Origin of the sequence: Lutibacter sp., from assembly GCF_021647475.1 — a bacterium.
In the GTDB taxonomy this organism is placed as follows: domain Bacteria; phylum Bacteroidota; class Bacteroidia; order Flavobacteriales; family Flavobacteriaceae; genus Lutibacter.
The window spans coordinates 1-51064 of sequence record NZ_JAKIUR010000019.1; the positions used below are offsets into that span (position 1 = coordinate 1).

Annotated in this window: 42 protein-coding genes, 1 tRNA gene and 1 pseudogene; 17 read left to right on the plus strand and 27 right to left on the minus strand. The window is 28.8% G+C overall.

Annotation, left to right across the window (positions count from 1 at the left end; all coding sequences use genetic code 11):
- Window positions 1–122 precede the first annotated feature (122 nt).
- The 8 genes from L3J60_RS06200 (at window position 123) to L3J60_RS06235 (ending at window position 15631) form a co-directional block, all read left to right on the plus strand.
- Window positions 123–434 (plus strand): hypothetical protein, encoded by a 312-nt coding sequence (locus L3J60_RS06200; RefSeq protein WP_291974628.1) that lies wholly within the window; start codon window positions 123–125, stop codon window positions 432–434.
- A 46-nt stretch (window positions 435–480) separates the two neighbouring features.
- Entirely contained in the window at window positions 481–3333 is a 2853-nt protein-coding gene (locus L3J60_RS06205; RefSeq protein WP_291974629.1) for a histidine kinase, read from the plus strand.
- A complete protein-coding gene (locus L3J60_RS06210; protein ID WP_291974630.1) occupies window positions 3323–4069 on the plus strand; it encodes a LytTR family DNA-binding domain-containing protein in 747 nt (248 codons plus the stop codon). The genes L3J60_RS06205 and L3J60_RS06210 overlap by 11 nt, the downstream gene beginning before the upstream one ends.
- 253 nt (window positions 4070–4322) lie before the next feature.
- Window positions 4323–6440, plus strand: coding sequence for a hypothetical protein (locus L3J60_RS06215; RefSeq protein ID WP_291974631.1), 2118 nt, complete (start codon window positions 4323–4325; stop codon window positions 6438–6440).
- Between the two features lie 11 nt (window positions 6441–6451).
- The gene (locus L3J60_RS06220; protein WP_291974632.1) at window positions 6452–10438 is read left to right on the plus strand and encodes a hypothetical protein; all 3987 of its coding nucleotides are present in this window, start codon (window positions 6452–6454) and stop codon (window positions 10436–10438) included.
- A gap of 87 nt (window positions 10439–10525) precedes the next feature.
- Window positions 10526–10975 carry a thioesterase family protein gene (locus L3J60_RS06225; protein ID WP_291974633.1) on the plus strand — a complete coding sequence of 150 codons (450 nt, stop codon included), beginning with the start codon at window positions 10526–10528 and terminating at the stop codon, window positions 10973–10975.
- Between the two features lie 114 nt (window positions 10976–11089).
- The gene (locus L3J60_RS06230; protein WP_291974634.1) at window positions 11090–15022 is read left to right on the plus strand and encodes a PAS domain S-box protein; all 3933 of its coding nucleotides are present in this window, start codon (window positions 11090–11092) and stop codon (window positions 15020–15022) included.
- A gap of 48 nt (window positions 15023–15070) precedes the next feature.
- A complete protein-coding gene (locus L3J60_RS06235) occupies window positions 15071–15631 on the plus strand; it encodes a hypothetical protein (RefSeq protein ID WP_291974635.1) in 561 nt (186 codons plus the stop codon).
- Window positions 15632–15809: 178 nt separating this feature from the next.
- Here the strand turns inward: L3J60_RS06235 and L3J60_RS06240 are convergent.
- Window positions 15810–15891: transfer RNA gene (locus L3J60_RS06240), tRNA-Leu, on the minus strand.
- Between the two features lie 122 nt (window positions 15892–16013).
- On the opposite strand from L3J60_RS06240, the gene L3J60_RS06245 reads away from it, so the two are divergent.
- On the plus strand, window positions 16014–17402 hold the full coding sequence (locus L3J60_RS06245) for a dipeptidase (RefSeq protein WP_291974636.1): 1389 nt from the start codon (window positions 16014–16016) through the stop codon (window positions 17400–17402).
- Between the two features lie 507 nt (window positions 17403–17909).
- On the opposite strand, the gene L3J60_RS06250 is transcribed toward L3J60_RS06245, so the two are convergent.
- The 8 genes from L3J60_RS06250 to hemW form a co-directional block, all read right to left on the minus strand.
- Window positions 17910–18488, minus strand: coding sequence for an alkylphosphonate utilization protein (locus L3J60_RS06250; RefSeq protein WP_291974637.1), 579 nt, complete (start codon window positions 18486–18488; stop codon window positions 17910–17912).
- A 188-nt stretch (window positions 18489–18676) separates the two neighbouring features.
- On the minus strand, window positions 18677–19990 hold the full coding sequence (locus L3J60_RS06255; RefSeq protein WP_291974638.1) for a S28 family serine protease: 1314 nt from the start codon (window positions 19988–19990) through the stop codon (window positions 18677–18679).
- Window positions 19991–19996: 6 nt separating this feature from the next.
- A complete protein-coding gene (locus L3J60_RS06260) occupies window positions 19997–21235 on the minus strand; it encodes an FAD-dependent oxidoreductase (RefSeq protein WP_291974639.1) in 1239 nt (412 codons plus the stop codon).
- A 4-nt stretch (window positions 21236–21239) separates the two neighbouring features.
- Entirely contained in the window at window positions 21240–22823 is a 1584-nt protein-coding gene (locus L3J60_RS06265; protein ID WP_291974640.1) for an aldehyde dehydrogenase (NADP(+)), read from the minus strand.
- Between the two features lie 17 nt (window positions 22824–22840).
- Window positions 22841–23197: an MmcQ/YjbR family DNA-binding protein gene (locus L3J60_RS06270; RefSeq protein WP_291974641.1), complete on the minus strand. Its 357-nt coding sequence runs from the start codon at window positions 23195–23197 to the stop codon at window positions 22841–22843.
- A 1-nt stretch (window position 23198) separates the two neighbouring features.
- Window positions 23199–23807, minus strand: a complete 609-nt coding sequence (locus L3J60_RS06275; protein WP_291974642.1) for a DUF4230 domain-containing protein — start codon at window positions 23805–23807, stop codon at window positions 23199–23201.
- 89 nt (window positions 23808–23896) lie between these two features.
- Window positions 23897–24271 carry an OsmC family protein gene (locus L3J60_RS06280; RefSeq protein WP_291974643.1) on the minus strand — a complete coding sequence of 125 codons (375 nt, stop codon included), beginning with the start codon at window positions 24269–24271 and terminating at the stop codon, window positions 23897–23899.
- Between the two features lie 72 nt (window positions 24272–24343).
- A complete protein-coding gene (hemW, locus tag L3J60_RS06285) occupies window positions 24344–25489 on the minus strand; it encodes a radical SAM family heme chaperone HemW (RefSeq protein WP_291974644.1) in 1146 nt (381 codons plus the stop codon).
- Window positions 25490–25602: 113 nt separating this feature from the next.
- Between hemW and L3J60_RS06290 the strand changes: the two genes are divergently transcribed.
- On the plus strand, window positions 25603–25890 hold the full coding sequence (locus L3J60_RS06290) for an antibiotic biosynthesis monooxygenase (RefSeq protein WP_291974645.1): 288 nt from the start codon (window positions 25603–25605) through the stop codon (window positions 25888–25890).
- Here L3J60_RS06290 and ruvC read toward each other — a convergent pair whose 3' ends face one another.
- A complete protein-coding gene (gene ruvC / locus L3J60_RS06295) occupies window positions 25891–26445 on the minus strand; it encodes a crossover junction endodeoxyribonuclease RuvC (protein WP_291974646.1) in 555 nt (184 codons plus the stop codon). It abuts the gene before it with no gap.
- Window positions 26446–26470: 25 nt separating this feature from the next.
- Between ruvC and L3J60_RS06300 the strand changes: the two genes are divergently transcribed.
- Together L3J60_RS06300 and L3J60_RS06305 are read left to right on the plus strand one after the other, a co-directional pair.
- Window positions 26471–27433 carry a lysylphosphatidylglycerol synthase domain-containing protein gene (locus L3J60_RS06300; protein ID WP_291974647.1) on the plus strand — a complete coding sequence of 321 codons (963 nt, stop codon included), beginning with the start codon at window positions 26471–26473 and terminating at the stop codon, window positions 27431–27433.
- Window positions 27430–28557 carry a glycosyltransferase gene (locus tag L3J60_RS06305; protein ID WP_291974648.1) on the plus strand — a complete coding sequence of 376 codons (1128 nt, stop codon included), beginning with the start codon at window positions 27430–27432 and terminating at the stop codon, window positions 28555–28557. The genes L3J60_RS06300 and L3J60_RS06305 overlap by 4 nt, the downstream gene beginning before the upstream one ends.
- On the opposite strand, the gene L3J60_RS06310 is transcribed toward L3J60_RS06305, so the two are convergent.
- Together L3J60_RS06310 and mnmD are read right to left on the minus strand one after the other, a co-directional pair.
- On the minus strand, window positions 28558–28695 hold the full coding sequence (locus L3J60_RS06310) for a hypothetical protein (protein WP_291974649.1): 138 nt from the start codon (window positions 28693–28695) through the stop codon (window positions 28558–28560).
- An 18-nt stretch (window positions 28696–28713) separates the two neighbouring features.
- Window positions 28714–29373 carry a tRNA (5-methylaminomethyl-2-thiouridine)(34)-methyltransferase MnmD gene (mnmD, locus tag L3J60_RS06315; protein ID WP_291974650.1) on the minus strand — a complete coding sequence of 220 codons (660 nt, stop codon included), beginning with the start codon at window positions 29371–29373 and terminating at the stop codon, window positions 28714–28716.
- A gap of 264 nt (window positions 29374–29637) precedes the next feature.
- Between mnmD and L3J60_RS06320 the strand changes: the two genes are divergently transcribed.
- The 4 genes from L3J60_RS06320 to L3J60_RS06335 all read left to right on the plus strand — a co-directional run bounded on the left by L3J60_RS06320 (window position 29638) and on the right by L3J60_RS06335 (window position 34531).
- Complete coding sequence (locus L3J60_RS06320; protein WP_291974651.1) at window positions 29638–30690, plus strand: branched-chain amino acid aminotransferase; 1053 nt, start codon at window positions 29638–29640, stop codon at window positions 30688–30690.
- A gap of 123 nt (window positions 30691–30813) precedes the next feature.
- Complete coding sequence (gene nadA / locus L3J60_RS06325; RefSeq protein ID WP_291974652.1) at window positions 30814–31809, plus strand: quinolinate synthase NadA; 996 nt, start codon at window positions 30814–30816, stop codon at window positions 31807–31809.
- A 12-nt stretch (window positions 31810–31821) separates the two neighbouring features.
- Window positions 31822–33438, plus strand: a complete 1617-nt coding sequence (nadB, locus tag L3J60_RS06330) for an L-aspartate oxidase (RefSeq protein ID WP_291974653.1) — start codon at window positions 31822–31824, stop codon at window positions 33436–33438.
- A gap of 421 nt (window positions 33439–33859) precedes the next feature.
- Window positions 33860–34531 carry a DDE-type integrase/transposase/recombinase gene (locus L3J60_RS06335; protein ID WP_291974667.1) on the plus strand — a complete coding sequence of 224 codons (672 nt, stop codon included), beginning with the start codon at window positions 33860–33862 and terminating at the stop codon, window positions 34529–34531.
- A 57-nt stretch (window positions 34532–34588) separates the two neighbouring features.
- Here the strand turns inward: L3J60_RS06335 and rpsA are convergent, their stop codons facing one another.
- From rpsA to L3J60_RS06395, 12 genes and pseudogenes are all read right to left on the minus strand, one after another.
- Window positions 34589–36448, minus strand: a complete 1860-nt coding sequence (rpsA, locus tag L3J60_RS06340) for a 30S ribosomal protein S1 (RefSeq protein ID WP_291974668.1) — start codon at window positions 36446–36448, stop codon at window positions 34589–34591.
- Between the two features lie 102 nt (window positions 36449–36550).
- Window positions 36551–36862, minus strand: a pseudogene (locus tag L3J60_RS06345) (DUF2853 family protein); the annotation flags it as partial.
- A gap of 786 nt (window positions 36863–37648) precedes the next feature.
- Window positions 37649–38971: a hypothetical protein gene (locus L3J60_RS06350; RefSeq protein WP_291974654.1), complete on the minus strand. Its 1323-nt coding sequence runs from the start codon at window positions 38969–38971 to the stop codon at window positions 37649–37651.
- A gap of 683 nt (window positions 38972–39654) precedes the next feature.
- Window positions 39655–40443, minus strand: a complete 789-nt coding sequence (locus L3J60_RS06355) for a hypothetical protein (RefSeq protein WP_291974655.1) — start codon at window positions 40441–40443, stop codon at window positions 39655–39657.
- 20 nt (window positions 40444–40463) lie between these two features.
- Window positions 40464–41099, minus strand: a complete 636-nt coding sequence (locus L3J60_RS06360; RefSeq protein ID WP_291974656.1) for a hypothetical protein — start codon at window positions 41097–41099, stop codon at window positions 40464–40466.
- 196 nt (window positions 41100–41295) lie between these two features.
- A complete protein-coding gene (locus L3J60_RS06365; RefSeq protein WP_291974657.1) occupies window positions 41296–41592 on the minus strand; it encodes a hypothetical protein in 297 nt (98 codons plus the stop codon).
- A gap of 648 nt (window positions 41593–42240) precedes the next feature.
- Window positions 42241–42993: a LytTR family DNA-binding domain-containing protein gene (locus tag L3J60_RS06370; RefSeq protein ID WP_291974658.1), complete on the minus strand. Its 753-nt coding sequence runs from the start codon at window positions 42991–42993 to the stop codon at window positions 42241–42243.
- A gap of 56 nt (window positions 42994–43049) precedes the next feature.
- Entirely contained in the window at window positions 43050–43361 is a 312-nt protein-coding gene (locus tag L3J60_RS06375) for a 2TM domain-containing protein (protein ID WP_291974659.1), read from the minus strand.
- A gap of 2 nt (window positions 43362–43363) precedes the next feature.
- On the minus strand, window positions 43364–43660 hold the full coding sequence (locus L3J60_RS06380; RefSeq protein ID WP_291974660.1) for a 2TM domain-containing protein: 297 nt from the start codon (window positions 43658–43660) through the stop codon (window positions 43364–43366).
- Window positions 43661–43707: 47 nt separating this feature from the next.
- Window positions 43708–45051 (minus strand): 2TM domain-containing protein, encoded by a 1344-nt coding sequence (locus L3J60_RS06385; protein ID WP_291974661.1) that lies wholly within the window; start codon window positions 45049–45051, stop codon window positions 43708–43710.
- 267 nt (window positions 45052–45318) lie between these two features.
- Entirely contained in the window at window positions 45319–45876 is a 558-nt protein-coding gene (locus tag L3J60_RS06390) for an isoprenylcysteine carboxylmethyltransferase family protein (protein WP_291974662.1), read from the minus strand.
- 10 nt (window positions 45877–45886) lie between these two features.
- On the minus strand, window positions 45887–46312 hold the full coding sequence (locus tag L3J60_RS06395) for a DUF2141 domain-containing protein (RefSeq protein ID WP_291974663.1): 426 nt from the start codon (window positions 46310–46312) through the stop codon (window positions 45887–45889).
- A gap of 243 nt (window positions 46313–46555) precedes the next feature.
- Here L3J60_RS06395 and L3J60_RS06400 point away from each other — a divergent pair, with 243 nt between their 5' ends.
- Window positions 46556–48664, plus strand: a complete 2109-nt coding sequence (locus L3J60_RS06400; RefSeq protein ID WP_291974664.1) for an elongation factor G — start codon at window positions 46556–46558, stop codon at window positions 48662–48664.
- An 831-nt stretch (window positions 48665–49495) separates the two neighbouring features.
- Here L3J60_RS06400 and L3J60_RS06405 read toward each other — a convergent pair.
- The 3 genes from L3J60_RS06405 to L3J60_RS06415 form a co-directional block, all read right to left on the minus strand.
- The gene (locus tag L3J60_RS06405) at window positions 49496–50545 is read right to left on the minus strand and encodes an efflux RND transporter periplasmic adaptor subunit (protein ID WP_291974665.1); all 1050 of its coding nucleotides are present in this window, start codon (window positions 50543–50545) and stop codon (window positions 49496–49498) included.
- A 3-nt stretch (window positions 50546–50548) separates the two neighbouring features.
- Window positions 50549–50914 carry an FtsX-like permease family protein gene (locus L3J60_RS06410; protein ID WP_291974666.1) on the minus strand — a complete coding sequence of 122 codons (366 nt, stop codon included), beginning with the start codon at window positions 50912–50914 and terminating at the stop codon, window positions 50549–50551.
- Between the two features lie 31 nt (window positions 50915–50945).
- Window positions 50946–51064: IS3 family transposase (locus tag L3J60_RS06415; protein WP_291974669.1), on the minus strand; the 119-nt coding region annotated here is incomplete at its 5' end.

Genomic DNA, 51064 nt, shown 5'->3' on the forward strand with positions numbered 1-51064 from the left:
TGTGAGTCTAGATACTGTGTGACCCATACGCCTTTGTCCTTTCATATCTCAAAAGTACAAAATTGTGTAGCAACTGAAAGTCTTGCACTAAAGTGCATAGTTTCAACTAACATCTGTGACCAATGAAAACACTATTTACAATTTTTGCCTTATTCCTTTTTATAGGATGCAAAAATAATTCTGAAGCTAAAAAAACTAAAGTGACTACAACTACAGTTGCAAAAAAAGTATTTAATGATGCAGAAAAAACTGCAATTATAAAATATTATTTAATTAATGAAAGAAAATTAGCCGAAAAAGATTTTTTTAAAATCATTTTCCTAAATGACTTCAATAATTCCGTTAAAGTTATTAATTATGAAGGAAGAGATTCTTTTTTTACATTCAAATTTTCTAAAGCTTTAGATTTCTATACAAAAAACAATAACTTGTAAGAAAACACAAATTAAAATTGTATTTTTAAAATTAAAAATTAATTTTTTGCATAAAAAAAAACTTCATATCACATTATTTACTCTGCTAATATGGAGTTTTTCTTTTGCGCAACAGTATACACATTATACCACAAAAAGTGGATTACCAAGTAATCACATTTATACTATTTTACAAGATGCTAAAGGTTTTATTTGGTTTTTAACCGATAAAGGAATGGTAAAATACAACGGTAAAACTTTTAAAACTTTTACAACCAAACAAGGACTCCCAAACAATGATGCTTGGGAAGGTTTTACAACACCAGATACTAAAGTTTGGTATTTATCAAAATCTTCTAAATTAGGTTATATAGAAAATGATAGTGTGTTTTCATTTGCTACAAGTAATGAAGGTGAAATTATGAATCCCATTTGTTCAAGTCAAATAAAAAACAACGTATATCCAACAGGGCCAACCAATACTTTTGAATTAAAAAATGGTAAATGGACAAAAAAAATTAATCATAACGATAAAAATGTAGATAAAATAGCTATTTTTCATAATACTATTACGTGCTTAAAAATTAATATTCTTCAAGACACTTTAAAAATTATTGGAGCAAAAGACTTGATTATTAAAAAGTGTTTTATTAAACCATTTTTTAGAAAATTTGCAAAAAGAAAACAATTAAATGATTCTTTGTACTGCTGGGTTTCAGAAAAAGATTACTTAATACTCAATTTAAACAATTTAAAACTTACACATTCAAGTTATAAAAATGAAGTTAGATTAGAAAAAGTTAAACATGCTAGAATTAACATAGTCAATAATCAAATTCAAATAACAGGAACTGGTTTTGTAGGTTTTTTAGATAAAAAATTTCATATTAAGAATCCTTATTTTTTTCCTAAAAAAATTAATGCTCATTTTGCACTTATAGATAAAAACAAAACAATTTGGTTAGCCACTTTTTCTAATGGTGTTTACAAACTACCCTATGTAAAACAAGAGATAAATTATAAACTAACAACTAAAAATACAGGTAAATTTAGTGTTATAAATAACACTGTTTTTATTAATGTATCTAATAAGGGTTATTATAAATATAACCGTTTAAAAAAAGATTTTGAGCTATTTCTAAATGTGAAAAACTTCCCTTTTAAAGCTATAGAAATTAAAGAATTAAACACTTCTTTTTTCCCTTCAAATTTTAAAATTAGTACCCTTAAAAACAATCATTTAAAAACAATTGATTATCAAAAATTAAAATCATTACAAAACCCACTAGGTTCTCAATTTATTTACTTTAATAAAAATCTGTACAGCCTTTTTTCTTTTGGCATTAACAAAATAAATCCAATTGACCTAACCATTAAAAAAGCATATTTGCAAGCAGGCATAAATTATTTATATGTATTTAATAACAAATTACTTGTTGCAACATCTAACGGGCTAAAAGAATTTAAAAATGATACTATTAAAAAAGTTAATTTTTCAAACCAAATTTTTGATAAATCTATATTGAGCCTTAATAAAATTTCAAACTCAGAGCTTTTATTAAATACGGATGGCTTTGGAAGTTTTATTACAAATCTTAAAACGATTAAACAGTTACCTAAATCTAAATTTCTAACGGTTGAAAATGCCTTTATAGAAAATAACAATATTTGGTTAGCAACCAACGAAGGTGTTTTTAAATATATTAAAAGTGCAACAGGTTATAAATTAACTAAAAAATTTGATGTAAATAATGGTTTACCTTCAAACACCATAAATGATATTCTTATAAAGAAAAATAAAATTTTTGCAAGTACAAATAACGGCATTGCCATTTTACCAAAAAACCAAAAAAGCCCTTCTCAATTTATAACCATTTATATAGATAAAGCTTTTTATAACAAAAATAAAATAACGAATAAAAAGGCGGTTTTTAAGTATAAAAAGGATAACAATGCTACATTTTCAATATCAAGTATTAATTATGATGAAAATAATAAAAATTTTAGTTATCAATATAAATTAAATCCCGTTCAAAAAAAATGGATAACAACCAAATCAAATAACCTCAATTTTACAGATTTACCACCAAACAAATACAAATTAAGTGTTACTTCTCACGGCGTAACAAACAGCATAAATTTTAAAATATTACCATTATGGTATCAAACCAATATTGCCAAAATTATCTTTGTATTATTATTTTTAGCACTTACAACCGGAATTATTTTAATGATAAGAAAAAAAGAATTAAATAAACAATTAAAAAAACTAAATACCCAAAAACAGTTATCAGAATTTGAATTACACGCACTTCGCTCTCAAATGAATCCGCATTTTGTGTTTAACTCATTAAATGCCATCCAATATTTTATCACAAAAAATGATATTGAATTATCAGAAAAATATTTAGTAAAATTTTCACGATTAATTCGTAAGTTTTTCGACTTTTCAAGAACTAAATTTATAAGCTTAGAACAAGAGGTATCACTCCTTAAAAACTATTTGGAAATTGAAAAAATGCGTTTTGGTGAGCAATTTAATTTTCAATTTAATATTGATGAAAATTTAAATTTATCCGAAGAAAAAATACCGTCAATGTTATTACAGCCTATTGTTGAAAATGCTGTAAATCACGGTTTATTTCATAATGAAGGAAATGGCTTAATAAAAATTGATTTTTTAAAAAATGAAGACCTATTAATAGTTCAAATTTCCGATAATGGTGTTGGCTTGAAAAAGGCACAAGAAATTAAAGAAAATTCCATTAAAACACATATTTCTAAATCTAATTCTATTTTAAAAGACCGAATTAGTCTATTAAATCAATCAAAAGAATGGTTTATTATCTATTCTATAAATGAATTGAAAAACTCAAACGGAACCATTGTTAAACTAACTTTTAAGCACAATGAAAACTAAAATAAATGCTATAATTATTGATGACGAAAAAAATGCATTAGAAAGTTTAGCTTTAAAAATTGCAAAATATTTTCCTCAAATAGCGGTAACACATAAATTTCAAAATCCACAAAAAGCAGTACAAGAAATTAATCAAAATCATCCAGATTTAGTATTTATTGATATTGAAATGCCCATTTTAAGTGGTTTTGATGTACTCTCTAAAATTGAAAATCCTAATTTTGAAATTATATTTGTAACCGCGTATAGTGAATATGCTATTGATGCAATTAAACACTGTGCCATTGGTTACATTATAAAACCTATTGATAATGATGAGTTACAATCAGCAATAGAAAATGCTTTAAAAAATATTAATCAAAAAAGTGCTCTAGAAAAAAATCAACAATTACTTCAAAATTTAGTAAGCAATGGAAATTCAACTATTGTAATTCCTACTCAAAAAGGATTAAGCCTTATTAAAACAGCAGATATTATTAGATTTGAAGGAATTGACGGTTATACCAAGATAATTTTAGAAAATGCTAACTCAATTTTAAGCTCATATAGTATTGGAAAATTTAATAATATAGCTAGTTTACATCATTTTTATTTGGTTCACAAATCTCATTTTATAAACCTGAATTATATTAATGAGTATTTAAATGAAGGATATATTATTATGGATAATAATGATAAAGTACCAATTTCAAAAGCAAAACGAACTTCATTTTTAGAAAAAATTAAAAATATATAAATACTATTTCTCTTAAATAATAATTTTCAGTATTGCAGATACCAGCTCTATATTAGCACTCAATCAGCTAAAAATTAACCTGCTAAATTTTGAATTCAAAAAAAGTTGTATATTGTAACAATTGTTACAATAAAAATTCTAAAGTCCATTTTAGTTTAACTCGAGTTTGTAATAAAGGGTAACAAAATAGAACTTTAGTTGATATATTCTAAAATTGCCATTAATAAAATTTACTAACTAAAAAAATAATATGATGAAAAAAGTACTATTTCTTGCGTTTTCTGTAATAACTTTTATGAGTTATTCTCAAGAAAAATTTGTTAATCTTACTTTATCTTCTGGAATCTCAACACCTTCTTCAAGCTTTAGTGACAATGCATATGCTAATAATGGGAGCTATTTTGAACTGGCAGGAGCTTATTACTTTTCTAAATTTGGGATTGGTTTGTCTTTAGGGCAATATACAAACCCTACGGACAGCAATTTAGATAATTTCATAAATTCACTTAATTTTTCAACTATAAATAGTACAGAAGATTGGAAAGTAAGCTATTATGGATTTGGACCAGAATATAAAACAACCTTCAATAAAATTGAAGCGACATTTTTACTTAGAACTGGAATAATGTCCATTAAACCAATAACTCTTGAAAGTAGTTATGTAAAAAATATTGATATTGCAATTCCTTTTTACAGTTTAGAAACAAACAAAACTTATAAAGTGTCCTATTTTTCGACAGCTTTTAAAATTGGTTATAATATAAGCCGAAATTTAAATGTATTTGCAAACATAGATTATTTATCTGCGATTTCTAATGAATTTACTATTACAGAAAAAACAATTGTAGACGCTAATAAAAATGGAATAATTGATGCCGAAGATTTTATTCAGGCAGATGGAACGCCTATTGCTTTTGATGAAATTACAACAAGCATAAAACCCCAAACTACCAATTTTGGTGTTGGAATAAGTTATAATTTCGGAAACAACTCAACCACACCAAACGTAAAACGTAAACGCCCTGGTAGAGTAAAATATTCAGATATTACCTTAAAAAGAAATCCTGTTTATGAGGGCGAAACTACAAACGGTGAAAGTCCATTGTATGTTGGCAAAAATAAAGTTTCTATAACCTTAACTAACTCCGCAAAAGAAAAAGCAGACAAAAAAAATAAACAACGAAAACTAGTTAATGTACTTCCAAAAAATAATAGTCGTTTTAAAAGCACTTCTGAAATTAAAAACTTTACATGGAAATTAATTGGTAGTAAAATTGTAAATCCACACTATATTATTGAAGTAATTAAAATTAGCAGTAGCCATCAAGTACAACTAACGTATATTTCAAAAACTACAAAAACCACAATGAATCCAACAATTATTTTTAAAGAAAATAAATTAAGCGATGGGCAATATAGTTGGAAAGTAACCGAAACTACTACTGGTATTTCTTCTAATAATAGTTACTTTACCATGGGTCAATGTGAAATAGATTTTACCATTTCTAATGACACCATTGAATGTTTAGGCTATGTTGGAGCAAACAGAAAATTTAAAATTTGTTTTGACACTACCTATTCTAGTGCTTCAGGAGATTTAACTTTTGCAAATTTAGGGTCTGGATTGTCTGTTTATGACCAATCATATACTCCATTAACTTATACATTGGTGAGCCCAAATCCAACATTGGTTACACAAATTGGAGCATCTGCAACTACCGTTAGTTACTGTTTTGAAGTAACTGTTTCGGCAAGTGTTACTTCCATTGGTTTTGGTTTGCAAGGAGATGATTTAGACCCTAGCCCAATTGTTTGTCAGCCTGGTGTGAGTTCACTATTTGACGAGTTACCAAGCTGTTTATGTGATGATTGTGATCGAATTGAACTCTCGTTCGATGATTTTAATATTTCGTTAAACGGAGCTACTGGAAATCAATTTAACTTTAATGGAAACATTAATGTAAATGTTCCTATTTATGGAATTGAGTTTCAAATACAATCATATAGTTATTCTGCAAACCCATCAGCTTGTACAGAAGGTGTTAGTAGTGTTGAAGAATCTGGAATGATTTTAATGCCAGGAACTACAATTAACGGTTCAACTTCATTGCAATTATTTAATGAAACTGCTTCCGGCAGTTCTAGTTCAAATAATAATGCGACAAAAGATATAAAGTACACAAGTAATACATCACTTACAGGACCAATTCCTGTCAATTTAACCATTGGCTTACCGGGTCCGCTCAGTGGACTCGATCCTAGTTGTTGCGTAATAGATTATACGGTATGTATCAAAGTAAAAGTATTTTATGAAGAAGGTAATTGTAAATCATGTGTATTTACTCATTGTTTTCAATTTAATAACCAATAAATAATACTATCATGAAAAATAAAATATATACAATCAAAACATATATGTTGCTAGTATTTTTAGTGGCGACTTCATTCTCATACTCTCAAATTTCGGTAAACAATACTCCTAATACTGCTACTTGTAATTTAAATGGAAATGCGGTAACTATATCTGTCCCTACAGAAGCATTAACTGGAGATAATATTGCCTTAAACATTACCTTACCAGGAAGTTATGATGCCGGGTGCACAAAAACAGTGACAATAACAAATTCTTCAAATTTAGTTTTTCAAAGTTCTGTTGCAATTCCTTTTACGAGCATCGGTAGTGGTATCTATCAAAATACGACACCTCCCACTTTAGCTGGTAATGATGGTCAAAATTTTAACGTATTTTATAAATTCCCTAATTATACAACTTGTAACGGTACAATTGGTACTTTTGACGTTACTGTTGAATTAGATTGCACTGGTGTAATTACTACGTGTACTACTTCAGTAAATGTAATTGCAAGAGCTGATAACTATTGGAGTATAACCAAACAGTTTATTACAGGTGATTTAACATGCGGAGCTTCTTTATGGAAAATTTGGCTAAAACATAACAATCCAAACGGAGCTGGATTGGGAACTTACCACATAAATGGTACAATAACTGAAACTCCTAGTGTTCCAATTATAAGTGGTGCTTCATTTTTAATTAATAAAGATGGGTACACCAATGGCCAATGGCAATATCAAGTTAAGCTTCAAAATTGTGCTCCAGATGGGACAGTTATCACAAATACTGCTAATTATAATTTTACTTTGGGTGATGGAACTTGTGGTACTATGACAGGAACTGTAACAGCAACGTCACCTCCGTTAGCTGCACCAAATGCATCTGTTTTATTTCAAAAATATGTTTCAAGTAGTTATACTACAAATTTAACTCCTGGATGTGATGCTCGTTATAAAATTATTGTTTACAATAATGGAAATGTACCTTTGACAAATTTACAAATTACAGATAATTTGAATATTCCTGGAATTACAATTACAGGAATGAGCTTAGGAGGTTGGTCCTCTTCGCCTACTGCTGTACCGTCGTTTCCAGCAACTACGTATACATTTGATGCTCCAACAGGTTTAATTTTAAATCCAGGGTATTCACAATATATATATATATACTTTACTATAAATTCTTCAACATCCATAGGAAGTACCATTAGTAATACTGCAAATTTAAGTTATTCAGCAGTAGGTACTGGAACTGGAACCACAGGAGGAGGAATTACCCCTTGCCCTGGTGTTAATTGCCCAACAATAGATACCGCCATTCAAAACACAACTGCTGCTGTTGATTTTATTGTTGAAGCTCCTAAATCAATTCCATCCATAAAAAAATGTATCGTAAACCCTCCAAATACGTTGGTGCCACCTATTTATCAAATTGGAGATATTATCACTTATAGTGTAATGATTGGGAATTCTGGTTCAGGAGATTTAACAACTGTTATTAATGATGCAATGGGAATGCCAAACCAAAATTTGGAAATTCTACCCAGTTCTATAACTTACGATTATTACACAAACCAAAGTACAGGATATAAATCTTACTGTAATCCATATTTTTCAGGAGCAACTCCTGTACCTCCACCATTTTCAGTAGTAGCTGATACAACTGATTTACAAAATCCAACGTGGACCATTACTAGCATGCCCGGTATTTGTGATTATTATAAATCAAACTTCTTAATTGTTACTTTTCAAGCTGAAATTTTACCACAATTACATGGTACAAAAACAAACACAGCTGTAATTCCTAATGGTTCAGGAACTCTAAGTAGTTCCGTAAATTATAGTATTGATGAAGTTGGAATATTGGCTATTAAAAAAGAAGCAGATGCTGAGATTGTTGAAAACGGACAGTCGTTTAACTATATTATTACGGTATCAAATAACGGTAGTGTTCCATTAGATAACATGGTTATTACAGATCTGTTACCAGACTGTGTTTCCATAAATGGGCAAATTAGAATTGAAGATGGTATTGGTACTCCAATAACAAGTACTACATCAGGAAATGTAGTTATAACTGTAAATCCTTCCTCCCAAATACAACCTGGAGATAATTTTATAATTACCATTCCTGTAACAAAATCTGGTGGTGGTAATTGTTGTAACGAAAGTGTTTCAGTTACAGCAAAAATGATTACATCGGGTGTTGAGTTAGACGCAAATTATGGAAGTCCAGAAGCTCCTGCAGCTTGTGTAAGTGGTACAGAATGTTGTGATATTGATGGATTTGAAGCTTCTCTTACAGAAAACAACGGAAATTACAGTGTAAACATTAATGGAGGTGCTGTTCCAATTCAAGAAGTTGAAATTTCAATGGTTGATTACCACGTTGAATATTCAAATGAAGATTGCAAGCCTGATGATTTGGGGAATTTTGGAACATTATCTTCAACTACAACAACATTAGCAAACTTGCTTTTAAACACTTCAGATAATAACACAAGTAGTTTAACCTGGCTACCTGGCTCACCTTCTGTACTTAACGGCAGTATTAATTTAGACATTATTGATCCTTTAACTTTAAATTTAGATTGTTGTGAGGTAACATTCTCATTTTGTTTAAAAGTGAGAGTAAAAGATGTGGATTGTAATGTGTGTGAAAAGATTGTTTGTTTTTCGTCTGACCAACTAACAGAACCTGAACCTTGCAACATTGATATTAAAGATTTAGGTCAGAGTAAGACGTATTGTCCAGGGGACAGTATTACTTTAAACTGGAGTGGCACAACTCCTTCCGGCTCAGTAGATATTGGTTTATTTGACAATACAAACAGTGTAATGTATCAAGTAATAGCAACTGGTATTTCAAATGCAGGGACGTACACTTATACAATCCCATCAAATATTCCATGTGACCCAGCAAGAACCTGGTCGTTTGTAATTCAAGATTCAGAAAAATTATGTAGCGATAGAAGTACTACTTTCACTATTGAATGTTGTCAGCAAACACCTGATTGTGATTGTGGCGATTGGAAAACTAATTTTATTGGCATAAAAGGGTTTATTAAAGAAATACCTAAAGATCCTAAACTAAAAATATATACCCAACCTTATTTAGGCAAACAACTTAAATGCAGTGATGAAATAAAGCTGAAAAAAGGTGCTTATTATTCATTTACAGCACCAACCTACATTTGTAATCCTAAGAATTGTGATGTAACCTATAAATGGGAAGTTGAAGATTCAAACGGAATTATACAATCGGGATTTGGTAAAACTTTTAACTATAATTTTAGTGCCGCAAATACATACACGGTAACATTTACACCAATTTGTGGTGGTAAACGTTGTGCACCTTGTAAAATAACCGTGATTATTGAAAATCTTATTCAACATGACCCTGATCCAATTGGAATTCCTTATGAACTTCCTTCTAGCACAGGTGATGTTACCAACCCTAAAACTGGTGAAACATGGATGAATAAAAATTTAGGAGCTACTCATGTAGCCACTAGCCCTACAGATTCTTTGGCTTATGGCGATTTATACCAATGGGGACGATTAACCGATGGTCATGAAAAAAGAACTAGTACAACTACTTCCACATTAAGCACTACAAATGTACCTGGACATAATAAGTTTATCGCTGTCCCAAGTAGTCCAGATTGGCGTGTGACATCTAATAATAATTTATGGCAAGGTGTAAATGGTACTAATAACCCTTGCCCTAGCGGTTATAGAATTCCTACAGAAACAGAGCTAAATGCAGAACGATTAAGCTGGATTACTAATGATGCTGCCGGTGCATTTGCTTCACCTTTAAAATGGACGATGGCTGGGGCTAGAGCCACAAACGGTACTAGTGCCTATAACAATTATAGAGCATTTTATTTATCTAGCGTTATTGATGTAAATCAAATAACGCCAAAAGGTTTAGTTTTCACTAGTACTAACGCATATATTTATCCCTATATAGGCAGAACTACTGGTGCAAGTGTTCGGTGTATTAAAAACTAGAAAAAATTATAAAAATTAAAAAAGAGTCGAGAAATATCTCGGCTCTTTTTTTTGATTTGTCTAATTTAGCACTTTCAAAAATAACATATGGATTTCCAAATTACATTTAATACAAAATGGTCAGATTTTGATCCAAATAGACATATGCGTCACACGGCATATAACGATTATGCCGCAGAAGTAAGAGTTCGTTTTTTTCAAAAACAAGGACTTTCTATTAATCAATTTGCTAAACTAAATATTGGTCCAGTTTTATTTAAAGAAGAAACTTCTTTTTTTAAAGAAATCCATATTGGAGAAAATATTACGGTTAATATGACTTTAGAGGAAAGTTCAAAAGGATTAGAACGTTGGAAATTTAGTCATCAAATCTTCAATGAAAAGGGTCAACTTGCTGCCGAAGTAAAAGTATATGGTGCTTGGATTGATTTACAAAAAAGAAAATTAATAGGTTTGCCAAATACCTTTCATCATATTTTCTACGATTTGCCAAAATCTGAAAACTTTAAAGAAATACTTCTTAAAAGTAAAAAATAGAAACACACTTTATTTCAAAATTTACTTTTATATAAATGGTAATTATTTTTTTACTAAATTTATACCAACAATTAGTTATCATCCTTTAAATTAAACCATACACCTCATACTTATATGGTAGATAGTATTAAATACAAATATGATACTTCAAAATTATTATTTGTTGAAATAGATAAAAATGGTATTGTTACCTATGTTAATACTAAAACTTGTGAAGTTTTAAATTATACTGAAGATGAAATTATTGGTAAAAATTGGTTTGAGAATTTTATTCCTGTAAACACAAAGGCTAAAACTTTGGAAGTTTCAAAGAAACTGTTAACCAACAACTACAAAATAGTAACCTCACATGAAAATAAAGTTTTAACTAAAAATGGTAAAGAACTAGTTATACACTGGCATAATACTCCTATTTTTGATGACGATTTTAACATTACTGGTCACCTAAGTTCAGGTATAAACTACACAAAAAAATTAGAGCTCACTAAAAATTTAGATAGAGCTAATAAGATAATTGAAAGAAGTAGTTCTCTTGCTATTTTATGGAAAAAAGCACCACATTGGCCTGTTGAGTTTATTTCAAAAAATGTAGCACAAATTTTAGGCTATTCAGAAAACGATTTTTTGTCTAGAACCGTTTTATATGAAAATATTATTCATCCTGAAGATATAAAAAGAGTAAGTAGTGAAGTAGCTTATTTTGAAGAAAAATTACTAAAGAAATTTACGCATAAACCCTATCGGTTAATCTGTAAAGATGGCACCGTAAAATGGTTTCATGACGAAACTAATATTATTGTAAGCAATGATGGTGAAACAACACATTATGATGGCGTTTTAACCGATATCACTAAATCTAAAAACGCTGAAAATAAACTCAAAAAACAGCATAAAATGATGGAAACTATTTTAGCAGCTTTTGATGATGGAGTTTATATGAGCGATGAAAATTATAATATATCCTATTTAAATAAAGGAATGATTAAAAAAATAGGATATAATGCGATTGGAGATAAATGCCATAAAGCTATTCATAATTTAGAGCAACCTTGCTCATGGTGTTATTTTAATGATTTAAAAGAATTTGGTAAAAGTAACTCTATAGAAGTTAAACTTAAAGATAATTACTATATCGTTACTTCTGTTTTGCTAGAAAACAATTCCAAAATGACAGTTTATCATGACATTACAAAAACAAAAAAATTAAAAAAACAATTACAGTTAAAAAATAAAGAATTAACGGCTATTAATGAAAATCTTACCCTTGAAAAAGAAAAGTTTAAAGATATTGTTGAAAATACTGGAGAGTGGATTTGGGAAGTGGATTTAAACGGTGATTTTACTTATAGTAATGATTTAGTTGAACAAATTAGTGGTTATAAAGCTAATGAAATTATATCAAAAAATATTTTTCATTTTGTTAATAAGAAATATGAAGAAAAATTAATCGAAAATTTTAAAAATTATATTTCGAAAAAACAAGGCTGGCATAATATTGAAGTTAAGTTTAAACATAAAAATGGCTCTTTAATATATATTCAAAGTAATGCAGTAGCAATTATCAATAAAAAAGGAATCATAAAAGGGTTTAGAGGTGTCAACCTTGATATTACCAGGCGAAAACTTGAAGAAAAAGAAAAAGAAAAATTATTGATTGCCGTTGAGCAAAGTGCAAATACTATTGTAATTACGGACAGTAAAGGCAATATTGAATACACCAACCCAAAATTTACAAAAATTACCGGCTATACTGCAAAAGAGGCTTTAGGGAAAAACCCTAGAATTTTAAAATCGGGCAAACAACCTGATCAATATTATGCTTCTATGTGGAAAACCATTAGCAGTGGCAAAACCTGGCATGGAGAATTTTTAAATAAAGCAAAAAATGATAACTTATTTTGGGAACAGGTAACCATAACTCCTATAAAAAATAAGAATAATAAAATAACCAATTATATTGCTATAAAAGAAGACATTACTTTACAAAAAAAAGCAAGATTAGAACTAAGCAAATCTTTTGATAAACTAAAGGTTAATGAAACCTATTTAAGCAACATTCTACAAACTGCCGACGAAGGTTTTTGGGTTATTGATAACAATGCATATACCGTTGATTTAAACACAAAAATGTGTAGAATTTTAGGACTTCCAAAATATAAAATAATTGGTAAATCTATTTATGAATTTGTAAACGAACAAAATACTACCATTTTTAAAGAACAAATAAAACTTAGAACATTCGGTAAATCAAGTTCTTACGAAATTGAATTAACTACTAATAAAGGAAAACAAATACCTTGTTTTTTTAGAACTTCACCTTTATTTGATAAACAACAAAATAAAAAAGGTTCTTTTGCCTTTGTAACTGATATTTCTATAATTAAAAAAACTTATAAAATATTAGAGAATAAAAATTTGAAATTAAATGAATTAAGCACTCAACTATCTGAAAAAAACAGACTATTATTTGAAAATACTCAACGTTTTAAAAATTTGTTTGATAAAAATCCAATAGCACTCTGGGAAGAAGATTTTTCGGAAGTGAAAAAATTACTTAATAAAATAGAAAAAAAAGGACACAACATTAAAACCTATTTAAATGAAAATCCAGATTTTGTTTTAAAATGTGTTTCAAAAGTAAAAGTTATCAATGTAAATGATGCTGCTGTTGAGCTGTTCGAGGTGCAATCTAAAGAAGAATTATTAACGGGTTTTGGCGATAATTTTACAGAAAAATCACTACATACATTTAAAGAAGAACTAATTGATATTTATAAAAATAAAGAAGATATTGTTCATGAAACAGATATCTTTAAAAAAGATGGTACTATTATTAACGCAATCATGCGTATTGTACAAATTGAAAATAATAGAACTATCGTTTCAATTAGCGATATAACCGAAATAAATAAAGCCAAAGAAAAGGCCGAAGAAAGCAACCGTTTAAAAACCGAATTTTTAAATAACATGTCTCATGAAATTAGAACTCCAATGAACGGCATTTTAGGATTTACAGATTTATTGGCTAATGATGACGTATCCCCTGAAAAAAGAAAAAATTTTATTCAAATTATTCAAAACAGTGGAAAACAACTTTTACACGTAATTGATGATATTTTAGAAATATCAAGATTAGGAACCAAACAGGTTACCATACAAAAAAGTGAAGTAAATATTAACAACTTAATGGTTGAATTGTTTTCAATTTTTGATATAAAAGCAAAGGAAACAGGTATTCCTATTTATCTCAATAAAGCACTCTCAGATAAAGAAAGTATTGTGCTAACAGATTCACTTAAACTTAATAAAATTCTAGGAAATCTTTTAGAAAACGCTTATAAATTTACGAATAGTGGTTTTATCGAATTTGGATATAAACTGAATAATAACACGCTAGACTTTTATGTAAAAGATACAGGCATCGGCATTAAACCAGAAAAACAAGAAAGTATATTTGAACGATTTTCACAAGAAGAAAAAGAATTATCTAAAAAATTTGGTGGTTTAGGTTTAGGTTTATCAATTGCCAAAGAAAATACAGAGCTTTTAGGAGGAAAAATTACGTTAGAGTCTGTAAAAGGTATTGGTTCCACATTTACAGTTAGTATTCCATACAAACCAGTTCAGGGAAAAAATAGTACCAATATCATTAAAGAAAAACAATCTAAAAAAACAAAATGTACTATTTTAATTGTTGAAGATGAACAAGTAAATTATATGTTTTTAGAAACCTTACTTTTAGATGTCCTTAAATTCGATTGTATTTTACACCATGCTAAAAACGGACAAGAAGCTGTTGATTTTTGTCATTCAAATTCAAACATCGATTTAATTTTAATGGACTTAAAAATGCCAGTTCTAAATGGGTTTGAAGCTACTAAAATTATTAAAGCTATCCATCCAAAAATTCCAATTATTGCTCAAACAGCATACTCCACAGATGATGATAAAAAAAGAACTTTTAATGCAGGTTGTAATGAATTTATTAGTAAACCAATTTCTAAAGAGAATTTATTAGAAGTTTTAGGTAAATACTTAAAGATTTAAATTATTTTTGAAAATAATTTTTTAAGAAACAAAAAATTTATAAATCTCATGAATAAAATTTTTATAATTATTTTTATACTAACTTCTACTATTGCATTTTCGCAACAAAAAGGGAGTCACTCTGGCAATGGTAATTTTCATGTAAATGTAAAAAAATTGGCAGGTATTGTTCCTTATGATAGTGATGAGGTTATAAAAAGAATAAAAGTAAAAAAGTCTGAAAATAAGATTATTGTTGAACAAGCTATTGATAAGTACAACCAAAAAATTAATGAACTCAAAATTTTTAATACAGATATTTTTACTTCTGTAAAACTTTTTATAAATCAAAAAAGCCAAGAAGCAAAATTAAGTAATGACATTAACATACTTAAAGAAGCAAAAATAAAAGTAGATGAAACCTTGCAACCTTTAAAAGATAAAGTAGCCAAAGCTCAAAATGTTTTAGATAAAGAATTTAAAATCCGGTTAAATGCAAAACAATTAAAAGCTTGGTCAAAATACGTAAAACGCAAAAAAGAAGCATTAAAACCTAAAGCACCTTCCAGACCTCCAATGCAAAACCAAGGAATGAGAAGTAGAAGAGGACAAGGTATGAACAGATATTAATCTATCCTGAAATTTTGACTTAAAATAAAAAAGCTTCTCAAAAATGAGAAACTTTTTTTGTGCGGGCGGAGAGACTCCCTTCGGCTACGTTCAGGATAAACTTCTCATCTCTCCTTTCCTATTTAATATCAACCATCTTTATTCAACAAAAAAAGCCCTCCATTTCTGAAGAGCTCTGTGCGGGCGGAGAGACTCGAACTCTCACACCTCGCGGCACTAGATCCTAAGTCTAGCGTGTCTACCAATTCCACCACGCCCGCTTTTTAATTGCAGTTGCAAATATACACAATACTTATTATTTGCAAAGTACTTGTTAATTTTTTTTATAAGGTATTTATCGAATAATAATTGCTATTTTTGAAAGTATAAAACACATCTAATTATGAAAAATTTAAAATCTTATATCACTCAAAATAAAGAACAACTTCTTAATGAATTAATTGAATTACTCAAAATACCTTCAATTAGTGCAGATTCTGAATACCAACCAGCGATTTTAAAAACGGCTGAAGCAGTTGAAAAAGCCTTACAAAATGCAGGCTGTTCTAAAGTTGAAGTTTGCGAAACACCAGGAAACCCAATTGTTTATGGCGAAAAAATTATCGATAAAAATTTACCCACTATTTTAGTTTACGGACATTATGATGTGCAACCTGCAGACCCAATTGAACTTTGGGATTCACCTCCTTTTGAACCAATAATTAAAAAAACTAAAACTCATCCTGATGGAGCTATTTATGCTCGTGGTGCTTGTGATGATAAAGGTCAAATGTATATGCACGTAAAAGCATTAGAATATATGACCAAAAACAATAACTTACCTTGTAACGTAAAATTTATGATTGAAGGTGAAGAAGAAGTTGGTTCTACTAGTTTAGGCTGGTTTGTTAAAAGAAATCATGAAAAATTAGCTAACGATATCATTTTAATTTCCGATACTGGTATGATTTCTAATACGCAACCTTCCATAACTACAGGTTTACGCGGATTGAGTTATGTTGAAGTTGAAGTTACAGGTCCTAATCGTGATTTACATTCTGGATTATACGGTGGTGCTGTAGCAAATCCTATAAATATTTTGACTAAAATGATTGCTTCTTTACACGATGAAAACAATCACATTACCATTCCTGGGTTTTATGATAAAGTGGAAGAATTATCTGCCAAAGAACGTGCCGAAATGGCAAAAGCTCCTTTTTCACTAGAAGAATATAAAAAAGCATTAGATATTGATGAAGTTTATGGCGAAACTGGTTACACCACCAACGAACGAAACTCAATTCGCCCAACCTTAGATGTTAACGGAATTTGGGGAGGTTATACTGGTGAAGGTGCAAAAACCGTAATTGCTAGTAAAGCGTATGCTAAAATTTCAATGCGTTTAGTTCCTAATCAAGATTGGAAAGAAATTACCAAACTATTTAAAAAGCACTTTGAAAGTATTGCTCCAAAAGCAGTAAAAATTAAAGTTACTGAACATCACGGCGGACAAGGTTATGTTACGCCAATTGATACTGTTGCCTACCAAGCTGCAAGTAAAGCCTACACCGATACTTTTGGAGTTACACCAATTCCACAACGTTCAGGCGGAAGTATTCCAATTGTAGCCCTATTTGAAGATGAATTAAAAAGTAAATCCATTTTAATGGGATTTGGATTAGATAGCGATGCTATTCATTCTCCAAACGAACATTTTGGAGTATTTAATTACTTAAAAGGAATTGAAACTATTCCGTTGTTTTACAAATATTACACGGAAACGAGTAAGTAATAAAATGCTGTTTAATAAATCTTTGAAAGTGTCATTCTTAACAATATCACACTGAACACAATTGAAGAATATCATATTAAATATGTCATTGCGAAGTTTTTAAAAAAAACTGTGGCAATCTGTTTCTTTGGATGAGATTGCCACGTCGTTTTACTCCTCACAATAACGAACAAATGTCACACTGAGCTTGTCGAAGAATCTATTTAAAAACACCCAAAAGGTCCCTCAAGGGGACAATGCTTGTTAAGGAACAGTTATGCTGAGTGCAGGAAGAATCTCTTATTAAATACGTCATTGCGAAGTTTTTAAAAAAACTGTGGCAATCTGTTTCTTTGGATGAGATTGCCACGTCGTTTTACTCCTCACAATAACGAACAAATGTCACACTGAGCTTGTCGAAGTGTTATTTCAGGTTCTCAAAGTTTTAGAAAACAAAATAATGGGATTCTGAACCAAGTTCAGAATGATGCTTTCAAAGATTTTTTAAACAGTAATTTATTTTAAATCTTAAATTTTCTTCACATATTTAGTGATAATTACAATTTGCGTTGGTCCAACTTTACCTTCAATATATTCCGCATTATCTGGGTCTAGTGAAATTCTTCTTACGGCAGTTCCTTGTTTAGCAACCAAACTCGATCCTTTCACTTTCAAATCTTTTATTAAAACTACTGAATCGCCTGTTTGCAAAACTACACCGTTTACATCTCTGTGAATTACTTTATCCTCTGGTGCATCTCCCTCACCCGTAGCTTTTGCCCATTTTAAATTTTCATTATCTAAATATAGCATATCTAACAAATCCTGAGGCCAGCCTTCAGCACGCAAACGCGTCAACATTCTCCAAGCAACTACCTGAACTGCAGCAATTTCACTCCACATGCTATCATTTAAACAACGCCAGTGATTTGCTTCTGTATTATCCGGATTTTCTATTTGATTTTTACAAATTGCACAAACATAAATGCTGTCATCAACCGTTCCTTTTGGAGCCGGAGGTACTTTATAAACACCTAAATTTTCTTTACTTCCACACAATTCGCAACATCCTCCACTTCGCTCTTCTAACGTTTTATTCACACTCATTTTTTCTAGTTTTTACGGTTGCAAAAGTACACTTTAATAGCAATTAAGCAAATCATTATAAAATAGTACCTATTTGGGCGTTACCATTTTTTTGATAAAAAATGGTCGGGCTATTCGCTACAAATCCTCGCTACCGCTGTGGGTTTTCCACTACTATCCCTAACGCAAAAAAAAAGAGTTCTTCACTATTACAACGGATAAATAGTAACGCTATATCCTAACCAATTTTGCAATTTATCATAAATTAGTTGTTGATCTTTAGCAGAAAAATCTTTAATTCTGGTTTTATGAGAACCTCCTTTTAAAACCATTTTTAAAAAGTTTACATGAGGTTTTGGGTTTGGTGCACAAGCTCCCCAAGTATCGTATTCGCCATAAATATAAAGAATTTTATTTCCCTGATTTTCAACATAATCTCTAACTTTTTTAATGTAATTAGGATTAAAAGTTAAAGCTACATTTTTAGGTGCAAATCGTTTATTGGTAGGATGTTTTACCACTTTTAATAAATCTTTTACAGGCTCTGTATCAAATCCGTAATAACCTAATTCGGTTTCATGTTGATAATAACTTGGCAATAAATTATAATAGGTTTTATCATCATAAAAACCAATTCCTGCAATTTTATTTAAGTACTTAAATTGTTCTTTTGCGGTAGCATTAACCCTCGGAATTTCATCACACTTTCCTCCCCATTGCCAAAAAGAAAATGGAAATTCTAAAACGGCATATTCCAAAGCTTCCTCTTGAGAAAGTTGAGTAAATTTCATCTTTTTAGCTTTAGCATAATTATTTATTTCCAATAAAACACTATCTCTCTTTTGTAAAACTTGTCGTTGAAATTCAACAATTTTTGCTCTACAATCTTTACTTCCAACGGTATTAATATGTTGTTGCGTTCGTTCATCTTCTTGTCCATTAATCAAGGGTGCCACATAAGGAACAGCTACATCTACATCATACGGATATTTAGATTTATAAATCAAAACCGTTTCGCCACCTTTACTAATTCCGGTAGAAAGCCATTTACCTGTATAAAGAGTTTTTAGCTTAGTTACAAGTTGATGATAATCTTCAATTGCCTGATTATTTTTTAAATATTTCCAAGGTATTGAATCTGGTCTAGACTTACCGTAAAACCGATATTCTACTTGCACTTGATTTCCTTTTAAAATTTTAGTCAATTCATACGTTCTTGGCCTTGCACTATAACCTTCTGTAACTAAAACTGTTGGTTTTTTAAAAGAAGCATGAGACAAGTAAACATAATGTTTAAAGGTTCCGGCTTTTAGATTATTATGATCTAAAGGCTCATTTATAACCAATTGAAAAGCTTTTGTGAAATGGTCTTTAGTATCTATTTTAGTAATTTCAGCATCCGGAAAAAGTTGCTGCAATTTTTGCTGTATGGTTAGTATTTCAATGGGAGCAAGATTAACTCTACAAGAAATAAATGAAAAACTAATTGCAATAAAAAAAATAAGAGATTTGTATATTTTCATAGGTATTTAATTAAATCGTTCTATTGAAAAAGGGACTAAATTAATGAAAGTTTTTTTATTAGAAATTACTTCCGAAATTAATTTTCCAGTTGCCGGACCTTGGCTCCAACCCATCATAGCATGCCCTGTTGCTATACAAACATTATTGTATTTTTTAGTTCGCCCAATATAAGGTAAACCATCGGGAGAAACCGGACGTAATCCGGAGGCTGCATCTTGTTTTTCTTCTTGGGAAAAAGTAAGGTTTGGATAAAATGCCTTACCTGCATTTGCAATTGCTTGAACTCTTTTTTGATTTATATGATTGTTTATCCCTGCAATTTCCATAGTTCCACCAAACCTTGTAAATCCGTCCATTGGCGTAACGGCAACATTTCTATCGGTTAAAATTGCAGGAAAATTGATACTTGTATTTTTTACCACATTTATTCGATACCCTTTACCTGCCTGAACCAATAATGGAATGTTTAATTTTTTTGCAACTATTGGACTCCAGGAACCAGCAGCAATCACTAGTTCATCTAAATTGTATTCCTGTTTATTAGTAATTAACTTACTTACTTTTTTACCATTTTTTACAAAATTCAATACCTTTTCATTCTTATGAAATTGTACTCCTTTACTTTTAAGATATTCTTTAAAATTTCTCATAAAAATATCTGGAGTTGAGTGTGCATCACATAAATAATGATACGCTCCTTCAGCTTTCATTTCAGGTTCTATTTCTTCCAATCTTTTTTTATCAATATGGTGTACTTCCAAGCCTTGTTCTTTAGCCATTTTTGCCAAATAAGCTTCTTTTTTTTCAAATTTTGAAGATTGATAACTCATTAAAACACCTTTTTGCTCAAATTGAAAATCAAAAATATTAGCCTTTTTAATTTCAAGATATAATGCTTTACTAAAAAAAGAGAGATCTTTTATTATAGGAATAGATTTTATAACATGTTTTTCAGTTGCATTTTTATTAAAATTCCAAGCCCACTTAAATAAATCTAAATCCAATCTAGGTTTTAAATAAAACGGACTTGATGAATTAAACATCATTTTTAATCCATCTGAAACCATTCCGGGTGCTGAAAGAGGAATTACATGACTTGGAGATATATAACCCGCGTTGACAAATGAAGCTCCTGATGAAATATCAGATTGATCTATAATAATAACTTGGTGACCTTCATTTTTAAGATAAAAGGCACAAGATAACCCTATAATACCTCCACCAATAATGATAACATTTTTCATTAAATCAATTATTTTTAGTGGTTTGTTTTCCATCAACTAAACGTGAAATATGCAATGGATTTTCATTTTTTAATTCATCTGGTAATAAATTATTTGGCCAATTTTGAAAACTAATTGGACGCACCCAACGTTTAATAGATTGAACTCCGACAGCTGTAAATCTACTATCCGTTGAGGCTGGATAAGGACCTCCGTGCTGCATAGCCTCAGAAACTTCAACGCCTGTTGATACTCCATTAAAAATAATACGACCCACTCTATTTTGAAGTGCTTCTACTATGGATTTATAAGAGTTTAATTCTTCTGAATCAGCTATTATAGTTCCTGTTAATTGACCTTCTAATTTAGAAATAATTTCTTCTAACTGATTTAAATTTTCACATTGTACCACTAAAGAAAATGGTCCAAATACTTCTTGATGTAATTTGGTGTTTTGTAAAAATTGAGTTCCATCAACTTTCAAAACTGATGGTCTTCCAAAATTTTGAATACCATCGGTTGAATTTTCAACTAATGAATGAACACCTTCTTGATTTATTATTTGCTCTTTTTTAGTTTCAAAAGCTTTATAAATGGCAGGATGTAACATACAAGTTGGTTCCTTTTTAGCAATTTTTTCAGCTAAAGTGTTTATAAAATTGGTTAATTCAGCACTTTTAATTCCTAACATTAATCCAGGATTGGTACAAAATTGTCCGCTACCTAAAGTAACTGAATTCGCATAGGTTTCCGCCCATTCTTCAGCTTTATTTTGCAATGCTTTTGGAAATAAAACAACAGGATTTACACTACCCATTTCGGCAAAAACTGGAATAGGTTCAGGTCGTTGACTTGCTAAATTAAATAAAGCTCTGCCACCTTGAACACTTCCTGTAAAACCTACTGCTTTAATTTGAGGATGTTGAACTAATATAGTACCAACTTCAATTCCACTACTATTTAAATTTGAAAATACGCCATTTGGCATTTCGGTAATTTCTGCAGCTTTTATTATTGCAGATGCAACTAATTCACCCGTGCCGGCGTGCATTGGATGCGACTTAACAATTACAGGACAACCTGCAGCTAATGCTGCTGCAGTATCTCCACCTGCTGTTGAATAAGCTAGCGGAAAATTACTTGCTCCAAAAATAACTACTGGACCCAAAGGAATAGTCATTTTTCGTAAATCGACTTTTGGAACTGGTTTTCTATTAACATCTGAATTTTCGATGATAGCATTTACCCAAGAACCTTCCTTTACTAAATTGGCAAAAGATTTTAATTGAAAAATAGTTCTACTTCTTTCCGAAATTGCTCTTTCTTTAGTTAAGCCAGATTCCTCACAATAAATTTCAATAAGGTCATCACCTAAAATTTCAATCTGATTGGCAATTTCATTTAAAAAATTACTTTTTTGTTTTCCTGAAACTGTTCTGTATTTTTTAAAAGCTTCATTTGCCAAGGATACCGCAACTTCAATTTCAGCTATTGAAGCTTCAACAAAAATATATTCATTTTCAATATTTTTTTTTGGATTGACGGTTTTAAAAGTTGTTAAACCTATTGAAGACAATACATTTCCAATATAATTTTTTCCTGTTATCATATTTAAATTTTAAAATATTATAAAAAACCTAATTCTTTTTGCTTCTTTTTTGGCAAACTTTTTACTACCAAATTATACGAATGATCAATTAATTCTTTTATTAATTTATTAGATAAATTACTTTCAATAGTTATGGTATTCCAGTGTTTTTTATTCATGTGGAATCCCGCTATAATATCTTCATATTCTTCTCTTAAAATAATTGCTTTTTCAGGATCACATTTTAAATTTACTTTTGCCGGATGATGCTCTAAACCAGATAAGGCAAATAGTTTACCAGCCACTTTAAATACTAAAGTTTTTTCATCAAACGGAAAACTTTCGGTAACGTATTTTTTAGCTAAACAATATGCTCTAAATTCTTCGATGTTCATATTAATTTAACTTTTCAGTTTCATTATTTGGTAAATGAAGTTGAGCATAATTTAGTTTCCAACCTGATATTTCAATTAATTTTTCAATCATTAAAACGGTGTCAAAGGCTTCTTTCTTTGCTGTAATTAACAAACCGCTTTCGGGTATTTTATTAATTATAAATTTTTTAGAAGCTTTGTTTAATTCGGTTAAATCATTTGCTTCAAACTTATTAAAAAAACCATCCTTTTTATCATAATATTTAACATCGGTTTCAATGGTTAAAATTTTAGGTTCAGGGAAATGAGTTAATATAATTTCTTGAGTTTTATTATTTGCCTCTAATTTAATTTGCGATAAATCAAAACCGATATGAGCTGTTGCATTTACTAATAAAATTGCTTTCTTTTTACTAATAATAATATTTAAAAAGCGATTTTTAGTATCTTCATAATGATAAATTTCAGCAAAATCTCCTTCAACCGTTATTAATTTACAGACACTTTTAATTTTTTCAATTAAAATTATTGCTTGCGATTCTATTTTATGAGCCTTGTTTTTATGCTGATAATATGATAATCCCCAATAAGTAAGCAACGAACCTAATACAATTCCTAAAAATATTTCCATAAATTAAAATTACTAAATTAATTTGTTTTTTTAATATAAAAAAAGCAGCTATAAAAGCTGCTTAAATTAGGGAAATTTAGTTTTTACAATTATTCCAAAACTGTTTTTAAATTGGGAATAACATTAAATACGGGCGGTTCTGCCAAATGACGTTTTACAGGGCACTGAGCTACTACTTTTTTTATGGTTTCTCTATATTTTTCTGGAAATCCTTCTGGTAAATCAATAATCATATCAATGGTTTTTACCATATTAGTCATTTGATTATAATCCATACGTTGTGTTAAACTTACTCCTTCTAACGACATTCCTCTTTGTTGCATAAATGCTCTTACATAAACTGCGGAACACATACCTGCAGTTGCTAAAAAGATTAGAAAAGGTGATTCGTTCATGGTTATTTCATTACCATTCATTGATGGAACAATTCGTCCGTTGTTGTCAAAATTTATAATTAAATCCATATTGTTTTATTTTTTATTCGGCAAAATTAGGACAACTTTTAAATCTTATATGTAACTATAACTACATAGTAATTAAGCTTTTATTATAAACAAATCTGATGCAATGCCATCGGCTAAGAATTTTCCTTTTTTTGTAGTTACTAATATTTCTGTAGTAGTATTATTAGAAATTATTTCTAGTAAATCTGTTTTTATAAATTTCTGAGCATTTTTAAGTAATTCTTTAGTAAAATTTTCACCAAAATCGTTAGAAATTTTAGTTAATGAAACGCCCCAAATAGTTCGTAAACCCGTCATAACATATTCGTTAAACTGATTCTCCTTACTTAAAATTTCATATTCAATGGGTAATTTATTGGCTAAAATAGCTTTTATGTATTTTGCATTATTAGTTACATTCCAGCCTCTAGATTTTCCATTATAAGAATGTGCGGAAGGGCCAATACCCATATATTTTTCTCCATTCCAATATGCAGTATTATGTTTTGAAAAATAATCAGGCTTTCCAAAATTTGAAATTTCATAGTGAACAAGTCCTTTTTTTTCGGTTTCTTCTACCAAAATATTAAAATGTTCTAAGGCTAATTCTTCATCTAATGGTGAAACTTTTCCTTTTTTTATTAAATGATGTAAAGCCGTTTTTTCTTCAACCGTTAAAGCATAACTTGATATATGAGGCACACCAAAATCAAAAGCTGTTTTTAAATTTGATTTCCATTTTTCTAAACTCATTCCTGGTATTCCATAAATTAAATCTATGGTAATATTATCAAAATATTTTTGAGCTTCTATTAAACATTTCTTAGATTCTTCCGCAGTATGTGCTCTATTCATAAATTTCAAATCTTCTTCAAAAAAAGATTGAATGCCAATACTTAATCGGTTAATTGGAAGTTTTGCTAGTTCTTTAATTTTGTAAGTAGTTAAATCATCAGGATTAGCTTCTAAAGTAATTTCAGCATTTTTAACAATATCATAATTGCTATAAATTACATTAAAAACAGCTTTCAATTCATCAGAGGTTAAAATTGAAGGAGTTCCTCCACCAAAATAGATAGTTTCAACTTTTTCATTTTTAAGTTCATTTTTACGAATTTCTAACTCTTTTAAAATGGCTTGTAACATTTCATCTTTTCTTTTTAAGGAAACTGAAAAGTGAAAATCGCAATACAAACAAGCTTGTTTACAAAATGGTATGTGAATATAAATTCCTGCCAATTACTACTTAATTTTATTTGCTAAATGTACAGCTTTATAAAAAAACATAAAACGTGATTTTTGTTACCTTTTTTATTAAAATTGTTTCCTAAATTTGAGTAAAACTAATTATTATGTACGCACATATTGTTTCATTTAAAGTTAAAGAAGGCGAAGGTATTTCATTTGTAGAATTGCAAAAATTTGAGGAATTAACTGAAGCCAAACCTGCAGGATTAGACCATTTTCATATTTTTAAAGATAAAAATAATGAGTTTAAATATTATTTAATTGAATATTGGAACTCTATAAAAGATAAGGAAAAAATGGAAAACTCTAAAGATCATCAACATTTTCATCTTTTAAGAGATCTTGTTCTAGAAAAAAAAATAGACACTTATGAATGCGATGTAATTGTATAATTACTTTTTTACTCGCTTTTCATTTTGTTTAACAAAGGCTGCCCAACCTGTATAATTTTTTTGAACACCTACTTTTCCGCTGTTATAAAAATGGCAAACTGCTGCAGCTAGTCCATCGGTTGCATCTAAATTTTTAGGTAATGTTTTTAAATTCACTAAATTTTGCAGCATCTTGGCAACCTGCTCTTTACTCGCATTTCCATTACCTGTAATTGCCATTTTAATTTTTTTAGGAGAATACTCTGTTATAGGAATTTCACGCAATAATCCAGCCGCCATAGCAACTCCTTGAGCTCTTCCTAGTTTAAGCATTGATTGCACATTTTTACCAAAAAAAGGAGCTTCAATAGCAATTTCATCAGGATGATAGGTTTCAATAAGTTGAATTGTTCGTTCAAAAATTAATTTTAATTTTATGTAATGATTATCATATTTTTTCAATAACAATTCATCTAAACAAATTAATTCTATTTTTTTATCCACTACTTTTATCAAACCAAAACCCATTATTGTAGTTCCGGGATCAATACCTAATATTATTTTTTCTGTGCTCAAAAAATGGTTTCTTTGTAAAAATCAAATGTACAATATCTTCAATAAATATAAATCATCAATACTATTAGTTTTTAAATTAGCTATAGTAATTGCGGCACTATATTTTATTTACAATAAAATGATAGGAAATGGATCTATTTCTATGTTGCAATTAGTAAATCAATTTCAGATTTTAATAGCTCACAATTTATGGTTGATTTTATTGTTATTACTTTTTACCGATGCTAATTGGTTGTTAGAAATTTTTAAATGGAAAACATTGGTTTCTGTTGAAAAAAAAATCACATTTTTTGAAGCTTATGAGCAGTGCCTAGGCTCATTAACCGTATCATTAATTACACCGAATAGAATTGGAGAATACGGTGCAAAAGCACTTTACTTTACTAAAAAATATCGAAAAAAAATAGTTGTTTTAAATTTAATAGGAAATTTATCACAATTAACCATTACGGTTTTATTCGGGTTATTTGGATTACTGTTTTTGATTTTTAATTACACTTTAGAAATTCCGAAAATTAACCTATTTAAATTTGTGATTTTTATTTTTTCCGCCTCAAGTTTAATAGTATTGTTAAATAAAACCAGCTTGTCAAATCGAATTAATTCGTATTTTAAAAAACTCTATTATTATATAAATAATATATCAAAAGATATTATTTGGTCAACCTTAGCCTTTTCATTAGGAAGATATCTTATTTTCTCTCATCAATTTTATTTTTTATTGTTGTTATTTGGAGTTCAAATTCCATATTTTGATGCAATTAGCTTAATTTTTGCGATGTATTTTATCGCCTCCATAATTCCCAGTTTAAGTTTATTTGATTGGGCAGTTAAAGGAAGTATTGCCCTTTGGCTTTTTAGTTTGGTTCATATTTCTGCACTAACAATAGTTACTGTAACTACTTTTATGTGGGTTCTTAACTTTGCAATCCCTGCAATTTTAGGTAGTATTTTTGTGCTAAATTTTAAAATTCCTAAAGAAACATGATCATTTTAGCACTGGTTATATCAAGTTTTTATATCATCTTAATTGGTGCTTTTATTTTAGGTTTTTCTAAACTACCTGATTTTAATCTATCAAATTTATCACCAAAAATAAAATTCACAATTATTGTTCCTTTTAGAAATGAAACTAATCATTTACCAGTATTACTTCATTCATTATCAAACCAAACCTATCCTCCTAATTTTTTTGAAATTATTTTAGTGAATGATGATTCTTCTGATGATTTTAAATCCATAATTGATATTTTTAAAAAGGAAAATTCAGCCTTAAATATTCAAGTTATTAATAACATTCGAGTCTCAAATTCTCCAAAAAAAGATGCTTTAAATACGGCTATTAACAAGGCTCAATTTAATTGGATTATTACTACCGATGCTGATTGTAAAGCACCAAATAATTGGCTAACTGCTTTTAATGAATTTATCCAAAAAAACGACACAATATTTATTGCTGCACCTGTTTTATTTGAAAGACAAAATAGCTTTTTATTTCATTTTCAAAATTTGAACTTTACAAGTTTAATTGGAACCACTATTGGAAGTTTTGGAATTAAAAGGCCTTTAATGTGTAATGGAGCAAACTTATGCTATAACAAAGCTGCTTTTTTAAAAGTAAAAGGTTTTGAAGGAAATACAAAAATTGCCAGTGGAGATGACGTTTTTTTGTTAGAAAAAATGATTATACACTTTCCTAATAAAGTTCATTATTTAAAAAGTAACGCTAGTTTAGTTCTTACAAAAACACTAACAAATTGGAGTGATTTTATCCATCAACAAATCCGGTGGACTTCTAAAGCTACTTCGTACAAAAATACTTTTTCAAAGTTGGTTGGAATTATTGTTCTGTTCGAAAATTTACTGCTAGTTTTAGTATTGATTTCAGCAATTTTCAAACCTACATTATGGTACTTATTTTTTTTCATTTTTATTTTTAAACTCTTAATTGACAGCTTTTTAATATTAAAAACTACACTTTATTTTAAAAATAAACTCAGCATCTCTCATTTAATTATTTCAAGCTTATTCTATCCTTTCTTTATAATTTTTATAGGAATTATATCACTCTTTAAAACCTATAAATGGAAAGGCAGAGTATTTAAAAAATAATTAATTTTTTGCAGAAAACAGTACGGAAACAATTTCATCGGCATGCATCCATAAATAAACAATAATAAATAAGGCTACTACCAATAAAATGCCTCGTTTATAGTTTGGTTTTTTACGATTTTTAAATCTTTGTACCATAATTTTTTAAATTTAAATTTATTTGATAGCTCGTAACATTTCTCTTTTTCCTAGAGGGCCAGGTAATCTTTCAACTGTAAATCCAACGGATTGCATTGCCCTTCTAACGCTACCTTTAGCACTGTAAGTTACTAAAATTCCGTTTAATTTTAATGCATTATACATTTTTTTAAAAATAGTTTCAGTCCATAATTCTGGTTGAACTTGAGCTCCAAAAGCATCAAAATAAATTAAATTAAATATATTTTTATCTGTTATTTCTTCAAAACGTTGCTTTCTTTTGGTTAACTTAAAATTAGGTGAAATGGTTTGCTTTTCATTCCATTTATATTGGTGCATATCAGAAAATACTTTTTCATGTTTTTTTGCATTTAATACATCAACATAATTCATTTTATCCAATTCGTTTTTTGTAACAGGATATGCTTCAACTCCAACATAATCAATATATAAACCTCTTTTTTGTGCTTCTAAAAAAGTAATAAAAGCATTTAAACCTGTACCAAAACCAATTTCAAGAATACTTATTTCAATTGATTTTAATTGTAACAATCCTTGTTTTATAAAAACATGTTTTGCTTCTTGAATTGCACCATTTTTAGAATGATATTGCTCATCCCAATCCAGTAATTGAATGGTTGTAGAACCATCTTTAGTAAGTATTATTTTTCTTTTCATTTATTCACAAACTATAAACCAATCTTAAACAAATATCAATATTTTAAATGAGTTTAAAAAACCAACAACTAATCATAAATTTATCAATCTATTTTTATTATTATTTAAAACAAAATCTATAATATATGTTAATAATGTATTTTTTTTTGAAATGTATTCATTATAAATCTAATTTTACCCTTTATTTATAATAATTAAACATTTACGAATTAAAATAATACCTAAAAAATAAGTAAATTTGTATGAACCAAATTCTGCAAAACCATGACACTTCATATAGAAAAAGCAACTACTTCTAAAATTTCAAAAGTTGATTTCAGCAATCTTTCATTTGGTCATTTCTTTACCGATCATATGTTTGAATGTGATTTTAAAAATGGAAAATGGCAAACACCAAAAATTGTTCCATACGCACCGCTAACACTTGATCCTTCGGCAAAAGTATTTCATTACGGACAAGCCGTTTTTGAAGGGATGAAAGCCTATAAAGATGATAATGATGAAATTTGGATGTTTAGACCTGATCAAAACCAAAAACGTATTAATATTTCAGCAGAACGATTAGGAATGCCTGCTTTTCCTAAAGATTTATTTTTTGATGGATTAAATAATTTATTGAAATTAGATAGCGAGTGGATTAAAAAAGGAGAAGGTAATTCATTATACATTCGTCCTTTTATTATTGCAACAGAAAGTTGCGTTTCTGCTTCAATTTCTGATGCTTATAAATTTATGATTATATGTTCTCCTGTTCAATCCTATTATTCAGGTGAAGTTAGAGTAGTTATTGAAGATAAATTTAGCCGTTCTGCAAATGGTGGAGTTGGTTATGCTAAAGCTGCCGGTAATTATGCTGGTTCATTTTATCCTACAAAATTAGCCCGAGAAAAAGGATTTCAACAAGTTATTTGGACAGATTCTTGTACACACGAATATTTGGAAGAAGCTGGTGTAATGAACGTGTTTTTTAGAATTAATGACACGCTAATTACAGCACCAACAAGTGATCGTATTTTGGATGGTATTACCCGAAAAAGTATTATACAGCTTTGTAAACACGAAGAAATAAACATTGAAGTTAGAAAAGTAACCGTTACCGAAGTTGTAAAAGCCGCTCGTAAAGGTGAATTATTGGAAATGTTTGGTGCTGGTACTGCAGCTGTTGTTAGTCCAATTTTAGGATTTTCTCATCACGATGAAAGTTTTGAATTACCTAAAATTGAAAACAGTTATGCAACATTTATAAAAAAACGCATAACAGATATTCAACAAAACAAAGCTGAAGATATTTTTGGATGGACTTATAAAGTTAAATAATTTTTAACAAGAAATTTTTGAATTCCCCCGTTCAAAATTATAAATTAGTAATGCCAAAACAATTAAAAAAATTAGATTGTTTTGGCATATTTTTTGGAACTAAAATATATAAATATATAACTTATGACAACGCTGGAAAAAGCAACTAAAAATATTCGAAATAAAGGTTTTTTAGATATTGAAATCGATAAAAATATTAATTATGTAGCAGAAATTAATAGACTTAGAAAAGAAAAAAATGCTATTATTTTAGCTCATTATTATCAAGAAAGTGAAATTCAGGATATTGCTGATTTTGTTGGCGATAGTTTAGCTTTAGCACAAGAAGCCGCTAAAACCAATGCAGCTATTATTGTTTTTGCAGGTGTTCATTTTATGGCTGAAACTGCTAAAATTCTGAATCCAACTAAAAAGGTTTTACTTCCCGATTTAAATGCAGGTTGTTCTTTGGCAGATTCTTGTCCACCTGCTGATTTTGCAGCTTTTAAAAAGCAACATCCAAATCATTTGGTAGTTTCTTATGTTAATACTTCAGCAGAAATTAAAGCATTAACCGATATTGTTTGTACCTCATCAAATGCTGAAAAAATAATTAATTCAATCCCTAAAAAACAACCTATTATTTTTGCTCCTGATAAAAATTTAGGAAGCTGGATAATTAAAAAAACAGGAAGAGATTTATTACTTTGGGATGGTGCTTGTATGGTTCACGAAGCTTTTTCCATTGAAAAAATATTGAATTTATACGCTGAAAATCCTGATGCTGAAATAATTGCACATCCTGAATCTCAAGCTCATTTACTGAAAGTCGCTAAATATGTAGGTTCTACTTCCGGACTTTTAAAATACGTTCAAACAAGTAAAGCTAAAAAATTTATTGTAGCTACCGAAGTTGGTATTTTACATAAAATGAGACAAGCTGTACCTAATAAAATTTTAATTCCTGCTCCTGTTGATGATGATAATTGTAATTGTAGCGAATGCTTTTACATGAAAATGAACACTCTAAAAAAACTTTATCTTTGCTTAAAATATGAATTACCATTTGTAGAAGTTGATACTGAGCTTAGCAAAAAAGCACTACTACCAATTCAACGAATGCTTGAACTTTCAAAATAATCTTTATTGATAATGATTGCAGACAAAAATATTTATAAAACTGATTTTTTAATAATTGGTTCTGGTGTTGCTGGTTTAACTTTTGCTTTAAAAACAGGTACTCATTTTAAAAACTCCCAAATTACTATTGTAACCAAAAACAAAAAAAACGAATGTAATACCAAATATGCTCAAGGTGGCGTAGCCACTGTTTGGAATAAAACTGTAGATACCTTTAATCAACATATTGAAGATACTTTAATTGCAGGAGACGGAATTTGCGATGAAGATATTGTAAAAATGGTAATTGAAGAAGCTCCAGATAGGTTACAAGAATTAATTGATTGGGGTACAAAATTTGATAAAAATAAGGAAGGTAATTATGCTTTGGGAAGAGAAGGTGGACATTCACAAAATCGTATTTTACATCATAAAGATATTACGGGTGCAGAAATTGAAAGAGCTTTATTAGCACAAGTAAAAAACACTAAAAATATTGAGTTTTTAGATTTTCATTTTGCAATAGATTTAATTACTGAACATCAAATCACTAAAAAACTAATCACTAGAAAAGAAAAAATCACTTGCTATGGAGCTTATGTTTTAGATGAAAAAATGAATAAAGTAAAAACATTTTCCTCCAAAGTAACATTGTTAGCTTCTGGAGGAAACGGACAAGTTTATAGTACCACAACAAACCCAGTAATTGCAACTGGTGATGGAATTGCTATGGCATATAGAGCAAAAGCAGAGATTTCAGAAGTTGAATTTATTCAGTTTCATCCAACTGCATTATATAATCCTGGCGAATATCCGGCTTTTTTAATTTCTGAAGCTGTACGTGGGGATGGTGCTATTTTACGAAATTTTAATGGCGAAATATTTATGCATCATTATGATGACAGGCTTGATTTGGCTCCTCGTGATATTGTAGCGAGAGCCATTGATAGCGAAATGAAAAAAAGTGGAGCAACTAATGTGTTTTTAGATTGTACTCATTTAAATTATGACGCATTTAAAAAACATTTTCCAAACATTACCGAAAAATGTTTGAGTTTAGGAGTTGATGTTAGAACAGATTATATTCCTGTGATTCCAGCACAACATTATATTTGTGGAGGAGTAAATGTTAACAAAAAAGCTAAAACTTCTATTAAAAATTTATATGCTAGTGGCGAGGTAACAAGAACTGGTTTACACGGAGGTAATAGATTAGCTTCTAATTCATTATTAGAAGGCTTAGTATTTTCACATAATGCCTTTTTAAATTTAACAAAACGATTTCATAAAATTAAATTTCACAAAAATGTTCCTATCTGGAATGACAGTGGTGTTGTGAAAAACATGGAGAAAATATTAATTACCCATGATAGAAATGAAGTGAAAACAATTATGAGTAATTATGTTGGTATTGTTCGTTCTAACGAACGATTAAAAAGAGCTGAAAGAAGATTACGGAATTTATATGAAGATAACAAACGCTTATATGATCACTCAGAACTTTCTGTAGATTTATGCGAATTACGAAACTTAATTACTACAGCTTATTTAATTACACAATTTTCTAAAAAAAGAAAAGAAAATAGAGGCGGATTTTATAATGTTGATTTGTCTCGTCCTGAAATAGCATTACACAAAAAATTAGTGTAATGAAAACAATTTAGATAAAACGGACTCAAAAAGATTACAGTTTAAGTTTAAAACTTCAAATAGTTCAATTAATAGAACAAGGGAACTTATCCACAACAGGGGCTCAGCGAGTATGGTATTCAGGCAAGGAGTACTATTATAAATTGGCTTAGAAAATATGGTAACTTTGATTGGGAAAATCAAACACCATCAAATATGGAAAAAACACCTGAACAAAAGTTATTAACCTGAGTTCGATATAAGGATTTAGTTGTTCAAAACGCTATTCTCGATACAATTTTCTATTGAAAATTACTCGAATTGACGTGTTTTGTTTGCAAATTACGTCAGATTGAGTGAAATTCTGAAAGAATTTTGTATCGAAATCAAGTAATTTGCTTACATCTAACTCAGGTTACAAGAAGAATTAGAATTTCTTGGCATTGGGAGAAATAAATTATTTAAAATTTTAAAAGCCAATCATATGTTGATTAAACCTAAGCGAAGTTATCATATAACCCCCAATTCACATCACAGATTCCGAAAGCATAAAAACCGTATAGAGTATTTAGAAATTGTTTGTCCAGAACAAGTTTGGGTTGCTGATATAACTTATGTGGGACATCGTAATAATCCAATGTATTTAGCCTTGATAACCGATGCTTATTCCAAGAAAATTAAGGGATATAATAGTTTAGAAACAACAGGAAGTCTTAAAGCTCTAAAAATGGCAATTAAAAATCGAAATTATCCAAATCAAGAATTGATTCATCACTCAGACAAAGGATTACAATACTGTTCAAATAAGTATCAAAAAGTAATCTATAAAAATAACATCAAATGTAGTATGACAGAATCATATGGTCCATACCTGAATGCTGTAGCTGAACGTATCAATGGTATACTTAAACAAGAGTTTTTATTTAATACTCTAAATTTAGATTTAAAAACAATGAAAATATTGGTAAAACAAAGTGTTAAAATTTGCAACCAAAATAGACCGCATTGGTATTGTAATATGCTTACTCCAAACCAAATGCATCAACAAAAAAACATAAAAATTAAAACCTATAAAACTAAAAATCTCCGAGAGTTGCAACTCTCGGAGATTTAAAACTATCTTTGTATAAACTTGTAACAGTTATTTAGGACATCACATTGGTTAAGGATTTTATTTTCCTTCCATTTTTTTCTTAAGAGCAGCTAAATCGCCACCTAAATCTCCAAGAGTTGTTTTTTCAGTAGCTTCAGATTTTTTATGAGCAGCTTTAATATTTTTCTCTTCTTGAGCTTTATAAATTGATGAATGAGAGGCTACAATTCTTCTAAATTCTTTGTTGAATTCAATAACTTTGAATTTATCAGTATCACCTTTAGCTAATTTAGTACCATCTTCTTTAGTTGTAAATCTATTTGGCACAAATGCTTCAACACCATCTTCTAACGTTACTAAAAGTCCTTTATCATTTTTCTCTTTTACAGTTCCTTCATGAACAGAATTGATAGTATATTTAGTTTCATAAGCATCCCAAGGATTTTCAGTAGTTTGTTTGTGACCTAAATTTAATTTACGCCCTTCAACATCTAACTCTAATACTTGAACTTCCAATTTATCACCTACCGCAACAAAATCTGATGGGTGTTTAATTTTTTTAGTCCAAGATAAATCAGAAATATAAACTAAACCGTCAATACCTTCTTCTAATTCAACAAAAACACCAAAGTTAGTATAGTTACGAACGATACCTGTATGTGTTGAACCTACTGGATATTTTTTAGCAATATCAGCCCAAGGATCTGGGAATAATTGTTTAATACCTAGTGACATTTTACGATCTTCTCTATCTAATGTTAATATTTGAGCTTCTATTTCATCTCCAACCTTTACAAAATCTTGAGCGGAACGTAAATGCGTTGACCATGACATTTCAGAAACGTGAATTAACCCTTCTACGCCTGATGCTACTTCAATAAATGCACCATAATCTGCAATAACTACAACTTTACCTTTTACTTTATCTCCAATTTTTAAGTTTTCATCTAAAGCTTCCCAAGGATGAGCACTTAATTGTTTTAATCCTAATTGAATTCTTGTTTTTTGATCATCAAAATCAAGAATTACAACATTTAATGTTTGATCTAATTCAACCACTTCACTTGGGTGATTAATTCTAGACCAAGATAAATCGGTAATATGTACTAAACCATCAACACCACCTAAATCAACAAATACGCCATAAGATGTAATGTTTTTAACAACACCTTCTAGTACTTGTCCTTTTTCAAGTTTGCTAATAATTTCTTTCTTTTGAATTTCAATATCAGCTTCAATAAGTGCTTTATGAGAAACTACTACGTTTTTAAATTCGTGGTTTACTTTTACCACTTTAAATTCCATAGTTTTATCAACGTATTGGTCGTAATCTCTAATTGGTTTAACATCAATTTGAGAACCTGGTAAAAATGCTTCAATTCCAAAAACATCTACAATCATACCTCCACGGGTTCTACATTTTACAAAACCGTTAACTACTTCTCCTGTTTCATGAGCTGCATTAATACGATCCCAAGCTTTAATTACACGTGCTTTTTTATGTGATAATACTAATTGACCTGTACTATCTTCACGTTTATCAACTAAAACTTCTACAATATCACCAACTTTTAAACCTGGATTGTAACGAAATTCGTTTAATGAAATTACACCTTCTGATTTAGAGTTTATATCAATAATTGCTTCACGATCTGTTTTTCTAACTACAGTTCCTTCAATTACTTCACGCTCATTAACCATTCCTAAAGTACCTTCTAAAGCGGCTTCAAAAGCTTTTAAATTTTCTTCGTCAACTGCTTCAATACCTTCTTCGTATTTATGCCAGTTAAAATTTGCTAAAAATTCTTCTGGATTTACTTTTTCTTCTTTTGGTGTTTCTACAACTTCTTCTTTTGGTTCTTCAGAAATTTTTTCTTTTTTAGCAACTGTTTTTTTTGCTACTTTTTCTACTTTTTCTTCAACTTTTTCCTCTACCATTTTTTCTGCTACTTCTTCTTTTTTAACAACTGGTTTCTCAGTTACTTTTTTTTCTTTTTTTTCTGTAGCTGGTTTTTCAGCATAAACAGATTGCATTCCTAATTCTTCTACTAAAATGGTGTAAAAAAGAGCTCTGTATTTATTTCTATTAGATTTACCTATTTTTTCAATAGTTACTGTAATTGCTTCATCTAATTTTTTGCTGTCTTCTAAACCTAATTTTTTAATTAAAAAGTTTTTTTTAACAGTTTCTAATTCTTTTTTGTCAGAACTTGATACTTTTTCAGCATCCTCTTTGTAGATTGAAGGCCCTAATCCTTTGGTTACGGCAGCTAATAACTCTGCGTTTAAACCTAAACCTAACTTTTCGGCTTCATTAGTATAAAGCTCTATTTTTTCTTGTAATTTTGACATATTGCCAATTTAATTTTTGTATCTTATTGTTAATCAGATTTTTAAACGATATTAACTCCAAGAGATTGTTTACATTGTTTTAAAAAAATTCCTTTTAAAATCTGTTCTCGTAAAAAGGAGTGCAAATTTAGTGAAAAATATTTGAAATAACAACGGTAATTATCTGAAAATTTGAAAGTTGAAGTTTTTAAAATATCTTCATCAACACTTCGACTTTACTCAGTGACCTGTGCGGAATGATGTTGTATTTCGTTATGCTGGACTTGTTTCAGCATCTGTCTCTTTTCAAAAGATTCCCAGTCAAGCTGAGAATGATGTTGTATTTTGTTATGCCAAAAATGGCGTTTTATTATGTTTCGTCATGCTGAACTTGTTTCAATAGCTGTCTCTTTTTAATGAGATAACCACGTCGTTTCTCTCCTCGTTATGACGGTTTACTTCGTCATGCTGAACTCGGTTCAGCATCTCATTACTATTTGATAATCCGTATTTTATTTAATATAACCCTAAAAAAGTTTAGGTGATGGACATTTTGTATGGTTACGGATATCCAAAATAATTATTAAGCATTTAAAAATATTTTTACTGAATATACCTAATAGTACGCTTTATTAAAATTTTCTCTTTTTATTTCTTTTCTTCTTTTTAATTTTAAAGTAAATGGTGGTGGTTAATGCAAAATAATCTCCTGAAATTTTATAATCTCCTCGTGTAGGCTCTGAAACTAATAAATTACCAAATTGGTACTCTCCTTCTACTATATTTTTAAATGATTTATTATAAATTTTAAAAATATGTACCTATTCCTATCCGTAAAGTATTTCTTTTTCCATCATAAAAATCATAATAATCAAATTGCTTTGTAAAACTTTTTGAGTACCTAAATTCAACAAAAAAACTTTTATTTATTTTGAATTGAGATCCAACTTCAAATGATACTCCGTAGTATTTTGAAATATCTGATCCGTAATCAGAAACATTTCCTATTAAAAAATCAAGTTTAGGACCAAATAAAACATTAAATTTTGGAGATAATTTATATTTTAAATGAATTGGTATTTCAGCAAAATGATAAGAATCCGTATATGAAAACAAAATCTCATTTTCTATATTCCACTTTTTGCTTAACTGTGTGTCTGCAAAAAAACTACCGTATAATTCAATGCCTGTATAACCCGATTTATTTCCATCCACCATAATCCCTCTAATATTAGTCTTATTTAATCCTCCCTTAAAACCAAATCTTGTTTTTTTCTCAGTAGGCTCTATTATATTGCTAGATGATTTAATAGCTTTAAGATTATTAGTGTTTTTGTTTTTTTTCTTAAAATATACAGCTAAAGACAATCCTAAATAATCTCCAGATTGTGAAAATTTTTGAGTAATATCTGGTGATTGTTCTAAATTTGAAAAAGAATACACTCCTTTTCTAAAATCTTTAAAACTTTTTTTATAGGTTATACTAGTTTGGAACATAGTACCTCCTTTAGTTTTAAAATACATACTTGCTTTTATATGCCCACTTGCAAAATAATGACCATTACCTACGTAATTAATTGTGCTAATAGGTATATAATTAACTTCAAAATAGCCTCCTAAAGCGTCTTCATTATATTGAAAATAAGACATGCCAAAACCCGCCCCTAACGAATAGGTAACTTTCCGTTGTGTTGAAAATATATACTCTGCGGTAATAGGTATATATAATATAGATTCTAAGTTAGAACTTGCAATGTCCCACCAACCTCCAATGTTAGGAAGTTCTTTTGGTGCTATATATTCTTTATCTCTATCTCCAAAAAAGTTTAATTGAAAACTAGCATTAAAATTCCAATTTTTAACTTGTAAAAAATTATAACGTATCCCAATTGCAGGCACATAACTTGTAGTTATTTTATAATAATAGCTATCTTTATGTGCTTTGTAATTATTAGACCCAAAATAATTATTTAACTGCATGTTTAAACCCCATTTGTGGTTATTTTTAAATAATTTTTCAGCATTTTGTGCTTTTAAACTTATCGTACAAAAAACGGTTATGAGCATACTGCTCATAACCGTTTTAAAAAAATTTAATTTACTCTTTTTTACTTTTAAGCAATCTGACATTTTTATTTATTTTAAAGTTAATTTTTACTTTGTTATTTTAAAGTTTTATAAATAGAGGATTTTATAAAAATCCTTAGATTATTAATGGTAATAAGAATTATAAACTCAAAATAGATTAGCTTATAAAAAATTAGTAATTTCCTTGGATAAATAGCAATTTTATTAGTTAACAATTTTTTGGAATTTTATCTCTTTCTGCGGTGAATGTAAAAAAAAAAACAACAAACACTAAGAACATTAACTTTCTTTAACATAATTTACTATATTAAATGGTAAATAACTGAAAATTTGAGGATTGCAATTTTTAGAATGAGATTCCCAGTCAAGCTGAAAATGACGTTCTGTTCAGTCATTGCGAGGGAAATGAAGCAATCTGTTTGTTAAAGATGAAAGACTGCCACGTTGTGACGGGATAAAATAAAGTAACAGATTACTTCAATCGTGCCTCTTTCGTAATGACGTCATTGCGAATGGAACACAGTGAAGTGAAGCAATCTGTTTGTTGAGATAAAAGACTGCCACATCGTAAAAAACTCCTCGCAGTGACGGTTTATTTCGTCATTGCGAACGGAATGAAATGTAGTGAAGCAATCTATTTCTTTGAGTGAGATTACTTCGTTGCTATCACTCCTCATAATAACATAAAAAAAGAAAATGAAGTTTTCTATCTATTACTAATTTTATTAGTGTTGTTTTTTCTTTTTATGCTTCTTTTTAATTTTAAAGTAAATGGTGGTGGCTAATGCAAAATAATCTCCTGAAATTTTATAATCTCCTCGTGTAGGCTCTGAAACCAGTAAATTACCAAATTGGTACTCTCCTTCTACTATATTTTTAAATGATTTATTATATACTAAATTAGTTTTTATCAAACAGTGTTTTAAAGTAAAATAAAAACCGCCACTTAAAACAATACTTGCATTAAGATTATCCGAACCTGTTAATTGATACATTGCAAAGACTTCCCTACTTTCTTGTAATTCTTGATTAGAATATATATAAACTTCTTCATAACCATCAGAAGGTATAAAACTAATATTTATTCCAAAATTTAGATTGGCATATAAGTTTTTTGCCAACTGCTTTTTCAATTCAACATTAATTGGTACAGACAAAAAGAGTGAACCTATGCTTTTTGATTTATTGCTACCTCCATAACCAGGATAAACATCATTATCATTTAAATTAAAGGATATATTTGAAATAGGCAATCGAGTTAATGTTAATCCTGTATTTATACCCCACTCTTTAGCTGGTTGAAAATGGTAAACTACACCCAACTGGTAACTTAGTATAGGCCTATTAGTAAGTATCGTATTTCCATAATTTCTAGTAATAGTTGCTTTATTGAATAGTACTGGAGCAAAACTATAACCAAAATTACCATAACTATTAAAAATTTCATAATTAGTTTCATCATTATCTTGAGCTTGCCCAATAAATGAAGAAACAACAATGAGTACTATACTCATTGTTGTTTTTAAGTTAAATACTACCATGTTAATCTCATAATTCCAGATTTACCACCATATTCAAAACCTCCAATAACAGATTCCCCATCACTTCTTGCTTTTAAATTGCCACTTACTCCCACCCTTGTAATAGTTCTTTTCAATTTTTTTCTTCTTTTTCGTTTCATACTCTTGGTAACTTGATAAAAGCCTCCACAAAAGTAGTCAGTAGCAACTTGAACTCCTAAACTAGTTCTATAACGTTTCCAATGCCCATTAGATTTCTGTTTAAATGATTTTATTTTTGCTTTAGCTTTAAAATATAACCCGCCTCCAACATTATCAAATTTCACCTTAACCCATACTTTTTTACCAGCCGTATATTTAATATATTTTTTTTTGCTTTTAAAATATCTACAACCAACATTAGAATCTTGTACTACAGTAACATTATCATTATTTACAACAGATACATCTCCCTCATTAAAAGCTATTAAGGTATTAAAATCTCCATCATTAATAGTTAAATAAGCATCATCTAAAGGTACTAATGCTACTTTATTTTTTTGCCCACTTTTTTGAGCTAAAGCATTTATGTCGTTTATTTGTTGAGTTGTTAATTGCTTAATAATGGTAGTGCCTATTTTAACTTCTCCTAATTTATTTATTAATGTCATTTTACTTTCGTCAAAATCATAAATTGAACTATTATCAGGAGCTGTAGCTTCATCTAAAATATCATTATTTAGCCAAGCATTTTCAGCAGCTATATATTTTTGACGTAACGATTGTAGTCCTATTTGGTTTTCAAAATCTGTTAATGGTTTTTCACTATCAAAACCTAATTCTTCTTCTTTTGCATTTAGGGCATCATCATCTAAATAACCCCTCAGCTACAAAAGCATCATCTAAAGCATCTACTTGGCTATCTAAATCATCTGCATAATTATTATAGGTGTCTTGTGTATCAAATTCTGCAATGGTGGTTACACTTAATCCTTTACCTGCAACACCTTTTTTATGATAAGCGTACGTTAACACTTTTAAGCCGTTACCATTATAAGTATTTTCTGCAACAGGCACATCATTATTATCATTATTACAACTTGTTAAAAATAGTGTACTTATAAAAAGTACCGCTATTAATTTATGAATATTATAAATTTTCATTATTTACTGTTTTTAATTAAAATAAATTTATTTTTAATAATTCGGCGAGATGTATTACATTTGCAACACTTTCCTCTGGGTGTATTTGTTGGCTATATCATAGGCAATGGTTTTAAATTAAACATACTATTTTGCGTAGTTATTTTTAAAATTTTACAAACAGAGGATTTTATAAAAATCTTCAGATTATTAATATCTTTTGGAATTATAAACTCAAAATAGATGAGCTTATAAAAAATTAGTAATTTAGTTGAATAAATAGCAATTTTATTAGTTAACAATTTTTTGGGGTTTTATCTCTTTCTGCGGTGAATGTAAAAAAAAAAAAAAACGATTACCAAAAATATTACCATTTTTTTTACTTCATTAATCCTATTAATTGTAAGTAACTGGTTATTTGAAGATTGCAATTTTTAGAATGAGATTCCCAGTCAAGCTGAGAATGACGTTGTATTTTGTTATGCTGAAAATGACGTTATTTTAGTTTCATCATTGCAAGCGAAATGCAGTGGAGTGAAGCAATCTGTTTGTTGAGATGAAAGACTGCCACGTCGTGAAATACTCCTCGCAGTGACGGAATGAAATAAAGTAACAGATTACTTCGTCGCTACGCTCCTCGTAATGACGTATGGTTATAGAATGAAGAAATTAGCTCAACCAATTTTTAAAATCTTTTACTCGTTCTCGACTTACTATAATTTCAGTTTCATTATAATTATTTAGTATAATTTTTAATCGGCTATTGGTGTAGGAAATAATGTCTTTAATGGCATTTATATTTACAAAATATTTTCGGCTAACTCTAAAAAAAAGTTCGGGTGATAGTTTAGATTGAAGTTCTTCTAAAGTATCGTCAATCATATAATTTCTATTATTTGTTGTACAACAATAAGTTGCTTTATTTTCGCTATAAAAACATTCAATAGTTGCCGTTGAAATTAATTTTAAATGCTGTCCAATTTTTACTGTAAAACGTTTTTTATAGGAATTTACATTTGGAAAAATAAGTTCTTTTAGTTGTTGATTGGTAATTGTATTTAGGTTTTTGGAGGTATGAATTTCTTGATATTTATCAATAGCATTTTTTAGTTCATCTGCATCAATAGGTTTTAGAAGATAATCTACACTATTCAATTTAAAGGCCTTAAGTGCATATTCATCATAAGCTGTGGTAAAAATGATAGCACTTTTAACTTCAATTTCATCAAAAATTTCAAACGATAATCCATCGGAAAGTTGTATATCTAAAAACAGCAAATCGGGTTGCTTATTTTTTAAAAACCAATTAATTGATTCTTCTACGGAGTGCAGTTGTGCAATTGGATTAATATTTAATTCATTTAACATTCGGCTTAATCTGCGAGCTGCAGGTTTTTCATCTTCTATAATTACTACTTTCATGTATTTTAATTTATTATTCTTTAGTGTAATATCCACTTCACTTTAGCCTTAATATATTATTCCCAAGAATCTCTTTTATCTTTATTCATAATTTCTTTAATTTTATTGTCTTCCCAAGATTTTCCTAAAATAAAATCCATTCCAAAAACTCCAAAGGCGTGGAAAGCTAATCCAATTCCCCAAAATATCATAGTTGAGTAGGATTGCCATTCCCAAAAAATATGCCAGCCTCCTTCTGAAAGTGCTTCCGATAGTAAAATAAATCCGTTTACTAAAATGTACACCATTAAATGTATATAAAATCCTTTTATTGATTTCACTTTCTTTTTAGCTCTTATATATTTTTGTTCTTCTGTATAGTTGTTCATCACTAAAATTTATGGTTATTATCATTATTCATAAACTCTTTAATTTTTCGTTCTTCCCAATCTTTACCTAATCCTATTTTATAATTAAATACATTAAAGGCATGAAAGCAAATTCCAATTCCCCAACCAAACATTGGCCACCAAAACCAATAATAACCTGGTGAAGTTTTATAATTTATAAAAATTAAAAAAGGAATTACTAAGACATAGGCTAATAAATTTGAATAAAATCCCTTTAAATTATCCACTTTTTTCTTGGCTCTTATATACTTATCTTCTTCTGTATAACTTGTTCTCATTTTAATATTTTTTAGTATTTATAACTTTTAAACTTTAGACTTTAACCCTACTCCCAATATTGTTTTTTATCTTCATTCATAAACTCTCTAATTTTTCGATTTTCCCAATCATGTCCTAATATTGGATTGTAGTTAAAAGCCTTGAACCCTTGAAATAAAAGACCTATTCCCCAACCTAATGCTGGAAACCAAAACCAATAAAAGCCAGAACTATACTTAATATTTATAAATATTAAAAAAGGAATTACAATGCAATAGGCAATTAGGCTTGAATAAAATCCTTTAATTTCTTCAACGCGTTCTACGGCTCGTATATATTTGGTATTTTGTTGTGAATCTGATGTTTTCATGATTTTAATTTTTTGTGTTAATAATGGTAATTTTATACTAAATTCTTTATTGTTTTTTTCAATAAACACCTTTTTAAGTGTGATTAATTGATAGCGGTCTATAATATTTTTTAGTCCTACTTTAGTTCCTTTTTCAATAGAAGTTTTTGGATTATAATTATTAACCACTTTTAAATAACCATTTTCTTCAGTTATAATTACGTTTAATGGTTGATCTTCTGAAACAATATTATGTTTAATGGTATTTTCAAGCAATAATTGTAGCGATAGTGGAATTATTTTTAGATTTGGATTACTTGCTTTTTCAGGAATTTGAAAAGTAACTGCATTCTCAAATCTCATTTTTAACAATTCCATGTAGGTTTTTGCAAATTTTAGTTCTTCATCTAAATCAATTAAATCTTTACTTTTTTGTTCTAAAACATATCGATAAACTTTAGCTAATTTTGTTGTAAATTTTTCGGCTTGTTTTGGATTTTCGCTAATTAATGAGGTTAACACATTTAAACTATTGAACAAAAAATGTGGATCAATCTGACTTTTTAAAGATTCATATTTAGCGGTTTCTGTTTTTGCTACAATTTGCTGTTCTTTTACTCTTTTTTCAGTTAAAGCTTTATAAAAATAAATAGCGTGAAAAAATAAACTTGCCACTAACGTAATAATTAATCCAAAAATATAATACGTACTGGCATTTTTATCATTTATAAATTGTGCTACGGGTTTTCCTAAAATAAAAACTACGGTAATAAAACGTAGTACTATTAATCCTACCATTGTTAAAATTATAGAGCCAAATACACCAATAATTAATCGTTTTATTGAGTAACCTTTCCAATTTACTTTTTCACCTAAATAATAGAAAAAATAAAAATTTATTAAAGAAAGTACAAATGCATACATAAATTGAATGGCAAATGATAAAATTAATTCATTAATTGGAGTATTAAATCCGTTAGAAAACAACAATATCTCAACAGCAAAAATAATTATCGCTATAATTAGAGATACTTTAAATATGTAATGGATTTTAAATTTCATATTACTTTATGGTAAAAAATTTAGCACTAATAACTCGTTGTGCATTTTGACTCTTTAAACATCCTGTTACGTCAGTTCGAGTAATTTTTGATAAAAAATTGTATCGAGAACATCTATTTTTAAATAAAAAACCTATTCTCGATACTAATTTTAAGCCTAAAAAGGCTAAAATTCACTCGAATTGACGAAATTTTATCATAATGCACAACGGGTTACTAATATACTTTCTTTATAGTTTATAATTTATTGATTTTTTAATTAATATGTTTAATAAATAAATGGTATTAATTTTTTAGTGCTTTTTTTATAATTTAAATATTCCTTTCCAAAATAATTTATTAATACTTTTTCTTCAGTTTTAATTCTAATTAAAAATGCAGTTGAAATTATTACGACTAAAATTAGCAATGAAACCCAATTGTTATAAGACAATCCGAACCCAATAAAAGATAATAATGAAGCTGCATAAGATGGATGCCTCACATATTTATAAAATCCATCCGTTTTAAGTTTATGATTTTCTTTAATGGTAACATCTACTGTAAAAAACTTTCCTAAATATGCAATTACTGCAAACCTAAAAATAACTCCTGTACAGATAAATAAAAGACCAACATAGTATATTGCTGTATTTTTAGTTATCGGGAAATTAAAATGAGAGACGAAAATTGCTAAAAAAATTGCAATTAAAATTAATACCCAAAGGATTTTTAAAGTACCGTTATCTTTATTTTTAGATCCTTTATTTTTTGAACGTAATAATAGACTCAAAATAACTTCTGATAAAAACCAAACTGTATATATAATTATAAATATCAAACTCATATCTATTGAATTAAAATTTAATTTCTAATGTCACATTTTTATCTAACACCTCAAATTTAGCCGATTCAAATTGTGGAGGACCAAATTCCATCACATTATTTGAAGTGCCAAAACTTTCAATAGGAATTCCTCTTTCATCAAAATCTAATCGGTTATTTTCATTCTCATCATGATAACAAATAATAGCATATTCACCAACCGCTACGTTTTTAAATACGGCTTTACTTACTCCATTTTTTATAGTTGATGAAATACTCTGCAAAGGTGTTTTCATAAAATTTTCTTGCGTATATAAAGCAAATTTTATAGTTCCTTTATCTGAAAGTGCATTAATTACTGTAACTGTTACAGTTGATTCTTTAACTACTTTATCTTGCACATTTATAGTTACTACCGATGAAAGTACTAATACTAAAGTTAAAATTAATTGCTGCATAATTATTAATTTAAGTTAAATATTTATTTTTCTGATACAAAACTGTGAAAACAATCTAAATCTTAAAATTTTTAAATCCTCAACTGTAAAAAAAACAGACTGAATTGTAATTTTAGAATTATTTAGATGAATTCATCACTTTTCAAGTAGTAAAAAAAGCTTAAAAAAACCCTAACATTAGTCATATATATCTATTAAAAAGTTTGTAACTTTATGCATCTTTTTAATATAATTTTTTTGATTATGAAAATATACGATGATAAACACATTAAAAACGTTGCATTTGTAGGAGCCAATAAAAGTGGTAAAACTACATTAGCAGAAACAATGCTTTTTGAAGCTGGACTTCTCAAACGCCGTGGTAGTGTTGAAAACAAAAATACAGTTTCTGACTATCACGAAATAGAACAAGAAAGAGAAACTTCCATTTATTCAACGCCATTACATACGGAATGGCGTAATTACAAAATTAACATTATTGACACCCCAGGCTTAGACGATTTTATAGGTGAAATTGCCTCAACTATGCGTGTTGCCGATTCTGTAGTTATGGTAATAAATGCTCAGCAAGGGGCTGAAGTTGGTACAGAAATTATATGGAATTATATTGATCGCTTTTCATTACCAACATTATTTGCCGTTAACCAAATAGATCATCCTAATGCAGATTTTGATGAAAGTTTTAAAAGTATTGTAGATTTAGTTGGTAAAAATGTCATTAAAATTCAATATCCGTTAGTTGTTGATGGCGCTCAATGCATTGTGGATGTTTTAAAAATGAAAATGTACAAATTTGGGCCAAACGGTGGAAAACCTGAAAAACTTGAAATACCTGAAGATCAAAAAGAATTAGCAAATAAATTACAAAATGAATTGGTAGAAAAAGCTGCTGAAAATGATGAAGATTTAATGGAACTATATTTTGATAAAGGCACTTTAAATGAGGATGAAATGCGTGAAGGAATTAAAAAAGGAATGTTAAATAATGAATTATACCCAGTATTTTGTATCTCCGCTTTAAATGATATGGGCACAGGTAGAATGATGGGCTTTATTGATAATGTTACACCTTCTTCTGCCGATTTAAAACCCGAACAAACCGTTGAAGGCAATGAATTAGTTTGCCAAGCTGATGCACCAACTTCCCTATTTATTTTTAAAACATTATACGAACCAAACTTAGGACAAATTAGTTTTTTCAAAGTAAAATCAGGAGAAATTAAACAAAATGATAAATTGGAAAATTCCAGAAACAGTGAAATTGAAAGTGTCAACCAATTATTTATAATGGATGGTAAAAACCGAGAACCAGTTGAAAAATTAACTGCTGGTGATATAGGTGCAACACTTAAATTAAAATATACTGAAACTAATGATACTTTAAGAACAAAAGGTTCAGAAATCACAGTTAAACCAATTAATTTTCCTTCGCCAAGAATACATAAATCAGTTGGAGCTCAGGATAAAAATGAAGAAGAAAAGTTAAATGAAGCTTTGAAAAAGATAAAAAGCCAAGACCCAACAGTTGAAATTAAATATTCAAAAGAATTAAAACAATTAATTCTTTCTTGCCAAGGAGAATTGCATTTAGCTACTATTGACTGGATACTAAAAAAAGAGTATGGTATAAAAGCTAATTTTGAACAGCCAAAAGTAGTATATAGAGAAACCATTCAACGCTCTGCAACCACAAGTTATAAACATAAAAAACAATCCGGAGGATCAGGTCAATTTGGAGAAGTACACATTAAAATTGAACCCTATTTTGAAGGAATGCCTGAACCTGACGGTTTTAATATTAGAGGTAAAGAAGAAATAGAATTAGATTGGGGCGGAAAATTAATTTTTTACAATTGTATTGTTGGCGGTGCTATTGACACTCGTTATTTACCAGCCGTTTTAAAAGGTATTTTAGAAGTAATGGAAGAAGGTCCACTAACTGGCTCCTATGCTCGTGATATTAGAGTGATGTTGTTTGATGGTAAAATGCACTCTGTAGATTCAAATGATATTTCATTTAAAATTGCAGGTGCTCATGCCTTTAAAGATGCATTTTTAAATGCAAAACCTAAATTATTAGAACCTATTAATGAGATAACAGTTAAAGTTCCCGAAGAAATGTTAGGGAATGTAATGACTGACTTACAAGGAAGAAGATCTATAATTTTAGGAATGGATAGTGATGGAAAATACCAAACTATAAAAGCAAAAACACCATTAGCTGAAATGTATAAATATTCTACAACTTTACGTTCTATAACACAAGGTAGAGGAAGTTTTACTACCAAATTTTCTAATTTTGAATTAGTACCAAACAACATTCAACAAGAATTAACTAAAGCAATAAGTTAGAAATTAAATCAAGCTATAAACAAAGACTCGCTTATTTTAAAAATAAACGAGTCTTTTTAGTAAGTATATCCAGCTAATATTTATTAATCCCATGTTTTTTATAATTCACAAAGTTTTAGTATGGTCTAAAATTATAAAAGCACAAATATTAACTGAATGCCAAATTATTAATTTTTTTTATAAACCCGTTGCGCATTATGATTTAATATAAAGAAGTTGGACACTTACCGAAAATCCGTAAATTAGCAATAGAACAAAATAAATTAGCAAATTTATATTCAGAAATCATAACAGAATAATTAATTATATGTTTGATTATCAACACTTAAATATATAAATTATTCTGCTATTTCTGTATGAAAAATACTACTTTCTTACATCGAACTCAGGTTATTATGAACAACTTAAATACAAATTACGAAATTATATTGTGTCTCTCAAAAATATTCCTTCACAAATAAACGATTGGACTTTAATTGGCGGTAGAGGTTATCTTTCATTAGAAATACAACTTAATTTGTTTGAAATCTGTAAAATTAAATATACCTATGAGGAATAATCAAAGAGATTACAAAAAAACTTTATACATAAAAAAAGAAATAGATGGAAACATTATTCTCTCAATTATATGATCAATAGAACTAGAATACTATTAAAATTGACAGCTTTAATGGTTATTCAATACATTAATAAATTTATCTTTAGAAAGATATATAATTAAAAAATCAGTATTATTTAAATGCACAATGGGTATTATTATATTTTTTTAGTTTTTATTCCCTTTAAATTTTTTGCCAATGGATAAATTACTATTCTTAATGTTAAAAATTATCATTGACTTTTTACCCTGTCCGTTTTAGAAATACCATTTATCATTTCAGTATAAATTCCATCAGTAACACCTCTTGTGATTTCAACTTTACTAATATTTCCTTTATCATTAATAATTTCTACAAAAGATTTACTTCCTTTATAAATAATATTTTTTTCCTTAATTGATAAAACATTGGTTTTACTTTCTAATAAAAATTCAGCTAGACCACTAAAACCTGGCTTAATAGGTAAATTATTATTCAGCAATTTGGCTTTAGCCAAATAAGAAAATTTGTTTTTCTGATTTGCAGATGAAGGTTTGAGTTCAATTATTCTAGCTTTTATACGCTTATTATTAAAGGCTTTAACGGCAATTCCAAATTCGTCATTAATATGAATCTGATTTACATCTGTTTCTCCAATATTAAATTCAAAAATAAAATTTTTCATATTTGCTACTATTGCAATTGTATTACCCTCATTAAAATTATTTCTTTGGGTTATATTCATCCCCACCTTAACTGGAATGTCTATAACCGTACCCTTAATTGTAGATTTAATAATATTTCTTGATTCATTTTTTGCAGAGAATCCCTTTAGTGCAATGTTATAGTTTTTTATGGCATAATCATATTCAATTTTGGCATTTTTTAAATCCTGTGTAAAACGTTCAAATTCAACTCTAGCAATTACTCCTTTATCAAAAAGTTTTTGATTTCTATCAAAATTAATTTGTTTTTGATTTTTATCAACTTTAGCAATTTGTAAGGCTCGTTTTGCTAATTCAATATTTTCTGGATTTGGAATAATTCTTATTTTGGCTATTTTTTGACCTATGGAAATGTTATCTCCTATCTTTATAAAAATATTCTCTATTATTCCAGAAATTTCTGATTTAATTTTAACTTCTTCAATTGGCCAAAATTTACCGAGTATATAGCTTTTTTTCTCAATTAATCTATATTTTGGATATTCAGAAGGAATTTGCTTTTTATTATTTACAAATTTTATAATGAAAAATATAGACGTCAATAGGATTATTATTGTTATAATTATTTTCTTATTCATTTTTTAATTATTTAATTCACGCAATGCTTTTACTGGTAATACATTTGAAGCTTTTCTTGCTGGAATAATACCTGCAATACTTCCAGCCAAAACTAATAATATTAAAGCTCCTAAAATAATGGGCAGATTAATACTCAAAATTAAAAAAGGTTCTGAATCACTACTGGCTACAATATATAAATTAGTTAGCATCACAATTATATAACCAATAATCAACCCAATAACACCCGAAAATAGTGTTATAAGTACGGCCTCAATTAAAATCATTTTTTGAATGGATTTTGGGGTAGCACCAATCGCTTTTCTAATTCCAATCTCACCAATCCTTTCTTTTACTAATACTGTCATCATATTAAATATACCCAACATTGGACTACCTACTAAATTTGGGACAATTTTCTTAAGCCACTTTATTAATAATTCCTTTCAATTTTATTTCCATTTCTAGGGGAGAAAGGTATCCTAAACTAGAATGCAGTCTTTTGGTGTTATACCAGGTAATATAATTGTGTATAGATT

Bases quoted from the DNA above. Each gene is read 5' to 3' on its own strand.
- L3J60_RS06200 (WP_291974628.1), top strand. From the start codon at position 123: ATGAAAACACTATTTACAATTTTTGCCTTATTCCTTTTTATAGGATGC.
- L3J60_RS06210 (WP_291974630.1), top strand. From the start codon at position 3,323: ATGAAAACTAAAATAAATGCTATAATTATTGATGACGAAAAAAATGCA.
- L3J60_RS06215 (WP_291974631.1), top strand. From the start codon at position 4,323: ATGAAAAAAGTACTATTTCTTGCGTTTTCTGTAATAACTTTTATGAGT.
- L3J60_RS06220 (WP_291974632.1), top strand. From the start codon at position 6,452: ATGAAAAATAAAATATATACAATCAAAACATATATGTTGCTAGTATTT.
- L3J60_RS06225 (WP_291974633.1), top strand. From the start codon at position 10,526: ATGGATTTCCAAATTACATTTAATACAAAATGGTCAGATTTTGATCCA.
- L3J60_RS06230 (WP_291974634.1), top strand. From the start codon at position 11,090: ATGGTAGATAGTATTAAATACAAATATGATACTTCAAAATTATTATTT.
- L3J60_RS06235 (WP_291974635.1), top strand. From the start codon at position 15,071: ATGAATAAAATTTTTATAATTATTTTTATACTAACTTCTACTATTGCA.
- L3J60_RS06245 (WP_291974636.1), top strand. From the start codon at position 16,014: ATGAAAAATTTAAAATCTTATATCACTCAAAATAAAGAACAACTTCTT.
- L3J60_RS06250 (WP_291974637.1), bottom strand. From the start codon at position 18,488: ATGAGTGTGAATAAAACGTTAGAAGAGCGAAGTGGAGGATGTTGCGAA.
- L3J60_RS06255 (WP_291974638.1), bottom strand. From the start codon at position 19,990: ATGAAAATATACAAATCTCTTATTTTTTTTATTGCAATTAGTTTTTCA.
- L3J60_RS06260 (WP_291974639.1), bottom strand. From the start codon at position 21,235: ATGAAAAATGTTATCATTATTGGTGGAGGTATTATAGGGTTATCTTGT.
- L3J60_RS06265 (WP_291974640.1), bottom strand. From the start codon at position 22,823: ATGATAACAGGAAAAAATTATATTGGAAATGTATTGTCTTCAATAGGT.
- L3J60_RS06270 (WP_291974641.1), bottom strand. From the start codon at position 23,197: ATGAACATCGAAGAATTTAGAGCATATTGTTTAGCTAAAAAATACGTT.
- L3J60_RS06275 (WP_291974642.1), bottom strand. From the start codon at position 23,807: ATGGAAATATTTTTAGGAATTGTATTAGGTTCGTTGCTTACTTATTGG.
- L3J60_RS06280 (WP_291974643.1), bottom strand. From the start codon at position 24,271: ATGGATTTAATTATAAATTTTGACAACAACGGACGAATTGTTCCATCA.
- L3J60_RS06290 (WP_291974645.1), top strand. From the start codon at position 25,603: ATGTACGCACATATTGTTTCATTTAAAGTTAAAGAAGGCGAAGGTATT.
- L3J60_RS06300 (WP_291974647.1), top strand. From the start codon at position 26,471: ATGTACAATATCTTCAATAAATATAAATCATCAATACTATTAGTTTTT.
- L3J60_RS06305 (WP_291974648.1), top strand. From the start codon at position 27,430: ATGATCATTTTAGCACTGGTTATATCAAGTTTTTATATCATCTTAATT.
- L3J60_RS06310 (WP_291974649.1), bottom strand. From the start codon at position 28,695: ATGGTACAAAGATTTAAAAATCGTAAAAAACCAAACTATAAACGAGGC.
- mnmD (WP_291974650.1), bottom strand. From the start codon at position 29,373: ATGAAAAGAAAAATAATACTTACTAAAGATGGTTCTACAACCATTCAA.
- L3J60_RS06320 (WP_291974651.1), top strand. From the start codon at position 29,638: ATGACACTTCATATAGAAAAAGCAACTACTTCTAAAATTTCAAAAGTT.
- nadA (WP_291974652.1), top strand. From the start codon at position 30,814: ATGACAACGCTGGAAAAAGCAACTAAAAATATTCGAAATAAAGGTTTT.
- nadB (WP_291974653.1), top strand. From the start codon at position 31,822: ATGATTGCAGACAAAAATATTTATAAAACTGATTTTTTAATAATTGGT.
- rpsA (WP_291974668.1), bottom strand. From the start codon at position 36,448: ATGGTAGAGGAAAAAGTTGAAGAAAAAGTAGAAAAAGTAGCAAAAAAA.
- L3J60_RS06350 (WP_291974654.1), bottom strand. From the start codon at position 38,971: ATGTCAGATTGCTTAAAAGTAAAAAAGAGTAAATTAAATTTTTTTAAA.
- L3J60_RS06355 (WP_291974655.1), bottom strand. From the start codon at position 40,443: ATGAGTATAGTACTCATTGTTGTTTCTTCATTTATTGGGCAAGCTCAA.
- L3J60_RS06360 (WP_291974656.1), bottom strand. From the start codon at position 41,099: ATGACATTAATAAATAAATTAGGAGAAGTTAAAATAGGCACTACCATT.
- L3J60_RS06365 (WP_291974657.1), bottom strand. From the start codon at position 41,592: ATGAAAATTTATAATATTCATAAATTAATAGCGGTACTTTTTATAAGT.
- L3J60_RS06370 (WP_291974658.1), bottom strand. From the start codon at position 42,993: ATGAAAGTAGTAATTATAGAAGATGAAAAACCTGCAGCTCGCAGATTA.
- L3J60_RS06375 (WP_291974659.1), bottom strand. From the start codon at position 43,361: ATGAACAACTATACAGAAGAACAAAAATATATAAGAGCTAAAAAGAAA.
- L3J60_RS06380 (WP_291974660.1), bottom strand. From the start codon at position 43,660: ATGAGAACAAGTTATACAGAAGAAGATAAGTATATAAGAGCCAAGAAA.
- L3J60_RS06385 (WP_291974661.1), bottom strand. From the start codon at position 45,051: ATGAAATTTAAAATCCATTACATATTTAAAGTATCTCTAATTATAGCG.
- L3J60_RS06390 (WP_291974662.1), bottom strand. From the start codon at position 45,876: ATGAGTTTGATATTTATAATTATATATACAGTTTGGTTTTTATCAGAA.
- L3J60_RS06395 (WP_291974663.1), bottom strand. From the start codon at position 46,312: ATGCAGCAATTAATTTTAACTTTAGTATTAGTACTTTCATCGGTAGTA.
- L3J60_RS06400 (WP_291974664.1), top strand. From the start codon at position 46,556: ATGAAAATATACGATGATAAACACATTAAAAACGTTGCATTTGTAGGA.
- L3J60_RS06405 (WP_291974665.1), bottom strand. From the start codon at position 50,545: ATGAATAAGAAAATAATTATAACAATAATAATCCTATTGACGTCTATA.
- L3J60_RS06410 (WP_291974666.1), bottom strand. From the start codon at position 50,914: ATGTTGGGTATATTTAATATGATGACAGTATTAGTAAAAGAAAGGATT.